Annotated in this window: 52 protein-coding genes (2 of these 52 only partly in view); 12 read left to right on the plus strand and 40 right to left on the minus strand. The window is 53.2% G+C overall.

The genetic code is table 11. The features are described from left to right. Positions 1-266, plus strand: partial view of a transglutaminase family protein gene (locus ELY33_RS12960; RefSeq protein ID WP_126948335.1) — the end only. It extends 604 nt beyond the left edge of the window; the window shows 266 of its 870 coding nt (coding positions 605-870); its start codon lies off the left edge, out of view; the stop codon is at positions 264-266. On the opposite strand, the gene ELY33_RS12965 is transcribed toward ELY33_RS12960, so the two are convergent. The 4 genes from ELY33_RS12965 to ELY33_RS12980 form a co-directional block, all read right to left on the minus strand. Next, positions 253-1518 carry a TRAP transporter large permease gene (locus ELY33_RS12965; RefSeq protein ID WP_126948336.1) on the minus strand — a complete coding sequence of 422 codons (1266 nt, stop codon included), beginning with the start codon at positions 1516-1518 and terminating at the stop codon, positions 253-255. The two genes, ELY33_RS12960 and ELY33_RS12965, sit on opposite strands and share 14 nt — an antisense overlap. Positions 1519-1546: 28 nt before the next feature. Next, positions 1547-2110 carry a TRAP transporter small permease gene (locus tag ELY33_RS12970; RefSeq protein WP_126948337.1) on the minus strand — a complete coding sequence of 188 codons (564 nt, stop codon included), beginning with the start codon at positions 2108-2110 and terminating at the stop codon, positions 1547-1549. 1 nt (position 2111) lies between these two features. Next, positions 2112-3098, minus strand: coding sequence for a TRAP transporter substrate-binding protein (locus tag ELY33_RS12975; RefSeq protein WP_126948338.1), 987 nt, complete (start codon positions 3096-3098; stop codon positions 2112-2114). A 147-nt stretch (positions 3099-3245) separates the two neighbouring features. Further along, the gene (locus tag ELY33_RS12980) at positions 3246-3953 is read right to left on the minus strand and encodes a DUF3581 family protein (RefSeq protein ID WP_126948339.1); all 708 of its coding nucleotides are present in this window, start codon (positions 3951-3953) and stop codon (positions 3246-3248) included. 107 nt (positions 3954-4060) lie between these two features. On the opposite strand from ELY33_RS12980, the gene ELY33_RS12985 reads away from it, so the two are divergent. After that, positions 4061-7030, plus strand: a complete 2970-nt coding sequence (locus ELY33_RS12985) for a hypothetical protein (RefSeq protein WP_126948340.1) — start codon at positions 4061-4063, stop codon at positions 7028-7030. Between the two features lie 72 nt (positions 7031-7102). On the opposite strand, the gene ELY33_RS12990 is transcribed toward ELY33_RS12985, so the two are convergent. Continuing rightward, positions 7103-7819, minus strand: coding sequence for a trimeric intracellular cation channel family protein (locus ELY33_RS12990; RefSeq protein WP_126948387.1), 717 nt, complete (start codon positions 7817-7819; stop codon positions 7103-7105). A 178-nt stretch (positions 7820-7997) separates the two neighbouring features. Here ELY33_RS12990 and ELY33_RS12995 point away from each other — a divergent pair, with 178 nt between their 5' ends. From ELY33_RS12995 to ELY33_RS13005, 3 genes are all read left to right on the plus strand, one after another. Further along, positions 7998-8492 (plus strand): NfeD family protein, encoded by a 495-nt coding sequence (locus ELY33_RS12995; RefSeq protein WP_126948341.1) that lies wholly within the window; start codon positions 7998-8000, stop codon positions 8490-8492. A 14-nt stretch (positions 8493-8506) separates the two neighbouring features. Further along, on the plus strand, positions 8507-9556 hold the full coding sequence (locus ELY33_RS13000) for an SPFH domain-containing protein (protein ID WP_126948388.1): 1050 nt from the start codon (positions 8507-8509) through the stop codon (positions 9554-9556). A gap of 301 nt (positions 9557-9857) precedes the next feature. After that, complete coding sequence (locus tag ELY33_RS13005) at positions 9858-11657, plus strand: GGDEF domain-containing protein (protein ID WP_126948342.1); 1800 nt, start codon at positions 9858-9860, stop codon at positions 11655-11657. Positions 11658-11680: 23 nt separating this feature from the next. Here the strand turns inward: ELY33_RS13005 and ELY33_RS13010 are convergent, their stop codons facing one another. The 10 genes from ELY33_RS13010 to fabV all read right to left on the minus strand — a co-directional run bounded on the left by ELY33_RS13010 (position 11681) and on the right by fabV (position 22654). Beyond that, positions 11681-13033: a DUF2252 domain-containing protein gene (locus ELY33_RS13010; protein WP_126948343.1), complete on the minus strand. Its 1353-nt coding sequence runs from the start codon at positions 13031-13033 to the stop codon at positions 11681-11683. Between the two features lie 81 nt (positions 13034-13114). Beyond that, positions 13115-13498, minus strand: coding sequence for a DUF1294 domain-containing protein (locus ELY33_RS13015; RefSeq protein ID WP_126948344.1), 384 nt, complete (start codon positions 13496-13498; stop codon positions 13115-13117). A gap of 158 nt (positions 13499-13656) precedes the next feature. After that, a complete protein-coding gene (gene astB / locus ELY33_RS13020) occupies positions 13657-15015 on the minus strand; it encodes an N-succinylarginine dihydrolase (RefSeq protein WP_126948345.1) in 1359 nt (452 codons plus the stop codon). After that, on the minus strand, positions 15012-16487 hold the full coding sequence (gene astD / locus ELY33_RS13025; protein ID WP_126948346.1) for a succinylglutamate-semialdehyde dehydrogenase: 1476 nt from the start codon (positions 16485-16487) through the stop codon (positions 15012-15014). Before astD ends, astB begins: the two co-directional genes overlap by 4 nt. A 77-nt stretch (positions 16488-16564) precedes the next feature. Continuing rightward, a complete protein-coding gene (gene astA, locus ELY33_RS13030; protein ID WP_126948347.1) occupies positions 16565-17596 on the minus strand; it encodes an arginine N-succinyltransferase in 1032 nt (343 codons plus the stop codon). Further along, entirely contained in the window at positions 17596-18660 is a 1065-nt protein-coding gene (locus ELY33_RS13035) for an arginine N-succinyltransferase (protein WP_126948348.1), read from the minus strand. The genes astA and ELY33_RS13035 overlap by 1 nt, the downstream gene beginning before the upstream one ends. 35 nt (positions 18661-18695) lie before the next feature. After that, positions 18696-19910 (minus strand): aspartate aminotransferase family protein, encoded by a 1215-nt coding sequence (locus ELY33_RS13040; protein ID WP_126948349.1) that lies wholly within the window; start codon positions 19908-19910, stop codon positions 18696-18698. 100 nt (positions 19911-20010) lie between these two features. Beyond that, on the minus strand, positions 20011-20985 hold the full coding sequence (locus tag ELY33_RS13045) for a GlxA family transcriptional regulator (RefSeq protein ID WP_208644243.1): 975 nt from the start codon (positions 20983-20985) through the stop codon (positions 20011-20013). Positions 20986-21164: 179 nt separating this feature from the next. Then, a complete protein-coding gene (locus ELY33_RS13050) occupies positions 21165-21380 on the minus strand; it encodes a hypothetical protein (RefSeq protein WP_126948350.1) in 216 nt (71 codons plus the stop codon). Positions 21381-21448: 68 nt separating this feature from the next. Then, the gene (fabV, locus tag ELY33_RS13055; RefSeq protein WP_126948351.1) at positions 21449-22654 is read right to left on the minus strand and encodes an enoyl-ACP reductase FabV; all 1206 of its coding nucleotides are present in this window, start codon (positions 22652-22654) and stop codon (positions 21449-21451) included. Between the two features lie 159 nt (positions 22655-22813). Between fabV and ELY33_RS13060 the strand changes: the two genes are divergently transcribed. After that, a complete protein-coding gene (locus ELY33_RS13060; protein WP_126948352.1) occupies positions 22814-23197 on the plus strand; it encodes a DUF7079 family protein in 384 nt (127 codons plus the stop codon). Between the two features lie 71 nt (positions 23198-23268). On the opposite strand, the gene ELY33_RS13065 is transcribed toward ELY33_RS13060, so the two are convergent. Both ELY33_RS13065 and ELY33_RS13070 read right to left on the minus strand, forming a co-directional pair. After that, a complete protein-coding gene (locus tag ELY33_RS13065; RefSeq protein WP_126948353.1) occupies positions 23269-23754 on the minus strand; it encodes a glutathione peroxidase in 486 nt (161 codons plus the stop codon). 77 nt (positions 23755-23831) lie between these two features. Further along, a complete protein-coding gene (locus ELY33_RS13070) occupies positions 23832-24449 on the minus strand; it encodes a LysE family translocator (RefSeq protein ID WP_126948354.1) in 618 nt (205 codons plus the stop codon). A 189-nt stretch (positions 24450-24638) separates the two neighbouring features. Between ELY33_RS13070 and ELY33_RS13075 the strand changes: the two genes are divergently transcribed. Next, positions 24639-25370, plus strand: a complete 732-nt coding sequence (locus tag ELY33_RS13075; RefSeq protein WP_126948355.1) for a YebC/PmpR family DNA-binding transcriptional regulator — start codon at positions 24639-24641, stop codon at positions 25368-25370. Between the two features lie 64 nt (positions 25371-25434). On the opposite strand, the gene ELY33_RS13080 is transcribed toward ELY33_RS13075, so the two are convergent. Further along, a complete protein-coding gene (locus ELY33_RS13080; RefSeq protein WP_126948356.1) occupies positions 25435-26265 on the minus strand; it encodes a mechanosensitive ion channel family protein in 831 nt (276 codons plus the stop codon). Between the two features lie 8 nt (positions 26266-26273). Continuing rightward, positions 26274-27521: a hypothetical protein gene (locus tag ELY33_RS13085; RefSeq protein WP_126948357.1), complete on the minus strand. Its 1248-nt coding sequence runs from the start codon at positions 27519-27521 to the stop codon at positions 26274-26276. Positions 27522-27660: 139 nt separating this feature from the next. Here ELY33_RS13085 and ELY33_RS13090 point away from each other — a divergent pair, with 139 nt between their 5' ends. Further along, a complete protein-coding gene (locus tag ELY33_RS13090; RefSeq protein ID WP_126948358.1) occupies positions 27661-27933 on the plus strand; it encodes a hypothetical protein in 273 nt (90 codons plus the stop codon). 4 nt (positions 27934-27937) lie between these two features. Here the strand turns inward: ELY33_RS13090 and ELY33_RS13095 are convergent, their stop codons facing one another. From ELY33_RS13095 to ELY33_RS13125, 7 genes are all read right to left on the minus strand, one after another. After that, on the minus strand, positions 27938-28471 hold the full coding sequence (locus ELY33_RS13095; RefSeq protein WP_126948359.1) for an NUDIX domain-containing protein: 534 nt from the start codon (positions 28469-28471) through the stop codon (positions 27938-27940). Positions 28472-28565: 94 nt separating this feature from the next. Further along, on the minus strand, positions 28566-29573 hold the full coding sequence (locus ELY33_RS13100) for a zinc-dependent alcohol dehydrogenase family protein (protein WP_126948360.1): 1008 nt from the start codon (positions 29571-29573) through the stop codon (positions 28566-28568). A 66-nt stretch (positions 29574-29639) separates the two neighbouring features. Further along, positions 29640-31538 (minus strand): ABC transporter ATP-binding protein, encoded by a 1899-nt coding sequence (locus tag ELY33_RS13105; protein WP_126948361.1) that lies wholly within the window; start codon positions 31536-31538, stop codon positions 29640-29642. A 101-nt stretch (positions 31539-31639) separates the two neighbouring features. Then, positions 31640-32518 (minus strand): PA4780 family RIO1-like protein kinase, encoded by an 879-nt coding sequence (locus ELY33_RS13110; protein WP_126948362.1) that lies wholly within the window; start codon positions 32516-32518, stop codon positions 31640-31642. A gap of 33 nt (positions 32519-32551) precedes the next feature. Further along, a complete protein-coding gene (dbpA, locus tag ELY33_RS13115) occupies positions 32552-33949 on the minus strand; it encodes an ATP-dependent RNA helicase DbpA (protein WP_126948363.1) in 1398 nt (465 codons plus the stop codon). A gap of 134 nt (positions 33950-34083) precedes the next feature. Continuing rightward, complete coding sequence (gene ybaK / locus ELY33_RS13120; protein WP_126948364.1) at positions 34084-34560, minus strand: Cys-tRNA(Pro) deacylase; 477 nt, start codon at positions 34558-34560, stop codon at positions 34084-34086. Positions 34561-34732: 172 nt separating this feature from the next. Continuing rightward, positions 34733-35596: a cation diffusion facilitator family transporter gene (locus ELY33_RS13125; protein WP_126948365.1), complete on the minus strand. Its 864-nt coding sequence runs from the start codon at positions 35594-35596 to the stop codon at positions 34733-34735. A gap of 107 nt (positions 35597-35703) precedes the next feature. Here ELY33_RS13125 and ELY33_RS13130 point away from each other — a divergent pair, with 107 nt between their 5' ends. Both ELY33_RS13130 and ELY33_RS13135 read left to right on the plus strand, forming a co-directional pair. Next, positions 35704-36573 carry a LysR family transcriptional regulator gene (locus tag ELY33_RS13130; RefSeq protein WP_126948366.1) on the plus strand — a complete coding sequence of 290 codons (870 nt, stop codon included), beginning with the start codon at positions 35704-35706 and terminating at the stop codon, positions 36571-36573. 198 nt (positions 36574-36771) lie between these two features. After that, complete coding sequence (locus ELY33_RS13135; RefSeq protein ID WP_126948367.1) at positions 36772-38181, plus strand: PhoH family protein; 1410 nt, start codon at positions 36772-36774, stop codon at positions 38179-38181. A gap of 127 nt (positions 38182-38308) precedes the next feature. Here ELY33_RS13135 and ELY33_RS13140 read toward each other — a convergent pair whose 3' ends face one another. From ELY33_RS13140 to ELY33_RS13185, 10 genes are all read right to left on the minus strand, one after another. After that, complete coding sequence (locus tag ELY33_RS13140) at positions 38309-39367, minus strand: YihY/virulence factor BrkB family protein (RefSeq protein ID WP_244208609.1); 1059 nt, start codon at positions 39365-39367, stop codon at positions 38309-38311. After that, entirely contained in the window at positions 39364-41148 is a 1785-nt protein-coding gene (locus ELY33_RS13145) for a proton-conducting transporter transmembrane domain-containing protein (protein ID WP_126948368.1), read from the minus strand. The genes ELY33_RS13140 and ELY33_RS13145 overlap by 4 nt, the downstream gene beginning before the upstream one ends. Then, positions 41145-42650, minus strand: a complete 1506-nt coding sequence (locus tag ELY33_RS13150; protein ID WP_126948369.1) for a complex I subunit 5 family protein — start codon at positions 42648-42650, stop codon at positions 41145-41147. Before ELY33_RS13150 ends, ELY33_RS13145 begins: the two co-directional genes overlap by 4 nt. Further along, on the minus strand, positions 42647-44137 hold the full coding sequence (locus ELY33_RS13155; protein ID WP_126948370.1) for a complex I subunit 5 family protein: 1491 nt from the start codon (positions 44135-44137) through the stop codon (positions 42647-42649). The genes ELY33_RS13150 and ELY33_RS13155 overlap by 4 nt, the downstream gene beginning before the upstream one ends. After that, complete coding sequence (locus ELY33_RS13160; RefSeq protein ID WP_126948371.1) at positions 44134-44814, minus strand: hydrogenase subunit MbhD domain-containing protein; 681 nt, start codon at positions 44812-44814, stop codon at positions 44134-44136. Before ELY33_RS13160 ends, ELY33_RS13155 begins: the two co-directional genes overlap by 4 nt. Positions 44815-44860: 46 nt before the next feature. Beyond that, on the minus strand, positions 44861-45526 hold the full coding sequence (locus ELY33_RS13165) for an alpha/beta hydrolase (protein WP_126948372.1): 666 nt from the start codon (positions 45524-45526) through the stop codon (positions 44861-44863). Positions 45527-45599: 73 nt separating this feature from the next. Further along, positions 45600-47369 carry an SLC13 family permease gene (locus tag ELY33_RS13170; protein WP_126948373.1) on the minus strand — a complete coding sequence of 590 codons (1770 nt, stop codon included), beginning with the start codon at positions 47367-47369 and terminating at the stop codon, positions 45600-45602. 262 nt (positions 47370-47631) lie between these two features. Then, positions 47632-47835, minus strand: coding sequence for a cold-shock protein (locus tag ELY33_RS13175; protein WP_009101184.1), 204 nt, complete (start codon positions 47833-47835; stop codon positions 47632-47634). 188 nt (positions 47836-48023) lie between these two features. Further along, positions 48024-49688, minus strand: a complete 1665-nt coding sequence (locus tag ELY33_RS13180; protein ID WP_126948374.1) for a GMC family oxidoreductase — start codon at positions 49686-49688, stop codon at positions 48024-48026. A 26-nt stretch (positions 49689-49714) separates the two neighbouring features. Next, on the minus strand, positions 49715-51226 hold the full coding sequence (locus ELY33_RS13185) for a CoA-acylating methylmalonate-semialdehyde dehydrogenase (RefSeq protein WP_126948375.1): 1512 nt from the start codon (positions 51224-51226) through the stop codon (positions 49715-49717). A 137-nt stretch (positions 51227-51363) separates the two neighbouring features. On the opposite strand from ELY33_RS13185, the gene ELY33_RS13190 reads away from it, so the two are divergent. Together ELY33_RS13190 and msrA are read left to right on the plus strand one after the other, a co-directional pair. Further along, positions 51364-52266 (plus strand): LysR family transcriptional regulator, encoded by a 903-nt coding sequence (locus ELY33_RS13190; protein ID WP_126948376.1) that lies wholly within the window; start codon positions 51364-51366, stop codon positions 52264-52266. 124 nt (positions 52267-52390) lie between these two features. Then, complete coding sequence (gene msrA, locus ELY33_RS13195; protein WP_422822294.1) at positions 52391-53080, plus strand: peptide-methionine (S)-S-oxide reductase MsrA; 690 nt, start codon at positions 52391-52393, stop codon at positions 53078-53080. Between the two features lie 77 nt (positions 53081-53157). Here msrA and ELY33_RS13200 read toward each other — a convergent pair whose 3' ends face one another. From ELY33_RS13200 to ELY33_RS13215, 4 genes are all read right to left on the minus strand, one after another. Further along, on the minus strand, positions 53158-53640 hold the full coding sequence (locus ELY33_RS13200; RefSeq protein WP_126948377.1) for a phosphatidylglycerophosphatase A family protein: 483 nt from the start codon (positions 53638-53640) through the stop codon (positions 53158-53160). Then, positions 53640-54434: a tellurite resistance TerB family protein gene (locus ELY33_RS13205; protein ID WP_126948378.1), complete on the minus strand. Its 795-nt coding sequence runs from the start codon at positions 54432-54434 to the stop codon at positions 53640-53642. The genes ELY33_RS13200 and ELY33_RS13205 overlap by 1 nt, the downstream gene beginning before the upstream one ends. A 155-nt stretch (positions 54435-54589) precedes the next feature. Beyond that, complete coding sequence (locus ELY33_RS13210; RefSeq protein ID WP_126948379.1) at positions 54590-57655, minus strand: AAA family ATPase; 3066 nt, start codon at positions 57653-57655, stop codon at positions 54590-54592. Further along, on the minus strand, positions 57652-57671 hold the end of the coding sequence (locus tag ELY33_RS13215) for an exonuclease SbcCD subunit D (RefSeq protein ID WP_126948391.1). The gene runs 1135 nt beyond the window's last position; only the last 20 of its 1155 coding nucleotides appear in the window; its start codon lies off the right edge, out of view; the stop codon is at positions 57652-57654. The genes ELY33_RS13210 and ELY33_RS13215 overlap by 4 nt, the downstream gene beginning before the upstream one ends.

The raw sequence follows: 57671 nt of genomic DNA on the forward strand, positions 1-57671 counted from the left end.
GCGGCTACCTGGAAACTCAGCCGCCTCCCGGCCAGCCACGCTTAGTGGGTGCAGACGCCTCGCATGCTTGGCTAGCCACGTGGATTCCTGACTGGGGTTGGCTAGCCCTTGACCCCACCAATGGCACCATTGCTGGCGAACAGCATCCCGTTCTTGCTTGGGGGCGTGATTATGCCGATGTCGCGCCGCTAAAAGGCGTTATGAACGGCGGTGGAGAACATCAGTTGGAAGTAGAGGTTGATGTCATGCCGATCACCGCTGAATAAGCCCATTGGTTAGCCACGGCAGCCAGGCGAGAAGCACAAGGGTCACTAGCGTGGCCAGTAGAAAAGGTAGCAGCGAGCGAAATATTTTCAGCGGCGGTGCGCCAGTCATCGAAGATGCGATAAACAATCCAGCCCCTACGGGAGGAGTTAATAACCCCATCACCAGGGTTAAACACACCACCACACCAAACTGATAAGGGCTAATAGCGAACTGGCTTTGGGCAATCGGCATTAAAATCGGCACCACCAAGATCAGCGCTGCAATGCCGTCAATAACCATCCCTACCAACAGCAGCGCGCCAATCACCAGCAGTAAAAACACAAAAGGGTCGCTGGTCAACGCCGCAATCCACCCCGCAGCCATTTGCGGAAGCTGCTCGTAAATGACCACCCAGCCAAATACGCCCGCTGCCGCAATCAACATAATGACCAATCCTGCATTAATCGCTGTGCGAGTAAGCACCTGGGGCAACTGACTTAAACGCAAGTCACCATATACAAAGCGCCCCATGAGCAATGCCGCAAGAGACGCCAGCGCAGCCGACTCGGTTGGGGTGGCAATGCCCCACAAAATACCGCCAATAATAATCACAGGTATGAACAGGGCAGGCAGCCCCCAAAGCAGGTCATGAAGTGCCTGACGGCGAGTCGGCCACTCGCCTTTCGGGTATTGCTGCACGAAGCCTACCAAAGCAATCACTATAAAAAAGCTTGCCCCTAGGAGCAGTCCCGGTAACAACCCAGCAATAAACATTTCTGCGATAGGCACCTGAGCCATAACGCCAAACAATACAAATAGCATCGAAGGCGGAATAATTGGCGACAGTAACCCACCGGCAGCGGTAATCGCGGCGCTGTAGGACCTATCGTAGCCCTCCTGCTCCATCGCCGGCACCATTGCCCGGGACATAATGGCGATTTGCGAGGCCGCCGAACCAATAATCGCCGCCATCATCATGTTGGCGACTAAATTGATATAGGCAAGGCCACCACGAAATCCCCCCACTGCAATACGCGCCAGTGCGATTAAACGGCGGGTTAAGCCACCTTCATTCATTAACTCGCCCGCCAGCATAAATAGCGGAATCGCCAGCAACCCATAGCTTTCAATGGCACTAAACAGCTGCTGCGGGTACGAATCAAACAACACCGTATTACCAGACGCCTGGATATACCACATGGCAGTCAATGCCAGCACTAGGGCGATTGGCACGGCACCAAGCAACAGCAGCAAAAAAACAGCAATCGTCATAAACGTACCGTCACTATGATAAGCGGGATTAACGTGGTGTCTTGGCGGAGGGTTCTTGCGTCGGGGTTCGCCATTTTTTAATTGAATGGATAAGATTCACCCAGCCATGCAGACTAAGAGACAGTGCAAACCACGGCACAATTAACCACGCCCAAAATTTTTTAACGCCAAGCGTGGACGTATTTTCAGCGTAAATAAAATTGAACGTTTGCCCCTGAAAAGCACGGGTATCGAACCCCGCTTGCATAAGCGCAAGGGGCTGATACCAGCGCCAGCAAAGCCACGCTAGCAGCAAAGCAAATAACAACACCATGGCATCCACCCACACGCCAATCAGCTTGCGGCCGGTTTGCGGCAGCAAATCACTCAGCAGCGTAACCGCTATTCCCTGACGGCGCTTAAACACCGTGCTGGCAATCAGGAATGTCATCCAGATCATGGCATAGATAGCCAATTCACTGACCCAATAAAGCGGGCTACCCAACGCGCGAAAGGCTATATTAGTGAGAATTAAACAGGTAACCGCCGCCGCTAAGGCAGCAGCGGCAATCTCTTCACAGCGAGCAAGCCCCGAAGAAAATCGTTGCAGCATGTTACTCGTCACGTAACCGGTCAGCTTCCATGCGTAACGTTTCTAACATAGGTGCTTTAGGCGCCCAGATGCTTTCCCACTCAGCAATGGCATCAGAGAAAAATTCAGCATCCGCTTCAACGATGTTGATATCTAAGGCGCGAATTTCTGCTTCCTGAGCGGCGTCCATTTCCTCGAAGCCTACTAGCACGTTTTCAAGGTGTTCAGCCATCGCGGTATCAATCAGCTCGCGATCTTCTTCAGACAGCTCGCGCCATACTCGCCCAGACACAACGCCGACCATCGGGAACATCATATGATTAGAAATCAGCAGGTTTTCCGCCTGCTCGTAAAATTTCAAAATTAAAATAGAGTCGAAATCCATATCGATGGCATCGACCTGGCCGTTAGCCAGCGCGTCATACACTTCTAATAGTGGCATCGGCGCTGGGGCTGCACCTGTGGCCGTATAAAAATCACGAATTGGCTCAAACGGAGTAATGCGTAACCGCTGCCCCTGCAGGTCGTCAGCACTTTCAATAGGATCGCGGCTTAGCACTTGGCGCATGCCTACCATGCCGTAACCTACGCCAATTAAACCAACTTCCGCAGGCATTAATTCGAGCAGCTCCCCAGCGGCATCCGAACGCAGCAGGCGTGCCGCATGATTAACGTCATCCACCAAATAGGGCGCATAAAGTGCGCCAAAATCAGGAATACGGTTAGAGATTTCGGCGATCGTCAAAAAAGCCATGTCTAGGGCGCCGGTTTGTAGCTGCTGAACCATCTGCGCTTCATTGCCAAGCTGCTGAGCTGGGAAAATGCTGACGCTATGTTCGCCAGCAGAGCGCTCATTAAGCGTTTGTGCAAAGGCTTCCGCCTCAGTAGACCATAGGTGCTGTGCAGGTGTGATAAGGCCGAGACGAAAATCCCTGGCTTGAGCACTCGCGGCTGAAACGGCGATTGTAGCTGCTGCGCAGGCAAGCGTAAGCGTTTTGATGCGATTCATGCAAAGCCTCTTTTATCTAGCAAAAGCGCCAAGGCGCTTCGCGTGTTTTTTAATTGATAGGCCCCGAGAATACCTTAGCGTTAGCGTTAATGGCACCCGCCATTACGCTAACGCAACTATGCCATTACGCTAACGCAAATACGCCGTTTACGCCGCTTCGTACGCCGCCTTTAAGCGATAGAACTGATCAACAATCGATGCCATTTCAGTCGCATCGTATTCACATAAACCGCTAACCACTAGCTTCTTCGAGCCCACTCCAACCGCTTCCCCAGCAGACTCAATCGAGAATTCCAGCAAAGCATCGGCACGCTTGCCCTGAACCTCTAGCGACGAGCTTGTTAGGGCTAAGTTCGGCGAAAAACCGTCTAGACGCTCTAAAGAAAACCCCATGCTGTCGTAAATAACCAGAGGTCGCTTGGGATTAAACATGACCCCATGCTGTTCCATTAAAGGCTTTAAATAGTGGGGAAAATTCTTACCTGAAAACGCCACATAGCAACGGGCAAAGCCTTCGACTGCCGTTTCATCGTGAGTCACTTCACCACCACGCGTCACCTGCAAGTAGCATTTCCCCCCTTCGTCGCAGACATGTAGATCACCATTCTCTTCTTCACTAAACTTGAGAGGTGTATCAGCTCCCACCATATTGGTGAAGCGAAATTCCATTTGTCGCGACAACCCAAACTTTACCAGTACTAGCGTAAATAGCAGATCACCAGGTACGCAAAAACGGCGCGCATCTGGATTGTGGATCGGGTTGTAATCGCCGGCCACGCCCTTGGCGAAACGACTGGCCTGCTCAGCAGAGATCACAACATACTCTCCGCGCTGCGCGTAAAAATCCTTAAACATGGCTTTGCTGCCTGCCTAGCGTTGAAATCGAAAACCCATTACGGCCCCACGACGCGCATAATGCCATAAAACACGTGCCGACAGGAGTCATCAGCAAGGAAGCCCGTATGCCGAACGAGAACCTCAAGTCAAAACGTCTATCCCGAGCCCTGATAATCACCCTGTTGAGTGCTTTGATGGCAGCGTTGGTATGGGTATTTGGCAGCGCTTGGCTACTGAATAGCCAATGGCTACCCAAACGACTATCGCAGATCGAAGGCGTCGACGTGCGCTGGTCCAATGCCAACAGCCTGCACCCAGGTCGCTGGGAAGTAGAGAATCTTTACTTGGCCCGGGAAGACGACGCTCTGCCAGTATCCGTTGAAGCCCGGCGTGCAACACTTTCGCTATCGTTAATGGCGCTGCTACGCGGCGAACTACACATACAGTCACTCGATGCGAACGGTCTTCGCCGCGTGACTGTCGGAGACATTGCGCTCGAGGCACAAGGCCAACTTCAGATGGCAAATACCCAGTTAAGTCGAGCCGCGTTAGCCATCCCCAACGTATCACTCAATATCAGCGAGGGTCGTCTAATACGCTTAAGCGACCAAGCCTCGTTAGTACAAAATATCCAATTACGTGCAGATGCCTCCCTAGAGAGTGTTACTACCGCGCAAATTCCTCGCGAAGAACTCACGTCCGAATTACTTAACGCCCTGTCTGCACAACTGACCATCGAAGCGCAAGCGGATGCCTGGGACGTCTTTATGCCCTACTTAGAAGCGTTGCCCTGGTTGACACTGGATGGCTATGGCCACTTAACGGGCGACCTTAATCTGAATAATGGCGAGCTACAGCGTGGCAGCGAGCTCTCCCTAAACGCCCCTGAACTACGTTTATCGGTCAACGAACAGCGCCTGCAACCCCGAGACACTGACGACCTGCGTTGGTTGATTGCTGACACACCGCCTCAGCTCCACACCGCCGTTGGTGAAGGCACTGTACGCCTAGCAGTAGAAGACGACGAGCTCAACTTTTCAACGCAGCTAACCAATGTGGTACTGGCGGATAGCCACCCGTATGCCACCAACACGCAACTCCACCTTGCCACCAGCATACCGAATCAGCGCCTAGACCAACTAGACCTTCCCACCGGCGCCTCACTTGAACTACAGGGCGAGGTCACTCGCCTCGACATGCTTGATCGCTATCTGGCTCACACGTTTGAAGGCCAAGGGATCAGGCTTGCAGGCAATGGTCAAATTGAGGCGAGCGTGACGCTACGTGACGCCACTCCTTATCACGCATCGTTATCGATCCAAGCGCCATCGCTTGCGGCTGAATTACTTGATTTTTCCGCTCAAGGGAGTGGCTCACTGGCCGCACAACTGTCGACTGAAGAGACGATAGACGCAACGCTCGCCTTCACTAACGCCACCCTTAGCCATCACCAGCGAACGTTAATGGCAGACGCTGTCATCACGCTTAATGCGCTTAGCCCACTGAAACCAGCGCTGGCAAAAGAAAACGCCACGGCCCGACTGTCCTGGCAGTCTGCTCGTTTACCCGACATTAGCGTGCTGCAAACTTATCTCACCGCCGCCTTACCCAACCCTGCCCCATTGCAACTGCTTAGTGGCCAAGCTACCAGCAATGGGCAAATCGATTTCACCACCGAGCAAATGCGCGGAGAGATCTATTTAGAAGGAAAGCAATTAGCCACCCGCTGGCAACACTCTGAACAGCAGGGTGTACTGGAAAGCGACGCACAGCTTAGCTTAGCCATTCGCCGAGCAGCTCTTGACGGCACAACGCTTGATATCAGCGGTTCACGTCTGCGCTGGCAAGTTGCGGATACGCAGTCCACCAGCGAACAATTAGAAAGCATCCTAGTACTCAATGAAGGCCGCTTTCAGCGCAGCGACGGTAGTGGTGATGAAAGTAGTGATAACCAGATCAGTGGGGAGTTTGCTCTGGAGGGTAGCGTACAACGACTAGGGTTCTTAAATACCTTTTTACCCGACGCCCATGGCTTGGCAATTGCGGGTAACGGCCAGCTCTTCGCTCAAGGCGCTTTTCAGGATGACCGCTTATTGGCCCCCACCCGCCTTAGAGTGAATGCCAACCAGCTTGAGGTCGCGTTTTTAGATTATATCGCTACCGGGCGCGGCGAACTAACGGCCCAACTCGACACCGCTGAGCAGGCCCAGCTTTCGCTAGGCATACCACACTTTGCGCTTATGCGCCTGGACGATGATCGCCCCCACCTGCAAGGCCGCCACTTTGCCCTCACCACCGAAACCGAACGTTTTAGTGACGTGCTAGCGTCACCAGAGCCAACTTACTTCACTACTCGCATCGCGCTGCCCATTACAGAAGTGCCAGACTTCACCCGCTATAACCGCTACCTACCTGAAGATGCGGGAGTTACCTTGCTCGGCGGCCAGGCTAGCTTAACCAGCGAGTGGCTGCTGGAGGGGCTAACTGCCCAGGGCAACCTGACGCTGCGCGCGTTTGGTGCCGAGCTAGCGCTGCTTGACCAGCAGCTAAAAGGCGATGTGGAATTGCATTTGCAACTCACCGAGGGAGACTTAGAAACGCGACGCTTCAACGCTAATGACTCATTCCTCCGGTTGGAGAACGTCTTTCGGCAAAGCTCAGCAGGCGCACAAGACGCTGGCTGGTGGGTGCAGCTCACCATGGAAGAAGCACAGCTTGAGTGGGATGACCCTATTCGTTTAACCAGCCAGCTACGTCTTGGCATGCGCGACACCGGGCTTTTGGCCCGGCTCTTCTTAGACCGCGCCAGACAAAGCGAGTGGTTGGGGCGGTTATTAAACGTGCGTGACATTAACGGTAGCGCTCAGCTTCAGATCAATGGCGAACGCATCCAATTACACGATCTAACACTTACCGGCGGACCGCTCTTGCTACTTTCCGATGTCACCCTGGCTGACAAAAGTGCCAATGGTGCGCTCTACGCCCACCTTGGCGCACTGGGGATAGGGGTAGAGTTGATCAACAGCGAACCCACATTAAAGGTATTGCAACCAAGGCGTTGGTTCGATCGCTGGCGAGCAGCAAATGCGTTTTGAAAAAGAAGCAATAAAAAAAGAAGAGGCGGAAACACCTTCCTTTCGCAACCACGCAGAAGGAAGGCTGCTCGGCTAGTGTTTTTTACGCTCTCGTCGGATCATGCGCACCCGCTCTTTAGCTTTCTGAGGCGTTGACAGCGTTGCTGCAGTTTCATTATGCGTTTTCGGTGGTAGGGTGACCCAGGCAAATACAGGTAGCGCTAAGCGCCAGTGAATCGCCGCTAGGCGCAATCCAAGTGTCACTATTAATGAGGCTGCAATCGCCACGGTTAATGGCGCATTTAATGCATCGAACGCCACATACACAATGCCACCCGCCAGGGCTGCCGTTGCGTAGATCTCTTCACGAAGCACCATGGGTACCCGCTGGGCCAGCACATCACGAATCATGCCACCAGCCACGCCTGTCATCATGCCCATTAACACCGCCACAACGCCTGATGCACCCAGCAGCAGTGCTTTATGTGTCCCGATGACGGTAAATAGCGCCAGCCCAAATGCATCCGCAACGGGTAAAAACCCACGAGAAAGACGATGAATATAGTGAAACCCCACCAGCGATACGCCCACCGTAGCTAATATCACCCACAAGTAGGTCGGATCTGTCACCCAGAACACTGGGCGAACGCCAAGCACCAAATCCCTGAGCGTGCCGCCGCCAATACCAGTCACCGCTGCCAGCACCAGCATACCGAAGGGGTCCATTCGCGAACGACAGGCTAAAATCACACCTGACAAAGCAAAGACGATGACCCCCGCCATATCCAACCAGTAAATCACACCCGACACGCGACTCTCCTTAGCAATATGCTTCATTAGACGAGCGGGATAATTCCCCTGACACGAGAAGCCTTCTTCACCAAAAACGTTCAACAACATTCAGCGAATACTACCTGCATCAGGTTATGGCACACTGGTAACAGTAATCACAATTTGTTCTTATCTTTTTCTATACATGGGGACACCTATGGACTGGAACCCTGCTTATACTTGGCTGGTGATTGCCCTGTTGTTAAGCCTCGCAGAACTGACGTCCGGTGCAATGTTACTGCTTGCGCTGGGAGTTGCTGCGGCGCTTACCGCTACGGTGACGGCACTGGGATTATCGCTGCCTTGGCAGCTGCTCAGCATGGGGATTTTCGCGGGTATCTTAGTGCCTTTGGGCGTCGTCGTCATTCGTCCGCGCTTTTCTCCAAGAGGCGTTGCCTATGGCACGACCGGCACGGGCGTTGAAAAAGGCAACCACTACCAAACGCTGCTACGCGATTTTGACAACGCAACCGGCATTAAAATAAACGGTGATTTCTACCGGTTGCGTGTTATCGAGAGCGGAGAGACTGAACTGCCGCAAGGCACCCAAGTGGTCTTTAAACGCTTTGAAGGCACGACCGCCTTAGTGACGCTGACACCTTCATCAGATGCAATTCCCCAGGATGCAATTTCCCAACGCAAGGAGCCATAAGCATGAACAACCTCATGGATTTATCAATTAGCCCAGGGCTGCTCATCAGCCTGATTATTGTCGTCATTGGCGTGCTCATCATTTCGAAAGGATTGGTTATTGTTCGCCAGTCAGAAGTGATGGTGATTGAGCGTCTTGGTTCGTTTCATCGTGTGCTCGAAAGCGGCATCAATATCATTGTTCCGTTTATTGAGCAGCCACGCGCGATCACTATGCTGCGTTACCGCAAAATGGGCGAAGACTACACAGCAATTACCAGCGATGAAACGCGTATTGACCGCCGTGAAACAGTCATGGACTTTCCTGGCCAGCCAGTCGTCACCACGGATAACGTCACCGTGAGAATCAACGGCGCACTTTACTACCAGATTATTGACCCCAAGCGAGCGGTCTATGAAGTAGAAAACATGAGCCAAGCCGTAGAGGTGCTGGCAAAAACAACGTTGCGCTCGGTCGTGGGCAAGATGGAACTAGATAAATTGTTTGAATCTCGCGCCGAGGTAAACAACGAGATTCAAGCAGCGATGGAGGAGCCGGCGTCTAAGTGGGGGGTCAAAATATCTCGGGTAGAAGTGCAGGATATCGCCATGCCGGAAGAAGTAGAGACGGCGATGCGCCTGCAAATGGCCGCTGAACGTAAACGCCGTGCGACGGTGACAGAAGCAGAAGGTGAAAAATCCGCGGCCATTGCAATGGCTCAAGGGCAGCGTGAGTCGGCCATTCTTAACGCCCAGGGTGATAAAGAGTCGGCGATTTTACGCGCCCAAGGTGAGCAGGAATCCATCAAACTCGTGCTCAGCGCTATCGGCGACAGCGAAGAGAATAAGCGCACGGTGGTGGGCTATTTACTCGGCCAAAGCTACATCAAAGGGCTGCCCAACATGGCGAAAAATGGTGAGCGAGTGTTCGTACCCTATGAGTCTTCTGCCCTGCTTGGCTCCATGGGAATGTTCCGTGAAATGGCGGGATCGCCCGAGGACACCGTTGCTAATCATCTAAAAAACCGCAACAGCAGTGACAGCGGCTTCCGCAGCGGCATCGTCGGTGGTGCGACAGCTACTTAAAAAATCACTTAAAACGTACTATTTCAGTAATACAGCGAAAAATGCAATTTCTTTAAGCCTCGCAAAACCTACCAATGCTGGGCCAAGAGAGGTCCAGCCTTTTTACCCTCTTTTCCCGCCTCCCCTCCTTTCTGCGTAATGTTTTTTAACGTTGAAGAAGCTATCATCGTCTTAACTTATTTTAAGTTAAGATTTTGAGCTACATTAGTGTTTGCATCATATGCGCCTCAATCAACTAGCAGGCTTTGATTGAAGCATTTATCGGCAGAAGGATTGTAAACTGGAGGTTAATACGTCCACCATGCTGCCTCGAAAGCTTGCCATTCGCCATTTCACTCTGCTGCTTCTTACAATGGCCACGCTAGTGATGCTTGCAAGTGTTGCTGTCGCAGCTTCCCCGTCACAACCCCTGCAAAGCTGGGAGTTCCGCTGGGGGGATTCTCCCCAGGACGCCAATAGCCATCCAATATGGTTGCAAAACAGCACAGCAGAGTGGCAAACCATCGACTCCCCCTCCAATCCGCCTGGCCGCCAGGGGCACGAGCATCTCTGGTTACGCACAACGCTGCCCGCCGGTGAGTGGAATGATCCTGTTCTGTTTATCACCAGCATGAATCTTATCGGGCAGGTTTATCTGGGCGACGAACTTATCTATCAATACGGCGAGTTTGATGATCACGGCAAAGGAGAGTTTGCAGGCTGGCCCTGGCATATGATTGACTTACCCAGCGATGCCGCCGGGCAGCAACTTACCTTTCGGCTCTATTCGTACTACACCAGTATCGGCCTATGGGGCCAAGTACAGGTGATGGAGCGAATTGACGTACTGAAGCAAGTGATTCACGACTCCGCCCAAGATCTCGGTGTGAGTGCATTAGTATTGGTGCTCGCGATTCTAGCGACCATTTTCGTATTGATAGGGCCACAGCGCCAAGGCTTCGGTGCCATTGCACTATTCGCCTATGCTTCAGGGCTGATGTTGCTTGCTGAAACCCCAGCTCGCCAGCTAATTGCCGATGGCGCCCTGGGTTGGGATATGTTGCGCGCTGGAAGCTACTATACCCTGCCGGTGGCATTGGGTTTATTGCTTAGCGACTGGCTGGAAGGCACGGCCAAGCGCTGGATAACAGGGCTGTGGGTTATCCACCTGTTATACCTCGTTTCCGCCATGAGTTTGGTACAACTTAGTGTGATTAGCCTTTCACTCACGTTTCCCATCTTTGACGTAATGCTAGCCCTCACACTTCCCATGATGCTGGTGCTGGCGCTAATGCGCTTCCAACGGTTAACACTTGAACAGCGGCTTCTGGTGGTGAGTTTTACTTTTTATGCACCGTTATTGCTGGCCGATATGATCGTTGCCCATGGCTTTGTCACTTGGCGCAGCGTGCCCTTGAGCTACGGCACATTAGCGTTCGCGGTCGCGAACGCTGCTATTTTTCTGTGGCACTATCGCCACACGCAACAACAGCTTGCTTTAGCAAATGAAACGCTAGAACAACAGGTGGCGTCCCGTACGGCCGATCTTGACCGCCTCGTTCAGGAGTTAGATGGCTTATCACGCAAAGATCCATTAACGGGCCTGCATAATCGTCGCCACTTCGACTTAGCATTTGCGCATCTATGTCAACAAGCACTACAACAAACCAGCCACCTCTCGGTGCTTATGCTGGATATAGACTATTTCAAACAGATCAACGACGATTTTGGCCATGGTGCCGGAGATGCCATCTTGGTGGATATCGCGCAGTTGCTGCGACAACACCTACGCGAACTCGACGTCATCTGTCGCTTTGGTGGTGAGGAGTTTGTTGCTTTGCTGCCAGCCACGTCTCAAGCTGCTGCCAAAACCAGGGCTAATGCGCTGCTAACGACTATCTCCCAAAGGGCATTTGTCTATCGGGGTACACCGATACGGCAAATCACGCTTTCCTGCGGAATAGCGACTTACCCCAATCACACCCAAGACCCTACTAAGTTGCTACGGCTGGCTGACGAGGCACTTTATAAAGCAAAACACAGCGGACGAAACCGCTGCGTTGTTTGGGAAGATTCTTTTGAAGATCGAGGCTTCTTGTTCAGTAAACAGCAGACGCTATGAACGTTATTAGCGAGGCCTTTTAATTAAGCGGAATCTGTTGCCAAAAAGTGCTCTACAAACACTTGGTAGTCTTGGGTGACGCAGTCGGCATACGCAATTGCAAGGGTCGACACCACATCAACAAACTGCTCTTCGCGACCGTTTAAACGCTGACAGACCGCATTGGCAAATGGCGCTGAACGACCCCGGTGAAGCGCCTGGGCGCCGCGCAGATGTTCACGTGCGAGAATCTCTCCCCACTGGCGCGCTAGCTTGCGGTAAGACTTACCCCCTGAAAGCTTGTGAGTAGGCACGTCTTTTTTGAACGGAGAACGTTCCCGAACCGAAAACACTTTGCTGTTCATGGTCAGCCAACCCAGGTAGGCATCCGGGTGTTCTGCAATGGCATGGAATGCCGCCGCATGGCGAATGCCTTCATTAGGAAATAGCTTTCGCCACGCCTGCTGTTGGGCTTTATTCATTAAGCCGTAAGCTTCTGGCGTTACCTGTTCTTTAATATCTAATATAACGTCATCGTGTTCATGGTCTGCCCCGCCCTCAATCAACACATAATACCGCTCAACACCTAACGAGCCCGTTCCCGCATCCAGACGTCGGGCGGTATCTTTTACACGGAAGTGCTTGGGGTCATTTTCTTTGATCGGATGCTGCAGCGTCTGTTGATACTCTTGCTCAATCAAACGGCGCAGCTGGCTGGCGACATCCGCGGGCAAATTGGCCAACTTACCAGGGCGCTCTGCGAACATACGCCCTTTCTGGCTATCGAGGGTCGTCCATTTTTCCAGCATGCGCGCGCGATTCTGCTCATCGGCAACTTTTCCCATGAAAGGCTTGAGGGGCCCTTTAGCGCTATCCAGCGTCACCGCATCAATAGACAGCTCGTTGGTATGAGCATCTTTTGCATTAGCTTCTTGGGCATAACCCATTAGCGTGTGAATATACCCCTCTAACAGTTTTTTTAGCGCTTTATCAGTTGCTTTGGGACTTAACGCTGCGTTTTCACGGCTATCCAACACCACGCTGATCGCCAGCCGCCATACATCGTATTGATAGTCACCTATCAACGCATCATCGAAGTCATCCATGCCGTAGCGCACTTGGTCATCGTGGTGACCGTAAGCACCAAAGTTATAAACGTGCGCATCACCTTGAAGCCACGTTTGGGTAGTGGGCCATCCACCAAATAGCGCAAAGCGCCAATCGTGCCAAACGTCTTGCCAATACAAATGATTGGTTCCACGAAAAAATCGATAGGGAGACGCGGCCATTTTGGCGTACTTTGCTTGGCGGTGCGCCGCATTTAACGGCGCATTTGCCTGCTGAATCGCGTCAATCACCTGCTGTGGGCGGTTATGCCCGGTTAGTGCATGGCTCATCGCATTGCCTTTATCAGTGTATTAAAAGCAGTCTGCTAGTAGCGTAGGGGATAAACGTTAAGAGAATAAGTCATTGGCGAATTATGCCCATAGCCAACCAGCAAGCGCAGCCAGATTGATCAGCACCGTTAACCAAAATACACGCCTGAAGGGACGTTTTTGGGTTTTGTGGCGAAGCCACTGCTGCGCGACCATCGCCCCGGGCCATCCCGCCAATAAAGACAACACATGTAAGGTTTTTTCTGAGATTCGTTGCCCATTTTTTTGCGCAGCCGATTTATCTGACGCATAAGCAAGGCATGTCACAGCGCTAACCACCAGGTAAGTTATCAACAACCACATGGGTAGCTTTTCGGTAATAACGGCGATGGCCAGTAGCGCGAAAAATATCAGCGTTATGAACAGTGAGCGACCTGCTGTGCCTTTCGCGTGTCTGGTTGTGTTGGCCTTTTTATTCAACGTCATTGTTTTGCTCCTTTCCTTGAGCCTCAATTATTCTGTTGATGAGCCATCTTCACAACGACAATAAATCAACGCCAACACCGGCGCTTGCGAATCACCACCAACGGCACCCCGAATAACACTCGGGCATTTTCCTTGGCGTTTTGGTGACATCACCAGCGTTATTGACTCAACTGAAACGGATAGACAGAACCAATTTTCAGCACGTGGGTTAACTCGTCTAGCGCCACAAGCACCTCTTTAGCGAGCTGGGGGTCAGCGAGGTCTTCTGCCGCTAGGCGGTCGCGATAGTGACGATTGACCCAGGCAGTCAGGTCATCGTAAAGCGCATTATTCATTAACACGCGTCCGGTCAACGCTGCCTGTTCAGCTTCCGATAAAGCAACACGCAGTCGCAGGCAGGCAGGGCCACCGCCGTTGCGCATGCTCTGCTTAACATCTTTAACGACCACTTCACCAACCGGGTTATTGCCCGCCAGAATAAAGTCCTGGATGGTGCGCCAGACGGCTTCGCGCTCTTGGCATTCGCTGGGCACTACCAGCGTCATGGTGCCGTCCGGGTTGGAAAGTAGCTGGGAGTTGAACAAGTACGATGCTACCGCATCTTCCATGCTCACCGCGTCTAACGGAACTCGCACCGGAATCAGTGGCGTAGACATTTTGGCGCGCAACTCATCCAAGGTGCGCGTTTCATCCAAAAAGGCCATTTCGTGATAGAGCAGCACGGGGCCATTACCCACGGCAATCACGTCGTTGTGGAAAACACCCGCATCAATGGCGTCTGGGTGCTGCTGGGCAAACACCGTTTGTGCCTCCGTTAGCCCATGCTGGCGAGCCACCGCTTGGCTGGCTTCCAGGGTTTGCCGAGCGGGGAAGCGTTTTGGCTCACGCTCAACACCAAATGCTTGGCGACCATAGACAAATAAGTGAACGCCTGGCTCGCCGTGTTCGCCGCATAGCCGAGTATGATTCGCCGCCCCTTCATCTGAAAAGGCAGGTGTCGCTGGCAACACGGGATGATGCGCGAAGTGCTGTTCATCATGGAAAATAGCCTGCAGCACACGGCCCGTGGTTTGCGGCTCTAGGTAGCGGTGAAAACTAGATTGCAAGTTCGCCGGTGTGAAGTGCACTCGGCGATCAGACGCATCAACACTGGGAGTAACGGTGCCTGCGTTGGCCGTCCACATGCTGGAAGCCGAGCAGACCGCCCGTAACAGCTGAGGAGCCTCTTTGGCAGCGCGGGCTAGCACCTCGCTGTTGCTGCCGCTGAAGCCCAAACCCCGTAATGCCCCTACATCGGGGCGCTGCTGGGGCGGCAGCACACCCTGAGCGTAGCCCGCATCCATCAGTGACTTCATTTTCAGAAGCCCTTGCAGTGCGCCCTCTTTAGGGTTGGATACTAGCCCACCATGGCTCATAGACGCCACGTTGCCGTGGGCCAGCCCTGAGTAGTTGTGAGTTGGCCCTACCAGTCCATCAAAGTTAACTTCTCTTACGCTGCTGCTTGAAACGTTGCTCATAAGTTAACTCCCGGTGGCAGCGTTTCCGGCATCTCTAAGGTGTCAGCTTCCATAGAGGCCACCGGATAAGCACAATAGTCAGCGGCATAATAAGCGCTTGGACGATGGTTACCGCTGTCGCCAACGCCGCCAAAAGGTGCGTCGCCAGAAGCACCCGTGGTTTGGCGGTTCCAGTTCACAATGCCCGCGCGAATACGCAGCAGGAAGTCGTCCCAGTCTGCTTTATCGCCACCGATGAGCCCTGCAGACAAGCCATAGCGTGTATCGTTTGCCAGCGCGAGCGCCTCATCCCAATCGCTGTAACGATGAACTTTCAGCAACGGGCCAAAATGCTCCTCGTCGGGTACCTCTAGCCCTGTGACATCAATCAGCGCGGGGCTTAACAGGCTGGTATTTTCTTTAAGGCGCTGCATGCGGTTAATCACCGTGCCACCCATGGCTTCCAGCTCGTCTTGCGCCTTAAGCAGGCCGTCAGCAGCAGCCACGCTGACCAAGCCACCGTAGAACGGTGCTGCAGGTGCTTCTTCAAACTGTCCGGCAACGTGTAGTTTAGCGATAGCGTCAGAAAGCGCGTCGATTAAGCGATCACCCACCTCACCCTGCGGCACCATCAAGCGGCGGGCACAGGTGCAGCGCTGGCCACCGGATAAAAACGCCGACTGTAGAATGTTCAGTACAGCAGCGCGCTCATCATCAACATCTTTTACTACTAACGGGTTATTGCCGCCCAGTTCTAAGGCCAGAATTTTATCCAACTGCCCAGCGAACTGCTGCTGCAACATGCCACCGACTTTAGCGCTGCCGGTAAACAGCAGGCCATCGATACCTGGGTGCGCTGCCAAGGCTTGCCCTACAGCCACACCGCCCTGTACTAAGTTAATCACCCCGGCAGGCAGCCCTGCTTCTACCCAGCATTGCAAGGTTAAGTCGGCAGTCAACGGGGTTTGGTCGCTGGGTTTAAATACCACCGTATTGCCTGCAAGCAAGGCTGGCACCATATGGCCATTGGGCAGATGACCGGGGAAGTTGTAGGGGCCAAATACCACCATGACGCCGTGGGGGCGATGGCGCAGTACGGCTTTCGCACTCCCCACTTCTTTTTCTCGCTCGCCAGTACGCTCATGGTAGGCCTTGATAGACAGCGCCACTTTGCCGACCATCGCGCCGGCTTCAGTGCGGGCTTCCCAAAGCGGCTTGCCGGTTTCGGAAGCAATCGCGACCGCTAAGTCTTCACGGCGAGCCGTCAGCACGTCCACAAAACGCTCAACCAATGCTTGGCGCTCAGCAAACGTTGTGCGCGCCCAGCCAGGGAAAGCCACACGCGCGGCATCGATAGCGGCACCCACCTGCGCGTTTGAGGCCGAAGCACCTTGCCAAAGCTGTGTTCCCGCAACCGGGTCGTACTTTGTGAAGGTGTCGGCATCGCCGGTTACCCAGGCGCCGTTAATCAGTTGCTGCTGTTGGGCGTGCATGTTTATCTCCTTCCCGTATGCGTGCTTGTTGTGCGAGCTTGTTATGTGCGTTTATTTTGAAAGACGGTTTTGAAGCGCTAGGTTTCCAACAAACGAATGTGTTCACCTGTCGTCACACCCAGGCGATCGGCTTCTTGTTGATTAAGCACGATGGTATTTTCCTGAGTGGGCGCGCGACCTATCCAACTGGCGGTGAAGTTAAGCATCTCGGTGGTGGCTGCCAGCCAACGGCTAACGCTTTCGTCCGGAGCGCTTTGAGAAATCTCCACTTGGCAGAGTCGTGAATCACGAATCGCCCGCACGTCATCAATGTAGGCTTCCACCGTGGGGCCACCATCGAAAATATCGACATAGCCTTCCCAGCGCAGTCCTTCTTTCTTGAGCATTTCAAGGGCTGGTCGAGTATGGCGGTGCACCTGGCCAATACAGGCACGCGCCTCGTCTGACATAAACGTGGTGTAGATCGGGAACTTAGGCATTAGCTCACCGATAAAGCTTTTCTGCCCCAGGCCGGTTAACCGGTCGGCCTCGTTAAAGTCCATGGGAAAGAAGTGTTTACCCAAACTTTCCCAAAAGGGGCTGGTGTTGTTTTCATCAAACACACCGCGCATTTCCGCCAACACTTTTTGCGGAAAACGGTCACGAAACTGAGCAATGAACAGCCAGCGGGCTTTGGAAAGAAGCGCACCATTGCGCAGGTGTTTGTTTGCTTCGCCGCGGTATTCAGGGCGTAAAAACAGCGAGCACACTTCGGCATCGCCTGTGTGATCAGAGCTTAAAAACAGCGTGTCGATTGTGCGGTGCAAATCCAACTGCACCGAAGAGTGCGCCAACGTGCCTAAGCGATAGTTATAGAACGGCACTTCGCGACCGACTTGGCCTTCAATAGCACAACAACCTGCCAGTTCTCCACTCTGCTCATCTTCCAGTATAAAGAAGTAGAGTCGATCGTCGGCGGGCGTGCGCTCTTCAAAGGCTCGGGCGGCGGCTTCAATTTTGCCGGCCAAAAACTCACGGTTATCCGGCAGTGAGGTAAAGCCAACGCCTGCCTGTTGTGCAAGCGCCTGGAGCCCATCTAAATCGTCGCGGGCAATGGGTCGAATGCGCATTACATCTCTCCTTCATCAAGCGCGTCTACCGCGCTTGGCAGGGTTAACGGCGCTGCCAGCACCGCGCGCCCCTCTTCAACACCTAGCCGTTCAGCGTGCTGCGGTGAAAGCATCAATTGCCCGGTAGGCGAAAGCGCATAGCGCGCCACAATACAGCGGAAGTCACCTAAAGTTTGGTTGGCTATCATCGCTGGTTCCGCATCGGGCAGTGCACGCTCAGGGCGAACTCTGACCGGATGCCAAGCAGCGCGACGGAAGGTTTCCAATCGCTCACGCTCGGCTTTTACAATCGGCCCTGCGTCGAAAATATCGACATGGCGAGAACGCACAAAGCCTTCTGCCAGCATCTCTGCCAGCGCGTCTTCATGGGCGGGGTGCTCTCGGCCAATGGCCGCGCGCGCCTGAGGCGTTAAAAGCGGTAGATAAAGCGGAAACTGCGGCATCACTTCCGCAATAAAGCTTTTCGAGCGAACGCCCGCTATGTGATTCATTTCTTGGAAGCTGCGCGCAAAAAAGTGACGACCAACGCTCTCCCAAAAAGGTGATTCGTTTTTGCGATCCAAATAACCCGGAAAAGCGACCGCTAGAAGGCGTGAAAAGCGCTCGGGATATTGGGCAATAAACATCAATCGCGCACGGCGTAACAGGCTTTCCGCACTGGTGCCTTTGTAGCGCGGATTAAGCGACAGCGCGCAAAGCAGCGTGGCATCCGAGGCTTCGTGAGAAAGCGCTAAGGTTTGTACTTCCCGTCGCACATTCAGCTGTTGAGAAGCATGAATCAGCGTTTCCTGACGATAGGTGTAGTAGGCTTCAGCAGCGCCTGCCTGGGCGCGAATGGTCGCCGTGCCTAACACTTCTTCGCGGTCATCATCCGCTAGCACAAACATGTAGTGCTCGTTGCCAGGAAACTCTATTTCACTGTTAAACGCTTCCTGGGAGCGCACAATGCGCTCCTCAAGCCGATCACGGTTGGCGGGCAGATTAGTGAGCCGTGGCACCGCGTGCTCTGCCAACTGCTCCAGGGCTGGAAGGTCAGCCATTGTTACCGGTCGAATTACCAGCATCCTTAACGCCCCCTCTTGTGTGGCTTCTTGCCTATTCATGCGCTGGCAACTAGCCGCTCAATAGCACGCTCTAAACGTGCCATACCTTCAGCAATATCTTCTTCTGGAATGACGAGTGATGGCGCCATGCGAAGCACGTTGGGGCCAGCAATCAGCGCCATCACGCCCTCTTCGATCGCAAGTGGCAGGATGTCTTTAGCGCGGCCTTCAAAGGCATCCGACATTTGCGCGCCCATCAGCATTCCCATGCCGCGAATTTCTTTAAACACGCCGTATTTGCGATTAATGGTTTCTAGGTGTTCACGGAACAGGTCGTGGCGATGCTTAACACCGGCAAGTACGTCTGGCGTGTCAATAAACTCCACCGCCGCGAGCGCTACCGCCGATGCCAGTGCATTGCCCCCATAGGTAGAGCCATGGGTACCAATCACTAAAGATTTTGCAATTGCATCCGTGGTTAAAGTGGCACCAATTGGGAAGCCGCCACCCAGTGATTTTGCACTGGTGAGAATATCCGGAGTGATACCGAAATTTTTGTAAGCGTAAAGTTCACCGCTGCGGCCAACGCCCGTTTGTACTTCGTCAAAAATCAACAGCGCATTGTGTTCATCGCACAGGTCACGCAGCCCCTGAAGAAACGCTTGAGTCGCGGGAACAATGCCACCTTCGCCCTGCATCGGCTCAACCATAATGGCGCAGGTATCGTCGCCGACCAGCTTGCGCACGCTTTCCAGGTCGTTGAAGCTGGCATGCAGAATGCCACCGGGCACTGGGCCAAAGCCTTGGGAGTACTTAGGCTGGCCACCCACGCTCACGGTGAAGAAAGTGCGGCCATGGAAAGACTGATAAAACGAAATAATTTTATCTTTGTGCTCGCCATGGTGATCAACTGCCCAACGGCGGGCCAGTTTTAATGCCGCTTCATTAGCTTCGCCACCAGAGGAGCAGAGGAATACCTTATCGGCAAAGGTGCGTTCAGTAAGCGTTTTGGCAAGTGCCAATGCTGGCTCGTTGGTGAATACGTTGGACAGGTGCCAGAGCTTTTCGCCCTGCTCTTTCAGTGCATTTACCAGTACTGGGTGACAGTGGCCAAGCGAGTTCACCGCAATGCCACCCGCGAAGTCGATATATTCACGCCCCTGTTGATCCCACAAACGGCTGCCTTTGCCACGCACTGGAATAATCTGCTGCGGCGAGTAATTTGGCGTCATGTAGTGATCGAAATCCTGACGGCTTGGGGTGTAACTCATGGGACGATACCTCCGATGGAGTAAAGGATAGAATCAGTATACGGGGGGCGATAGACGGCGTGCTTTCAGTATTGGGACGGTAAATTATGAAAAGCCGCGCTTATCCAAGCCGTTCTTCCCGCGGTGTGATGCCAAAGTGATTGCGATAGGCGGTAGAGAAGTGCGCACCAGAAGAAAACCCGGTCATCAGCGCAATATCTCCCACCGGGCGATCGCTCTCTCTTAATTGTTTGCGCGCATCTTGTAAGCGCAGATCCAGGTAGTACCGACTAGGCACTGCCTGTAGGTACTTTTTGAACAGTCGCTCTAACTGCCGCCGGGAAATACCCAGATGCTCAGCCAACTCTAGTGTAGAAAGCGGCTCTTCAATATTCGCTTCCATTAACGTAACGGCATCTACCAGGCTTTGCGGCGCGTGGCCAAGGCGATTACGCAGCGGCACGTGCTGGCGCTCATCGGCTAAGCGAATGCGATCACAGACGAACTGCTCAGACACCTGCTCGGCAAGGCGCTGACCGTGATGTTTGCCAATCAGCGTGAGCATCATATCCATGGCCGCCGTACCGCCAGCACAGGTTAGCCGGTCGCGGTCAATTTCAAACAGTTGCTGAGAGAGTGTGACCTGAGGATAAGCCTGCGCAAACGCATCGAATCGCTGCCAGGGCAGCGTGGCGCGATAACCTTCTAAAAGCCCGCAGCGGGCCAGCACTTCGGTGCCTCCCGCAAGACCGCCCATAGCAACACGTCTGCCTTGATGACTACGCAGCCATTCATTTAGCTTGGCGGGTAGCGCATAAGGCAACGGTGTAGGCGCACACACCAGCAGCAGATCCAGCGGCCCAAGCGGCGCGCCCAACACGTGCTGCGCTAGCAAGGAAAGTTGCGCGCCACTGCGCACCGGCTCATCGGTTAAGCTGAGTGTCACCGTGTGGTAAAGCATTTGCCCGCTGAGCTGATTGGCCATTTGAAGCGGTTCGATAGCGCTCGCATGGGCCAACAGCGAAAAACCGGGCAACAGCACGAAGGCCACCCGCCGACGTTCACTGGCGGATGACATCAACGTACTTGAGGACATGACACGTTGCTTCGCTGCATAGAAATCGCCGCCAACTTAGGTAAATAGCTAATCAAAAAGCCATCTTACCCAATTGCGCAAGTGAAGGCAGTGCTATGGCTCTTAAAACTAAAATAGGGGGCATAATTACAAAAGTGCCGGGCGTAAAGCCCGGCAACAGAAGGAGGAATGAGTCTTTGCTAACCGCCGCTATTGCCAAGCCCTAGAATGACAATGCCTGCGACGACAATGCCCATCACGATAATGATTAAAGGGAGCATTTTATGCAGTCCATTAGCGGACTTTTTTGCTTCCGGCTGCCGTTGGGGCTGAGACGTTTCAAAGTCCTCCGGGATACGTTCTTTCATTACGTGCTCTATTTCTTCTTCCCGGGTTTTGCTTTCCTTGGTATCCATACAACACCTCTCGCTTTCCGGTTAGATGATCAAAGCGTGACGATTAACATTCCTCATCGCGCTTATCGCTATAGCGTCACGACATCAAAGTGAACATCAGGGTTCACATCTGCTTCGTAATCTACGTCTTCACGCTCGAAGCCAAACAGCTTCAAGAATTCATGCTTGTAACCAGCATAGTCGGTTATTTCAAAAAGATTCTCTGTTGTGACGGCTGGCCACAGGTCTTGGCAGGCTTTTTGTACGTCGTCACGCAGCTCCCAGTCATCAAGACGTAGGCGGCCTTTGTCATCGGTGACCATGTCGTCATGTTGACCAGAGTAAAGGCGCTCGCCAAACAAGCGGTTTAATTGGTCAATCGTACCTTCGTGGAGGCCCTGCTCTTTCATGATGCGGTAGACCATGGCGATATACAGCGGCATCACGGGAATCGCGGCGCTGGCCTGGGTGACCACCGACTTGAGAACGGCAACGTTGGCACCGCCGCCTGTCTCTTTCAGTTTGGCATCAATCGCAGCGGCGGCACGGTCAAGGTCTTCCTTGGCTTTACCGAGCGCACCGTGCCAGTAAATCGGCCAGGTGATTTCAGTACCGATGTAGCTAAACGCCACGCTACGCGCGCCTTTCGCTAGCACGCCCGCTTCATCCAGGGCGCTCATCCATAGCTCCCAGTCCTCGCCGCCCATCACGGTGATGGTATCGTCGATCTCTTGCTGGGTGGCAGGCTCGACTTGCGCCTCGATGATGGCATCTTTATTGGTGTCAATGGCGGTAGCGCGGTAGGTTTCGCCAATCGGCTTCAGGCTAGAGCGCTTCACTTCGCCAGTATCTGGCAACTTACGCACTGGCGACGCCAGAGAGTAGACCACTAGATCAATGTCGCCCATGTCCTGCTTAATCAACTCAATGGCTTTTTCCCGTGCTTCGTTAGAGAACGCATCGCCGTTGATTGATTTGCTGTATAGGCCTTCTTGCTTGGCAAACTTGTCAAACGCTGCACTGTTATACCAGCCAGCAGTGCCGGTTTTTTTCTCACTGCTAGGCTTTTCAAAGAAGACACCTAGGGTATCGGCGCCATAACCAAAAGCAGCCGTAATACGCGCTGCTAAGCCGTAGCCACTGGAAGCACCAATTACCAGCACCTTTTTAGGGCCTTGGCTTTTATCTAAGCCACGCGCGCGGGTTGCCTCGATCTGTTCCAGAACGTTTTGCTCGCAGCCTTTAGGATGTGTGGTGGTGCAGATAAAGCCACGCACTTTTGGTTTAATGATCACATTGGACCCCTTTATCAGATTGATGTCGCTTCCAGCATGGCAGTGCCATTACCGTGTGGGGTGTATTCTAGCGGTCTAGGCGCGCGCTGTCCGCTCTTGAGCTTCTTCGCCATTCACGGCAGGATAGCGACCTGACCACTCCTTACCGACGAGACCCTGATGAACGCACAGCAGCTAGTCGATGAACGTGGCGACCTATGGCTTGCTCTTGCACCGTTGTGGCTTGACCGTGAGCCAAGTGAGCGCGACTACGCCCATATGATTGAGATAATTGAACAGCATGACATGTCACTGAAGGAACTGGAGTGGATGTTCCGTTTAGAGCTTGCTCCAGTGATGGCGAGACACCAGCTGTCCATCGCCAGTGAATGGCGAAAGTTCGATGACTATAAATTGATGAAGCAGTTGGTGAGCCATAACCTGCGCCTGAAAGGCTGGCGGCGTAAAAGTTGGGCGCTGTTTTCAGGATTAACCACGATGATGGTTCGCCATCGCTGGGTGGAGTTGATGCAGCGGCTAATGGTTACCCGCGGCGAGCTTTGACAGAACGCCTTATTCTTATCCACTGCGCTCTCTCTATCACGCTTTATCCATTTCTCTTTACTCTTTGCCCATCACTCCTTATCAAGTGCGGCCTCCAGCGCAAGGCGCAGCGACAGCCCATGGTCGTTGGGGGCAAACCGTGCAATCACCCTGCCATCACGCCCTACTAAAAACTTGGTAAAATTCCACTTGATCGCCTTGGTGCCCAACACCCCTGGCGCTTCTTGCTTTAACACCACAAACAGCGGGTGGGCGTTTGGACCATTCACCGACACTTTTTCCAGCAGTGGAAAGCTGACACCAAACTGCTGCTCGCCGAAAAGACAAAAGGCCTCAGCACTCTCCGGTGACTGTTTACCAAACTGATTACAAGGAAAACCAAGCACCGTAAACCCGCGATCTCGGTAACGTTGGTAGAGGCTTTCCAGCTCTTTTAACTGCGGGGTAAAACCGCACTTACTCGCCACATTTACGACCAACAATACCTGCCCGCGCAGCACCCGCAAGTTAAACGGCTTGCCTTGATGGGTGTAACAATCCTGCTCATAAATCATCATCACAAGGCCCCCTAAATGACTCCAACAGCATAGGCTTTACCATGCCACGGCACCAGCCGTTACGCCAGTACGGCTTATCAACTAATAGGGCCAATCACAACGCGCAGCGCCAGTGCAATAAGCAGTACACCAGTGATTCGGTTAATCCAATGGGCATGGTGCTGAAGCCAGGGCAATACGCGAGAATGCGAAAGCCCTACCGCCACTAAAACGTACCATCCTCCATCAATAATAATCGCCGTGGCGACGATAATGGCTTTAGCAAGTAGACTCATCTCGGGCGTTACGAACTGACTTAATAGAGCTACAAAAAAGATGATCAACTTGGGATTGCCTAGCGCCACCAACACTGCTTCTTTGGCGGCTTGGCGTGGCGTCGTCACTGCCGCACCGGGAGATAGCGCACCGCTTCTGCCCGCTCGTAGTGCCTTTATTCCTAACCACGCTAAATAGGCCGCGCCACACCATGTCACTAGTTGAAATAACGCTGGATAGCGCACTATGAGCGCAGCTAAGCCCCATACGGTGAGCAACGCATAAACCCCAACGCCCAGCGCATGAAAAACCGCAGCCGTCATGCCGGGCAAGCGACCACCCCCTAGCGTATGGCGCAGTACCAGTGCCAGGCTAGGGCCTGGTGACATTGCCCCCATGGCACAAATAGCAGCCAGCGATAGCCAAAGTGACAGCGGCATTCCTCTCTCCTTGAAAAGCGGCAATATTAAATTAAATGAGTATACGCCAGCAACGCAGGTATCTCGTGAATAAATCTATCCCCTTAAATAACGCTGTTAGCATGGTACGCTGTTGGGTAAAATTTTCCCCTTTTTGAAAACGATGACGCCTGCCCTGCAGGCGGTTCATGGCTAATAAAGGACTTCAATATGGGTAGGGCGTTTCAAAACCGTAAGGAATCCATGGCCAAAACGGCCGCTGCGAAAACCAAGGTTTACAGCAAGTATGGGCGTGAAATCTACGTTTGCGCCAAAGCGGGCGGCACCGACCCGAACGGCAATCTTGCGCTACGCGGTTTGATGGAACGGGCTAAGAAGGACCAAGTGCCGTCTCACGTTATTGACAAAGCCTTGGATAAAGCGAGCGGCGCAGGCGGCGAAGACTTTTCGCCAGCACGCTATGAAGGCTTTGGCCCGGGTAACGTCATGGTGATCGTCGATTGCTTAACCGATAACCCCAACCGCACCTTTGGCGATGTGCGTGGCTGCTTTACTAAAACCAAAAGCAAAATTGGCACCCCCGGTACCGTTAGTCACATGTTTGATCACTGCGCGATTTTCTCGTTTGCGGGTAGCGATGAAGAAGCCGTGTTGGAAGCACTCATGGAAGCCGATGTTGACGTTACTGACATTGAACAGGAGGAGGAGCGCATTACGGTCTTTGCTCCGCACACCGATTACGCAAAAGCCAAACAAGCGCTGATCGATACTTTCGGTGAGATCGATTTCGACGTTGATGAAATACAGTTCTTACCTCAAACCCCTACCCCCATCGAAGGCGACGATGTGGTGATGTTTGAGAAACTGCTGGGCATGCTTGAAGAGCTCGACGATGTTCAAAATGTTTTCCACAGTGCCGAGCTACCAGAAGAAACGTCTTAAACCGTCATTCGGTTAGCGCATACGCCTTGTGGTCGTCGGCATCTCTGCCGACGGCCTTATAGGGTCACTGATGGGCAGCCTCGCGTGAATCCAAGGCTGCATCAGGCGGTAGCAACGCGGGGGTAACGCCCGCTGCACTTAGCACCTGTTTACCGCGCACGGTCAAATCAGTGATAAACAAAAACTGCTGCCGTGGATCTACCGGAAAAGCGCGAATACGGTAATGCGTGCCCCAGGGTTTCTCCTCTGCCACGACAATAATCGGCTTATCAAACTTAAGGTAAGCACTCGTTAACGCGACGTCTCGAAGCGCTGTGCGCACCCAGCCAGCCTCGTGCTCAGGATGAAGGTAAAAACTTGCCACGCACTGAAGGCTAGTGCCGCCATTGTTAGCGTTATAAATGGCTGAATCCCAGAGTTTAAGATGCGGTACCGCTACCAAATCATCATCGGGGGTTAAGATTTCTACGGTGCGCATCCCAACGTGCTTAACTTCACCGTAAGTATCCTCAATTTTAACCCAATCTCCAGGCCGATAGGGCAGCTCAACAGCGGATACTACCCCTGCAATCAGGCTGCTGACGTAATCTTTTAGGGCAAAGCCTATCGCTAGGCCAAGGGCACCTAGCAGCGTCACCATATTACGCAGTGAAGGCTCAATAACGATAGGTACAGCAATCGCCAGCGCGGTAATTAAAATCAGTAACCGTGTTAAGGGCACCAGCGCAAACACTCTAAAACGCACTTGACCATGTAAGCGATTAGCCAACCAGCTCAATCCTCGCTGGCTAGCAATAATCAACAGCACCGTACTGGCTAGAATGACCCCTAATATCACCAGTGTTTGACTATCAAACTCATTAAACAGCCTGGCATACTGCTTTTGATCGTCCATATAATCTCCTAAAGCGGGTCAACCAGGTAGCGTCGCGATTCCAGCAGTTGCCGCACGCCCGAGTAGCTTAATGGGTCGACTTGCCAGCGCCCTTGGTGGCAATTAAGAATTCCCTGACGAGCGAGTGCTAACCGTGCGTTTAGCGCTTCATGATTTGAAAATGGCAGTACATACTGTAACGCTTGATCCTCTAGCCCCCCATGAATTAGCAGCGCATGCAGTAACAGCGTTGGCACATCCCCCGTATCTAAAGCCAGTTCTGCTTCTGCCAAGGCGTCTAGTAGCCATAGCTCTTTTGATTTTCCTTGAGATTTTCCTTGAGATTTTCCTTGAGATTTTCCTTGAGATTTTCCTTGAGACTTCTCTTGAGACCGCTGGCGCGGACGGCCTTTATCGCCATTGTCAGCCGGCTCACGCAGCCGCTCTCGCCAGTAGTGCCACGCAATACCTAAATGCCCTCGGCAGTGAGCTGCTAGACGCTGCAGCTCTTTATAAGAGCGCTCACTATCAGCAGTGTCGTTACTAGCGTCAGCAAGAATTGACTGCCCCGTTCGAGAACTGTACACCGTAGGATAGACGCTACTATCCGCCAACTGAGCAAAATAGTACGCAAGCTGTTCTCCCTCTAGCGCCTGTAAGGTAACGACCGGGACACCCTCTAGGCCCACCGCATGCTGAAGATAAGCATACGTCCAGCTATCACAACCAATCACACCCTGTCCTAGCCGGCCACTTAAGGCTCGCTCCAACAATTCGCGTACGCCTTGCAAACCTTGCGTGTGACGTAAAAAATGCCTTTCCAAGGTAGGGATTGCCCATTGACGCTGATGGCTACAGTGTTCTACCCATTCTAGGCAACCCTCCGTAAGCTCTTTAAGCGTTGGTGGCGGTATGCAATTAACGCCTTGCTGCTGCGCCCAGCGACTAACCACTGCCCCATGGCCACCATGAGGTGGAGAGATAAACAGCACGAGCGGTGCATCCGTATTGTCTTCCGTTACTTTACCAAAGGCATGAGACGCTGGCGCCCAATCAATGGGAGGTACCCAATGTGAAAGCGCGACTTCGGGCAGTTTACGCAACTCGCTTTCTTGCTTTGCTTGTCGTTCAGAGGCCTCTTTACCGACGATCCATGTAGTCGCCGTCCGCCAACTACGCCGCCACTGGCTAGCTTGGGTTTGCTCTGGTGTTTTAAATAACTCAAGTGCCACGACTTCCCATGGCGAAAAGGCAGACTTCGTTGAGCGCTGCGCCATATGCTGCCTCGAACATAAATAAGTGGATTAAGGTTAGCATGCCTCATATTGTCAGTGAGGAGTTAGCCGAACTTATCGTCTAAAATAAAGTCGTTATACATTGGCTAACTAACATGAGAGCAAAGCGCAGGAGGCGATAATGAGTGTAGTTAACGTTACAATGGCAGAACTGCATGAGAAGCTTGCAAAGTGCATTGCAGGCGAGCGGGTGCTTATCGACCACGAGGGAAATCGATTCAGCGGACGGATCCAACACGTGGGCTTAACGGGGTTAAAAGTTATCCCTGAAGCACAGATTAAAAACAGCACGGGAGACTCAGGCGATATCGATGGGGTGGCAGTTACCTATGACGACATTTGGGAACTTGAAGTAAAAGGCGTTGTGTACAGCCGTCAAATCGACGACGCTTGATAAATCAACCAGCCAAAGCAAAAGCAACACGTTCTAACACCAGCGTCTCGCGGTGGATAGACAACCCCATGCTGGCAGGCTGGCGCGACATAACATCACGGTTGTGCTTAATCGCATCCTCTAGCGACACCCATTTTGCTGACATTCCGTTAGCGGCCTCATAATCTTCCAGTTTTGCTTCTCCCAACGTGCTGCCGATTTGGCAGGTAAACCAGTGTGATGTTTGAAACATGACATCCCACTGCTTTTTCCAGGTCGGCGTGTACTCGGTAACATAACCGAAGTGAGCCGTGACACTAATGTGTTGCGCCCCCGTTTCTTCGTAAAGCTCACGGTGTAAACCGACTTCAGGGCTTTCTCCTGGGTCTATACCGCCACCGGGGAAACTGAAGTCGTCGTAGCGCTCGGTATATAGCAATAGAATGCTGTCATCACGAGTGACAATGGCGCGCGCGGCCTCGCGTTCGAGAACCCGCATACCGTCAAGAGGTAATGGTGATGGCAACGTACTATGAACAAGATGAGCAATGTGCTGCATGAGTACCCCTAATAAATAAAAGCGGCCATTTTACGCAAATGACCGCTTTAATTCACCTAATTTGCTGAAAGCAACATTACGTATTCAATCAGCGCTAGAAAGTCAGACAAATCTTGCCGAAGTGTTTGCCCGATTCCTGGTGACGAAAAGCATCAGCAATGTCGTTCAGCGAAAACTCACGGTCAATAACGGGCTTTAGGTTAGTGGCTTCGATGGCACGAATCATCTCGATTTGATGACGGCGGCTACCCACAATAAGGCCTTGCAACTTGGCCTGTTTCGCCATCAGCTTGGCCGTTGGTATTTCGCCTTCTCGGCCAGTTAGAACGCCTATCAGCGATATATGCCCGCCAATTTTTATCGCATCAATCGATTGCGGTAGCGTACCAGGGCCACCTACTTCAACCACATGATCCACGCCTTCGCCGTTGGTTAATGCCTTAACAGCCTTACCCCAGTCAGGCGTTTCCTTATAATTAATAGTGTGCTCAGCGCCGAGTTCGCGCAGGCGGGTCAGCTTGTCATTTGAAGACGACGTGGCGATTACCCGTGCGCCCATCATCTTGGCAAACTGTAGCGCGAAAATGGAGACACCGCCGGTGCCCAACACCAGCACGGTATCTCCTGCTTTTAGTCCGCCATCTACCACAAGTGCCCGCCAAGCGGTTAAACCAGCGGTGGTCAACGTCGCAGACTCCGCATGGCTATACCCTTTAGGCTGATGGGTAAATGAGGTAGCGGGCGCAACGACTTGCTCGCGAGCATAGCCGTCGACACCATCCCCTGGCGTAGTGGTGAAGTCGCCTACTCTCGCTGGCCCTTCCAGCCAATTGGGGAAAAACGTCGACACAACCGCATCACCCACGGCGAATTCGCTAACGCCTTCCCCAACCGCTTCAACCACGCCGGCACCATCCGACATGGGGATACGACCATCCACAGTGGGGATCATACCTACTACCACAGCATAATCGTGGAAGTTAAGCGAACTAGCATGTAGACGTACTTTAATTTCACCGCTGCCAGGCTCACTTGGCGCTGTTAATTCAACCACGTCCAGTTTATCTAAACCGCCGGGCTCTCGAAGCTGAATAGCTTGCATCGCTACCTCCTGTTAGACGTATGTCGTTAAAAACGCCTGGTATAAAAAACCTAGTAAACGACTGGTCTAATTAGAAGTGGGGGCATTATTATCGGGATCAAGGTCGTGCCCCAAAAAGCCCCCAGACTGGCGCTGCCACAAGCTTGCATAAATGCCATTATGAGCCAGCAGTTGCTGATGCGTGCCACTTTCCACCATGCGACCTTCATCCACGACAATCAATCGATCGAGCATGGCAATGGTAGACAGCCGGTGGGCAATCGCAATCACCGTTTTTCCTTCCATCAGCGCATCGAGCTGCTCTTGAATGGCGGCTTCCACTTCAGAATCCAGTGCCGAGGTGGCTTCATCAAGCACCAGAATCGGGGCATTTTTAAGCAGCACGCGGGCGATAGCAATGCGCTGACGCTGACCACCGGAAAGTTTTACGCCACGCTCGCCTACGTGGGCATCTAAACCGCGCCGCCCTTTGGGGTCGACCAGCTCGTTGATAAAGGTATCGGCGTGGGCGCGGCTGACCGCTTGCCACACATCGTCATCGCTGGCATGAGGGCTACCATAACGGATATTGTCCCGCAGCGAACGGTGCAGCAGCGAGGTATCCTGGGTCACCATGCCAATCCGGTGGCGCAATGAGGTTTGGGTGACGTCGGCGATATTCTGTCCGTCGATCAGAATTCGACCGCCCTGTAAGTCGTAAAACCGCAGTAGCAGGTTTGCCAGTGTCGACTTCCCCGCCCCGGAACGGCCAATCAGGCCAATTTTCTCACCGGGCTTAATCGTCAGGCTCAGCCCGTCGAAAACGTTTTTACTTTCCCCCTTGGCCTGGGCGTACTGAAAGCGCAGCGCATCAAACACAATCTCACCATTGGGCACTGTAAGCGCCTTGGCATTGGGCGCATCTTTGATCGTTGGCTCCTGGGCGATGGTATTCATGCCATCCTGCACCGTGCCAATGTTTTCAAACAGGCCGGCCACTTCCCATAAAATCCAGTCCGACATGAAACGGATACGCATGACCAGGGCAATCGCTATCGCTAAAACGCCCAGGGAAATAGCGTCAAAATACCAGGCACTGATCGCCATGCCCGCCGTTCCCACCAACAGCAACGTATTGAGCAAGGTGAGACAGACACTCATGATGGTGACCAAGCGCATTTGCCGATGCACGGTGCCCATAAACCCTTGCATGGCATCTTTGGCATAGCTCTGTTCGCGCTGGGTATCGGCGAACAGCTTGATGGTCTGGATGTTGCTGTAGCTATCAACCACGCGCCCCGTCATCTGGGCACGAGCATCGGCTTGAGCCATCGAAACATCGCGCAGGCGCGGAACAAAAAAGCGCATAATGCTTAAATAGCCGACCAACCAAATCCCCAAAGGCAGCAACAGCCACGGGTCTGCACGCCCTAGCAAAATGGCTGCACCGGTGAAGTACACAATGGCGTAAACCATTAAGTCCATCACTTTGGTGACGGTTTCACGAATGGCCAGCGCCGTTTGCATGACTTTTTGCGACACCCGCCCCGCAAACTCATCCTGATAAAAGGCCAAGCTCTGGCTGAGCATATGACGGTGCGATAACCAGCGGCCAATCATCGGATAGTTCCCGAAGATACTTTGGTGGGTCACCAGTGATTGCACAAGCACCAGGAGTGGCAAGCCGATAATCACCACCAAACCAACACCCGAAAGCCAAAGACCGTGATTCGACCAGAAGTCCGCCCGTTCTACATAGCCCAACCAGTCAACTAAGTCGCCCATGTAGCTAAAAAACACCACCTCCGCCGCGGAAACTAAGGCAGTCACTACCGACATCAGCAAAAGCCACGGCCATACCGGCCGCGAAAAATGCCAGATAAATGGCAGCAGGCCTTTCGGTGGCGTGACAACCTCTCCTTCAGGATAGGGATTCACCCGCGTTTCAAAGTAGCGGAACAGCGGTGCTAGCAGACGAGACAACATGGAAGGTCCTTACATGAGGAAGGCCATCACACCTGCCACCGTTTTAATAACGCTAGCAGGTATGCTTCGCCTAAACGCAGTGATGATGGATACGAGACGATTTAATACGGCTGGGGAATCTCACCATCGTCATCATCATCGCCGCGCATGCGCGCCTGACGGTCAGCCTCTTCCTCTTTGGCATCGTCGATCACTTCCATCAGTTCACCGACGTTGGCAATATGGCTATCAAGTTCAAAATGACCCGTCAGCTTGCTATCGGGGTGTAACTTACCTGCTTCGTACAAGGCCCACATTTCTTTACCGTAATGGGTCGTCAGAAGCTCTGGCGCGAAACGACCAAAGTAGGCACGCATATTATCGACGTCGCGTTCTAGCATCGCCTCTGCACTGTTATTCCCTGCCGCATCCACCGCCTGGGGCAAATCGATAATCACCGGCCCTTCAGCATCAACCAACACATTGAATTCCGATAAGTCGCCGTGGATCAGGCCTGCGCACAGCATACGTACCACGTCCTGAATGACCTTGGCGTGATAGCGCAGCGCTTGCTCCTGGGTTAGGGTCACTTCATCCAGACGCGGTGCGACATTCCCTTCAGCATCGCTGATCATTTCCATCAGCAGCACGCCATCAACGAAACCATGGGGCTCAGGCACACGTACATCAGCGGCAGCAAGACGATAGAGCGCATCGACTTCGGCATTCAGCCATGCCTGTTCCTGTTCTTTCTGACCGTAGCGGGTCTTTTTCGCCATAGCGCGCGAACGGCGACTGTTGCGTTCCTTTCGCCCCTCCTGGTATTGCACCGCCTGTTTGAAGCTACGCTGTTTAGCCTCTTTAAAGACTTTAGCGCAACGCACGTCTTCACCGCAGCGCACAACATACACCTGCGCCTCTTTACCACTCATTAACTGCACCAGCACTTCATCAATCATTCCATCATCGACCAAGGGCTGTAATCGCTTAGGGATTTTCATGGTTAGCTGCGTCGGCTCCTCTTTATTACGAGATCAATAACGAATGCGGCGAACGCGAAAAGCGCGTCCTTTAAGTTTGTCACGTTCAAGTTTAGCCTGGGCTTTTTGAACGGCGCTATGCTCTACCGCCACATAAGCACTGCGGGCCAGCACTTTAATTTTGCCTACCTGGTCACCTCGCAGGCCACCTTCGCTGGTCAGCGCCCCTAAAATATCACCCGGGCGCAGCTTGTCTTTTTTACCGCCCGCCAGCTGTAGCGTTGCCATGGGCGGCTCAAACGGCACTGAATGTTGGGATTTCGGCAAGGGTTCGGTGGTAATTGGTTGTTCCAACAAGCCTTCCAACCGTTCTAGTCGGTAATGCTCTTTAGGCGTTACCAACGTACAGGCAATACCGCTAGCCCCGGCGCGCCCAGTACGCCCCACCCGATGCACGTGAACATCAAGCTCACGGGCAATTTGGTAGTTAAACACTGCATCCAATTGAGCAATATCCAAACCGCGAGCGGCAACATCCGTCGCCACCAAAATAGACGCGCTTTGGTTAGCAAACAGGATCAAGCGACGATCGCGATCTTTCTGCTCTAAATCACCGTTGAGCGCCACGGCACTAAAGCCAGCCTCAACCAATTGCTCAGCCACTGCCTGGGTTTCGCGCTTGGTGTTGCAGAACACCACGCTAGTTGCTGGCCGGTAAACCAGTAACAGCTTCTGAAGCGCCGCAAAACGGGCCTCTTCGTTAGCCACCTCAAAAAAGTGTTGATCAATGGTCGTAGCATCATGAACCTCGGCCACTTTGACCATCACTGGCTCACGCATGACCCCTCGGGTCATCGTAGCAAGGCCACCGGAAGACCGATCATCCGGAAACGTCGCGCTAAACAGCAGCGTTTGGCGGTCGGCAGGCGTCTCGGCAATGATCGCATCAATGGTGTCTTGAAACCCCATATCAAGCATCCGATCCGCTTCATCAAGAACCAACGTCGTGAGCGAACCCAGCGTTAGCGAGCCTTTGCGTAAATGCTCATCAATTCGACCCGGCGTACCCACGACAATATGCGCCCCATGTTCCAGGGACCCTAATTGCGGCCCAAAAGGCGCACCACCGCACAGGGTAAGCACTTTAACGTTGGGTAATCCCCGCGCTAAACGGCGCAGCTCTTCAGCCACCTGGTCGGCAAGTTCCCGAGTCGGGCACAGCACAAGGCCTTGAACGGCAAACGCTTCTACGCGCAACTCTGCGAGCAGTGCTAAACCAAAGGCAGCAGTTTTCCCCGAGCCTGTTTTGGCCTGGGCCAAAACATCGCGGCCTGCCAACATAGGTGGCAGGCTTTGCGCCTGCACAGGCGTCATTGCATGGTAGCCAAGGGAATCTAAGTTAGTTAAAAGCGCAGGAGAAAGCGCGAGTGAAGCAAAAGAAGTGTCAGACACAAAATTATCCTGAAGGGCCATATTGCCCAGCAAACCTATAATGTGGAGCACCATACCAGAAAGCGTTCCCCCATGCCTTGCTGCAAGCGTTGGCGTACGCTAAAGCATGCCTGGATGCTGAAACCACATCTATATTAGGACAGTGTGGTTGCCAGCGCTGCAAAACACCCTTGGCATAACATGGCTAAGTCGCTTGGAGAAAGCTCAATCTCCAGCCCGCGCCGCCCAGCGCTTACATACAGTGTCGAAAGCATCTGCGCCGAATCGTCAATATAAGTGGGCAGCCGTTTTTTCTGGCCTAGCGGGCTAACGCCGCCAAGTACGTAGCCTGTTGTCCGCTCAACGTCCTCTGGCGCCGCCATGGCGGCTTTTTTCGCCCCTGCCGCTTTCGCAATCTGCTTTAATTCCAAGTGGCTAGTGACCGGTACAATGCCGACTGCCAACTGCTTACCATCCAGGGTAACTACCAAGGTTTTAAACACTTGCTTGGCAGCAACACCCAGTTTTTCAGCTGCCTCTAAGCCATAGGAGTGCGCAGCAGCATCGTGTTCATACTCATGGAGCTGAAAGGCAATACCTGCGTGTTTTGCGCTATTAATCGCCGGTGTCATGGGTTTCTCTTACGTTAACATCGTCAGGCCTTCTGGAAAGGACGCATCTCACTGCTAAGTTAGATAGCGTGATTATTTCAAGGAAGTCAACTGACAGGCGTCTCGAAATGAAAGCAACGGCCAGGACAAACCGATGGCCGTTGTTATTAAAATTGCGGATTACTTTTAGAAATCACGTCACTAACGTAATACTGGTGACAGCCCGCAAATTACGCCGTTTACAGTGCTGTTCAACGCTTTCGACAATTTCTTCAGCATCATTCATTTGCTGCTTATCCAACTGAATATCAACCATTAAAAAACTACCGACCTGCGCTAGCCGCACGTCGTCATTGGCAATATCGTAATCGGCGACTTCTTTCACCATTTCCTGGCGAACGCTACCCAAAGGCTCACCAAACATCAATTCACGCAGCGCGCCCCGCACCATGCGAATAGGCATCGGTAGAAAGTATCCCGCGATAATCAGCACCATCACCGGATCAGCAAAACGCGCCAGGTGGGCCCAAGGAGTCAGCGTCACCCCCCACGTAAGCGCAAAGCCCAGCATAACCGCGGCACTTAGCCAGGTGTCCATTTGCCACTGACGCAGCTCGGCGGCCAGCAGTGATGAACGGGCAATTCGGGCATAACGGTTCAACCACCACCACGTCAACAAGCATCCCGTTACATTCGCCACACCAAACATTAACGCAAGGTCCAACGTTACCAGCCGCCCGCCTTGTGCAAGACTCCACACAGCAGACACCATCGAAAACAGGCACACCAGCGCTATCACTACGCCTTTAAGCAGCACAGCTAACGGCTCTACGGTAAGCCGCCCAAAGGGGTAGTGATCATCTGCCGGTTTGCGCGCCTGCTGTAACGCAAACAACGAAAGCGACGCCAGCACTAAACTTAATAGCGAATAGCCACTATCAAATAAAATAGTAATGGATCCGCTGGCAAGCCCAAGCGCAAGGCCGGTAAAGGCAAACAGGCTGGCAGAGACAGCAGAAAATTTGAGCGCGCGGCGCTCGGCGACAAAGGGGGTCACGCGAAGTACTCCAGTAAAGTGTGTTAAACGCAACGCATCTTAATGAGTACACTAACGCTTCACCAATCGCTCAGCGCCAATTTTTTTGGCGCTTAATGGAGTAACTCATGCGAGCAGAACAAGTGCAGGCGTTTATCGACGTTGCTGAACATGGCTCCTTTGCCGCCGCCGCTCGGCATACCGGGATAAAACGCAGCACCCTCAGCGCTACCGTCAATGCCTTGGAAGATAGCCTAGGGGTCGTGCTGTTCGAGCGTTCAGGCAATAGTCTACAGCTGACTGCCGTCGGTGAAAGCGTGCTACCAGACTGCTACCGCCTGCTGACAAGCGCTAGCCGAATCAAAAAACACTGCCAACAGCACCTGCAAGGTGTAGAAAGCCAGCTGTGCATTGCCAGGGATGATGCCTTGCCTGAAGCGTTCTGGCGGCAAGTCATGCACGACCTAAAACAGCGCTATCCACTTACAGCTATCTCAGTCTATTTATTACCGCCCCAAGAGCACCCACAGTTTGTCCTTCGCCAAACTGTCGATATTGCCTTTGGGTTATATACCGCTGAAGGCGCCGTCGTTAATGCCAGTAACCTTGCGCCGGTTAGCATGTGCCTGGTGGCTGCAACGTCGCACCCGCTGAGTCGCCTTCCCAGCGTTACCCGCGATGATCTCGCCCAATACACCCAGGTATGCTTAACTTACGAGCAGGGCGATAAGCTAGTCAGTGATGCGCTTTTTTCAACCAATTACCTGGGCCTAACTATGTTCGAGGTCATTCGCGATGCCGCGATCAATAGCACTGGTTGGGCATTGCTACCTTACCCGCTAGTGAAAGAAGCAATAGAAAGTCATCAGCTTTGCGCTCTCAACCATGATCTTGCGCTAGACAGCCACTACTACCGCTACGTGGAAGGTGAACGCCTGGGAGTAGTAGCTACCGCGCTGCTGACAAAAGTGTCACGTTTCTTAGGCACCACCCGTTGAGACTTTGTAAGAACGTTGAAATATAACAGTGGAAAAAATTGCTTACGCCCTCCACTCTTCCATAAGAACTTTGTAAAAAAGTGCTACACGAGGAGGTTAAAAGGACTCGCTAGAGAACCGACACAGGCAAGTGTCATCTAAGCGTAAAGTGCATCTGCCAGTGTCGATGTTGCCGTCAACAAAGGAGTAATTTCCACGATGGTACGACTCGATAAGAAAGCGACTAGGCTGTATGTCCTAGACACGAATGTCCTTATCCATGACCCCGCCGCGCTCTACCATTTTGATGAGCACGACGTGGTTATACCCATGACAGTCCTTGAGGAGCTAGACAAGCACAAAAACGGCATTCGTGAGATTGCCCGCACGGCGAGGCAAGTTAGCCGCACACTTTCCGACTTAACCAACCAAGTCACCTTCGACGAGATCCAGAAAGGCATTCCTATTCCCCGCATCAGTGGTGAATCTGGCCGCCTCCACTTTTTGTGCTACAACGACCTTAAGCCCTTCGATTCCCTTGATGATAGCCCCGATAATCGTATTTTGGCGGAAACCTGTCGGCTACGCGATGAGCGCCCAGACGCTTCTGTCATCCTGATTACCAAAGACATCAACCTGCGGGTGAAAGCGGCCGCACTTAAAGTGCCGGTAGAAGATTATCTGAACGACCGCGCCTTCTCTGACAACGATGCAATGATTGAAGGCGCACAGGTTTACGCCGCAGCGGGGCAGGATGGTGCATCACTGTGGGAAGCGCTTAATGTCGAGGTTACCGTTGAACGTATTGACCACCATACTTTTTATCAGCTAAGTGGCAACATGCCTCGCCACTGGCATGTTGGTATGCTGGTATCCGATAGCGAAAATGGCGCTGAGTTTGAAGCTATTGTGCGCGAGCTTTCACCGTCTTCTGCCCGACTGCAGTTACTCACCAACTACCGTCACCATGCTGGCGTATGGGGCGTTCACGCCCATGACAGTCGCCAAAACTTCACACTCAACCTATTGATGGATCCCGATATTGATCTGGTGACTATTGCGGGGAATGCAGGCACAGGCAAAACCTTCATGACGCTCGCGGCAGCGTTTCAGCAAACACTGGACGCCAAGCTTTTTGAACGCATTGTGTTTACCCGCGCACCTATTCCCATGGGCGAAGATATCGGTTTTCTACCAGGCACCGAAGAGGAGAAAATGTCGCCCTGGATGGGAGCCTTCCACGACAATATGGATAACCTGCTGCGTAACGAAGAGGGAGAATCAAGCTGGGATAACGGCGCCACGCGTCAGCTGATTGGCTCGCGTGTGCAAATCCGCTCGCCGAGTTTTATGCGCGGGCGCACGCTGAACGATACGTTTCTAATTATTGACGAGGCACAAAATTTCACGCCTAAACAACTCAAGTCGTTGGTGACCCGAGCAGGTCGAAATACCAAGATTGTTTGTTTGGGTAACGTTGGTCAAATAGACACTCCCTACTTAACCGCCAACACCTGTGGCATGGCTGCCGTTGTAGAACGGTTTAGGGACTGGCCCCATGCTGGGCATATCACGCTGAAAAGCGTTGAGCGCTCACGCTTAGCGCTGGCTGCCGAAGAACTGCTGTAATTCTTTCCCGCTTTTCAATCACTATTCTTAATCACTAGCCTTAATCACTAGCCTTAATGGCCCTGCCACCAACACGATCACCGCGACTCTTTTTTGTCACAACACCGCCCAGTTGAACTGGGCGGCATTACGTAGGCGGTTGTTTACCCTCTGATTGACGTTGGGCATCAAGATGATAAGTATCAAGGTGATAGGTATCAAGGTTCTCGCTATTCCAAGGGTTCTCAACACCAATTGTATCGGCGGCAAATGCCCCGCGTTCGCCAAGAGGGCGCGCCGCGCCAACCGTTGTATCGTTACAGGTTTGGCGCTCCATTTCACAGTTAAGCTCCGCGCCAAATAGCACCACAAACGCTGATAGCCAAAACCATAACATTAGTGCCACAACAGCTCCAAGAGAGCCATACAACTCACTAAAGGTAGAAAAATAGCGTACGTAAAGCGACAAGCCGCCAGACCCTAGCAACCACATCACGGTAGCAAAAAGCGTACCGTAACTTAACCAGCGCCATTGGGCAGAACGTCGGTAGGGAGCGTAACGATATAGCAAAGCAATAAGCGCGCTCATCAGCACCAACAGTGCCGGCCAGCGCAGCCATTTCAAAACACTATCTACCGGTGGCTCAATTGTCAGCGTATCAACTAATACCGGGACTATGGCAATAAAACCCAGTGACACAAGCGTCATTGTGATCATACCAAAGGTCAACGACACCAACACCACTCCCCGCAACAATAGCGAACGCTTTTCATGTTCGCCGTACACGACGTTTAAGCCAACAACCAGCACGGAAACACTTTTCGACGCAACAAACATCGCAATCAACAGTCCTGCTAGCGCCGTCATCACATTGCCAGCTTCCGTGCTTTCCACGACTTTTTGAGCCTGTTGATCAATTAAATTCGCTGCATCCGGTGGCATAAAGCGGCTAATTTCATAAAGCTGTCGACCTGCCTCAACAGGGTCAAACAGCAACCCCCAAAGGGAAATAACGGCTGCTATCGTAGGAAAAAGCGCCAGCAACGCATAAAAAGCGACGCCCGCCGCAAACATGGTAATGCGATCACGTCGGGCTGCATGCAATACACGCCAACTAATATCGTGCCACCCTTCACGAGGGATATCGTCGGGCACTATCGCTTTCCTGCCACGCCGGTGAGTATCCACTCTCTCTTTGTGGCTCATCGCAGTCCCTCCCACATTAGCAAAAGCGCCAGTATGACAGCGAACGCCATCATCAAACCGCTACCATGATGACGCATCCATGCTTCTGCGAATAACCCTCTTTTCAAGTGCCCCATTAACGTTCGCTCAAGGGCTAGCGAGAACGTAACGCTCGCCATTTTCACTTTTTCACAGGCACGGGCGATAACCCTTAAGGCGCGCAGCCCTCTCAAAGTAAGATCACTATACAGCCACCATAAATCGCCCGCAGGCAGCGTTTGAACAACAGCGTGACGACGCCAGCCAGCGCCGATCAGAACCCCAACGACAACGACCATGACCCCAACGGGGAAAGGCCAGCTCAGACTTAACCATTCAGAGGCTGGCGGCACCTCGACGCTGCCCACGGGTAGCGGAAGCCATATTGGCGTCACCAGAGCAGCAATTAAGGCAGTCAGCCAGGCGCCCCACTGAAAAGCATCACTGCCCCCTGAATGCCGTTGTTGCCACTGACGCCACACGCAAACGCTGACCAACGCAGAGGTGCCAATAGCCGCCCAGGTCAATAGCATAATTAACCCTTCGTGATGCATTTCATAAAGCGCACTCTTAACGCTCCATTTACTCAGCATCCCCGCCGCCAGCGCACCCGTCAGCGACACGCCTGGTAAAGCAATTAGCGCAAACAGCAACGGCTGGGGCCAACGAGGCATATGCTCGCTAATGCTGGTGCCCAGAAATAGCGCCCCTTTTGCCAGCGCATGGTGAGCGGCAAATAACACCACACCGGGCAATATCAGCGACCACACGTCTGGGGCGGCTAGTCCCATGGCCACCATCGCCGTGAGCATCCCCATTTGACTGATACTGGAGTACGCCAGTACCGCTTTTGGGTGACGCTGCCAAACGCCATACAGCGCTGCACCAAACGCGGCTGCTAACCCGGCCACTAACATAATGTTGCCCAGTTGAATGAGCGCGGGCGACAACCCATCAACGCCCAGCGGTAATACGTTGATCCAACCTAACAGCCCTGCTTTAATCATCGCGCCACTCAGCACGGCACTGGCGGGCGCAGGCGCCACCGGATGAGCCAACGGCAACCACACATGAAGACCAATAACGCCTGCTTTCACCCCAAAACCAAGCCATAACAAAAGCGCCATCAGGGCACCGTCATCAGCAGCAACAATGCCTTCTCGCACCCCCTTGAGCGTCAGGGTCTCTGCGCTGCCGGCTACCCAAAGAAGGCCACCAAGAATAAGCCCCTCACCAATAACAGCCAGGGCTAAGTATGCCCTTGCGCCTAGCCGCGCCTCGTTACTACCGCTATGCAAAACCAGGGCATAGGCAGCAAACGTCATCAATGCAAAGCCCAGATAAAAACTCGCGATATCTTGCGCAATAATCAGCAACACATTGCCTAACAGCGTGAGTGGCCACAGTAGCGCTAACCGCTGACATCGACGCTGGGCACCCTGATCGCCCGCCTGGGCTTTTCGTTGCTCTGCGGAAAAATAACCCCGAGCATGAGCTGCCGCCAAACTCCATAACAGAGCAGTAAAGGCGAGCCACGGCCGGCTCAAGGTATTTAACTCCCAATAACCGCCTAGCATCCAGGCATCGATTGTCCATTGGACCTCGCCACTAAAGGCCAGCAGTAACGCGGGCCAAGAAGCACTAATCCAGAGCAACGGAAAATAATCACGGCTAGCAGCAGGCGTTCGATATGCCTGCCACACCGTGCTGCCCGCAACACACAGGGGCCAAAGCAACGCCGCCAGCAAAAGTAGCGTGATCATGGCAGATACTCCCCTACCGCCACACGGGTCGCCCAGTCCAACGGACTAAATGGCAACCCTGCCAGCAGCCCTGCCCCAAGACTCACCACCGCTGTGAACACCGCAGGCCATAATAACCAGCCGTGGGTTTCCATGCGCCCAAGACACTGTTCATTAGGCCACTCGCCTTTCCCATGGGCCGGGCCCTCGCGGAACCAAAGGCGATGCAAGACGGGCAGAAAGTAAATCGCATTCAAGGTACTGCTTGCCACTAATACGGCAACCACCCAATACCTCTGTGCCTGAATAGCACCAACACCCAAGTACCACTTAGTGATAAAGCCAGCGATAGGCGGCAGACCAATCATCCCAAGTGCCCCCACGGTGAATGCCAAGCTGGTAAGTGGCATACGTTTCCCGGCACCGTCCATTTCATCAATACGATGGATACCTAGCTCTTCAGCGTAGTTACCTGCACAAAAAAACAGCGTGACCTTCATCAAGCCTTGATGCAGTAGATGCGCAAGCGCACCAATCGTACCGAAGGGGCCAAACAGACTAACGCCCAGTATGACGTAGGAAACTTGGCTAATAGTGGAAAACGCCAATCGGGGCTTTAGTTCTTGTTGGGCAATCGCGCGCAGCGAGCCGTAAATAATCGTGATTGACGCCGCAATAGCTAGCACGGTGGTGACACCAAGCGCTACGCTAAGCTCAATGCCATAAAGATCATAAATCACCCGAAGGATGCCAAAGGCACCTGCTTTTACAACCGCAACCGCATGCAACAGCGCACTAACCGGCGCAGGCGCTACCATTGCTCTTGGCAGCCAACCGTGCAACGGCACCATGGCAGCTTTAACCGCTAAACCACCCACCAACAAGGCAAATATCAGTGTCAACAAGCCACGATGATCATTGAGATAAGGCGATAACCCCCGCTCAGAAGCGAACGAGTGGTCGCCCGTTAAGCTGTAGAGCAATACCACACCGAGTAGTAGCACCACCCCACCTGTTAAGGTATAACGCAGATAGACTCGTCCTGCTGCTAGCGCCTTGGCGGTGCCTGAGTGGACAACCAGCGGGTAGGTAGAAAGGGTCAACATTTCGTAGAAAATCAGAAACGTAAATAGATTACCGGCTAACGCGATACCCAAGGTACTCGCGACACACAGACTGAAAAAGCCAAAAAAGCGTTTGCGGTTCGCCGCCCCTTCTAAATAGCCGATCGCGTAGATGGTCGTACACAGCCACAGTAATGAAGAGAGCCCCGCAAACATCACCCCTAACGCATCAGCTCTTAATACAAACTCAACGCCGCCCACTATCTGGAAACTAAAGGTGTCTTCAAAGCCCTGAGAGACCCGACCAACCATCAAGGTGACCAGGATAATTTTACTAACCGCGGCAAGCAGGTTAATGCTGGTACGTAGCCGCCGCGCGTCTTCAGGTAGAAGAAAAATAACCCCCGCGGCAACAAGGGAAACTGCTAACGTTGTTAGCGGTAGCCAAGCTGCATTCATGCGCCACCTCCCTGCAATAGCGCCAGTGGTAGGTGAGCCAATAAGCCGAGTGCAAAGGCCGCTAACGCCAAACAAAGCGCAATAAGATCCATGCCGGGCGCTAATGGTTGGTACTGATGTCGAGGCGCCGTTTCATCGAAGGAGTAGCGAAAAACACGAAACACATAGGCAGCCGTCAGCAGCGTACCTATTAATAGCGCAGCAACAGCTACCCATTGCTGCGTCATCACCATCGCCTGGAGTAGCAGCCACTTTGCTGTGAACCCTGCACTAGGCGGTAGCCCCATCAGCGTAACGGATGCAATACCAAAAATAAGCAGTGATAGCGGTAACCGGCGGCTAGTCCCCGCCAGCCCCTTAATTGAGCTTTCACCAGTGGCAATAATTAGATTGCCAACGGCCATAAACATAGCCGCTTTTGCCAACGAGTGGCCCATTAACTGTAGCCAAAAACCTTCCCAAGCCAGCGCGCCGGGGAGCGGCGAAACAGCAGACCCCAGCAACAGGGGAAAAGCCACCATTAAGTAACCCAGCTGACCTACCGTAGAAGACGCCACCAAGGTTTTAAGCGATTCGGCACGCCACGCAATTAGCCCGCCCCAAACGATCGCTAGCATGCCCAGCCATGCCACCAAGCGCGGAGCAAACAACGCATCGGGAAGCAAAATGCCCCACAGCATGATCAGCATAAACAGCGAGGCTTTAATCACTAACGCCGCATGTAGTGCACTCACCGGTGTCCAGGCATTTTCATGCACAGGCGTTAGCCACCCGTGAAGCGGAAAAAGTGCCGCTTTCAGCGCCAATCCCGCACCTATCAGGGCAGCCGCCACCCAGGACACCGGGCTAGGCTCAACAACCTCAACCAAAGATTTGAGGTCAAGTTCCCCCCAATACCCAAGCAGCAAAGCCACACCAAGCAGGTAGGCAAGAGAGCCAACCAACGCTAACAGCAAATACCGCATACCCGCTTTTAGCGCATCTGGCTTACCTGAAAGCAGTAACATACCCACGGCAGCTAGCCCCATTAGCTCTAACGCGGCGTAAAGGGTTAATAGATCCACCGCTAGCCAAATAAGCGACAGCGCACTAATCAGCACACCCATCAACGGCCACAGCCATCGCGCGTGTTTACCGGGGTTGGTCAGTTGCAAATGTCCCGGCGTGTACATGGCAGCCGCCGTCCCCACCCACTGAGTGATCATTAACATTAAACCGCTCAGGCCGTTAAAGCGCAGCGACAGCTCAACGCCTGCAATATCCCATTGCCAACGCAGTAACCCCACTTGCAGGTAGTCGACAATCAATAGTGCTCCAGCCAGCAAAATTGGCAGGCACGCAAGCGCAACGGGGAATAGGCGGCGCGGGGTAAAAAATGCGCCTAACAGGCCTATAAATATCGGTAACACTAAGATTGCCAGCAGCGCCCAGTGGCTATACCACTGCGGTTCAAACGTGCTTTCGTACAAGCCAAAGCGCCATATCATTGCGCATGCCCCGTAGCGTCACTGTCACTTTCTAGTGCGAGCAGACCTTCTAACGAAACCAGTTGCCGAATGAGCAGCACGCCTAACAAAGTACCCAGCCAAGCAATGGTCAACCCCACGCTGATCAATGCCTGTGATCCAGGCATGGTGCCCGCCATTCCCGCTAGCAAAAGAAACACACCAGACCCCAAAACATTGAAGGCCATTAAGCGGCGCAGCATATGTCTGTGTAGCGCAAATGCCCCCATTGCTGTGGCTACAATAACAACGGCAGCGATAATTAGCGGATGCTCTGTCGGTGAGTAAGCCATGTCAGGCAATAAAAACCAAATGGCGCCACCTATCATCACACTCCAGGCCAGCGCCAACACTGCGCGTACCACTTTATGAGACCAACGATGGAGGGAGCGGTCATAATGGGGCACCTTTTCAGCAGTGGCAGGGAATGCATTCAGTGCATAAAAAAAGCTGCCCCCCGTCAGCGTCAACCCGAGTACAAGCTCTGCCAACGCCAACCCAGGTGCATCAAACAGCCACCACGAAAGACTCATCAATAACGCAAATAGCAAAAACAGACTACTCGCCCGTTTTAAGTGGCGATCAAACAAACAGGCAAGCGCTGCGGCTACTAGACAGAACGCTACACCGACTTCTACATAGTCAATTGACGCTATCATAAGCCTTCGCTGATTCCTTGCATCGGCTGCGGGTTTGGATGCTCGGCTAAGCTAAACGCTCGCTTAGCCACTTGCCAATATCGTTAACCTGCTGAGGGCAAAGCGCATGCGCCATAGGGTACTGGCGATAATTAACCTTGTAGCCCATTTCTTTTAGACGATCGACACCACTTCGCCCCAGGGTTTCAGGAACGATGGGGTCAAAATTGCCGTGGTGTGCTTCTATCGCTATATCGCGATTGGATTCAGCTAAATCGATGCTATCGGCTGTCGCAAAATAGGTCGACATAGCCAACAGCCCACCAAGAGGCTGAGGGAATGAGAGCGCCGCCTGATAGGCAACTGCACCACCCTGGGAAAACCCAGCAACGATAATCCGCTGGCTATCGATCCCTTGATCGATCTGCTCTTCAATTAATGCCTGGATGCGTTCGGCAGATGTTTTCAGCTGAGCTTCATCCACCCGACGCCCTAAATCCATAGCGAGAATGTCATACCACGCGGGCATTACCATGCCGCCATTAATCGTGACCGGTAAACGCGGCGCATGGGGCATAATGAAACGTACATGTGCGGAGTCCGGTAGGTTAAGGGCTGGTACTAGCGGCTCGAAATCGTGCCCATCGGCACCCAACCCGTGAATAATAAACACGCACGCGTCGGCAGGTTGACCATTTTTCGGTTCAATAATCAGTTCGCCTGGGGCTGTCATGAGCTCGTTCCTTGCTGACGTTAAAAGCGCCACCCTAGCGCAAAGTAGCGCGTTGGGCGAGTCATTTACCTGCTTAAAACGGCCAAACTAGTGGAATAAGCGTTAAAGCAATGGCCCCCGTCAATAGGTTTAGGCCGCCACCAACGCGCAAGAAATCGCTGACCCGATAGCCGCCTGGGCCATGCACCATGAGATTCGTTTGATAACCAATCGGCGTTAAAAAACTAGCCGAGGCAGCAAACATTACCGCCACCACGTAGGGCATCGGATTAACGCCCAGACTTTCCGCCGCCGCCATGACCACCGGAAAAATGATCACCGCAGCGGCATTATTGGTCACTAGCTCGGTCAACATGGCCACGACGCAATACGTAGTAATTAAAAGTAGCATCGGGTTACCCGCCACCAACGACAATACACTACCCGCTAGGAAATCCGCCGCGCCGGACGTCTGCAGCGCAGCCCCCACCCCGAACGATGCCGCAATGGTCAGAAGTACCTGTGTATCCAGGCCACGTTTAGCAGCCCCCACGGAACAACAACCGGACAACAACGCCAGCGCTGCACCCAACATGGCGGCATTTAGCATGCTTAATACGCCTAACGCCGCCAGCAGCACGGCCCCCAACAAAATCGCCCAGGCGAGCGGTGCTTTTTCATGCACGGGCCGCGCGGAACCGTTCAGCTCGCTGATCAAAAGAAAGTCTTTCGACTGGCGGTGGCGCTCAATGAAAGGCGGGCGTGCTTCTAACAGCAGCACATCAGCAGGCTGCAAACGCACTTGGCCCAAGTTTCCCGTCACTCGTTCGCCGCCACGACAGATTGCTAATACAACCGCGCCATACAATGTTCTAAAACGCCCATCACGAATACGTTGCCCAATGAACTGGCACTGGTTCGACACCACCGCTTCAACCAAGCGACGCTCTTTAAACTCTTTTTCCAAACTTGAGGCCTCATCACGAGAAGGGATAAGCCCACGTATCTGCTGTAACTCAACAGCGGCGTCCGAGGTGCCCACAAAGACGAGCCGGTCACCCGCTTTTAACTGCTCGCCTGGCCCCACCACACTGACTACGTTGCCAGCGCGCTCAATTTCAACTAAGAACAGCTCTTGAAGATGGCGCAGCCCAGCCTCTTCCACCGTACGGTCAACCAGCACGCCCACAGGATCAACTTCCATTTCAATGGTGAACTCGCGAGGGTTCGCAAACGCTTTTGACATCCCCTCTCGTGAAGGTAATAAACGTGGCCCCAAAAAGATAAGATAAGCAAGGCCCGCCAGAGCGACAGGAATGCCCACCCATGCCAAATCAAATAAGCCCATTGCCAACGCGGGATGGCGTTCTACCAACAGCCCATGAACGACCAAGTTCGTACTCGTGCCAAATAGCGTAATGGTGCCACCTAAGATAGAAGCAAAGCTGAGCGGCATTAAAAGCCGCTGGGGAGAAAGCCTTAACCGTCGGCTCCAGCTCATGACAGCCGGGATGTAGGTAGCGACAACGGGGGTGTTATTAAGAAAACCACTCAACGAGGCCACAGGTAGCAGAAGCCGAACAAGCGCACCACGTTCACTGTTAGGGCGACCCAGTACATAGCGAATAATCAGGTCAATACCGCCAGTTTCACGAATACTGGCAACCAACACGTACATGAACGCTACGGTAAACAAACCACTGTTAGAAAAGCCGCCTAGTGCCTGTTGTGGGTCAATGATACCCAAGGTCATTAACACCACGACGGCACCGAGCAGAATAATATCCGGCCCTAATCGAGACAGTGTCATCAAAGGGAAAATAGTGAGCACCACCCCCACGGCTATCCAAGCATCCAGCAACATACTTTGCGTCCCTAACAAAAAATGTAGGAGTATTGTGCCGCCCTACTGATATTCTAAAAAGTTATTTTTAGAAACACAGTAAGATCAAAAAAGAATATGAGGCGTGAGGCGTGAGGCGTGAGGCGTGAGGCGTGAGGCGTGAGGCGTGAGGCGTGAACAGGGTACTGAAAGGATGGAAAGGATAGAAACAAAAAACCCCGCTTTCGCGGGGTTTTTATGCATATCAGCGTTACACGCTAACAGCGAACATTATAAATTCTAATTAAAGAACTTTAATGTTAGAAGCCTGAAGGCCTTTTTTACCCTGAGTGACGTCGAAGGAAACCTTCTGGCCGTCTTGCAGAGTTTTGAAACCGTCAGCTTGAATTTCAGAGAAATGTGCGAACAGGTCGTCGCCATTATCGTCAGGAGAAATGAAGCCAAAACCTTTAGTGTCGTTAAACCACTTAACGGTACCAGTTGCCATGATCGAAATCCTCGATGTAGCTTGATGTAGAGCCGGGTAATACCCGAATTACAGTGGGTAGAACAAGAAACTTTCACCAGACTAAACGCTTTGCGTTTCGATACTGCTGACAACGTTCGACTTGCTAACCAACTGTGCTCAGCATGCACCTAACTTAGCTGCACGTCAATATAGTGGTGGAAAAAATGTCAGGCTGATGACCTATCTACCGCCATCATCCACCCCGCTGCTTTTTCAGCAATCATTAACGTTGGTGAGTTAGTGTTACCACTGGTGATGGTTGGCATAATGCTGGCATCCACCACACGCAACCCTGTGACGCCTATCACCCGAAGTTTTGAATCCACAACGGCCATTGGATCGTCGTCGCGGCCCATTTTCGTGGTGCCTACCGGGTGAAAAATCGTCGTGCCAATATCGCCGGCCAATTTGGCCAACTCATCGTCACTTTGATATTGAAGCCCCGGTTTAAACTCTTCTGGCTGATACTTAGCAAATGCCTGCTGCTCGGCAATGCGCCGCGTCACCCGTAAAGAATCTGCCGCTACCTTGCGGTCTTCTTCCGTACTCAGGTAGTTAGGTTCAATGGCGGGCGCAGTTTGTGGATCACGGTTTTTGATCCGTACCGAGCCACGGCTGGTTGGGTTGAGATTGCAGACACTAGCGGTAATGGCAGGAAACCCATGCAGCGGCTGGCCAAACGCATCCAGGCTTAATGGCTGTACGTGATATTCGATGTTGGCATGCTGGTAATCGTCAGAGCTGCGCGTAAAGATGCATAGCTGTGAAGGTGCCATGCTCATCGGGCCAGAACGTTTAAGCGCGTATTCCAAACCAATTTTGGCTTTCCCCAACAGGGTGTTGGCCATCGTATTGAGCGTTTTTGCTCCTTTCACCTTATAAACGGAACGAATTTGCAGGTGATCCTGCAGGTTCTCACCCACCCCGGAAAGCGCTGCCACTACGTCAATACCATGGCGCTGCAGCAATTCGGGGTCGCCAATACCAGAAAGCTGCAAAATTTGGGGAGATCCGATTGCCCCTGCGCTCAGCACCACTTCTTTCTTCGCCGCCACGGTAAGCACTTTGCCCTCGCGAAGAAGCTCGGCGCCTACGCAGCGCGGTTTGCCATCTTGCTGCTCAAACAGCAGTCGATTGACGTGGGTAGAGTGCCAGACAGTCAGGTTAGAGCGCCCTTTGATCGGCCGCAAAAACGCTTTAGACGTATTCCAGCGCCAGCCGCCACGCTGGTTAACTTCGAAGTAGTTGACGCCTTCGTTATCGCCGCGATTGAAATCTTCAGTATGCGGAATACCGGCTTGAACCGCCGCCTCTGCGAAGTCATCCAACACTTTCCAACTTAAGCGCTGTTTTTCGATCCGCCATTCACCACCATGACCATGATAACGGCGGTGCTCGGCATCCCCGTCACCACTCTCATCCAGTCGATGGTGGTCTTCGTGTTTCATGAAATCTGGCAGACAGTTGTCCCACCGCCAAGCGTCGTCCCCGGTCAACTCGGCCCAGTGGTCGTAATCCCGCGCCTGACCACGCAGATAAAGCATCCCATTGATGCTGGAACAACCACCCAGCGTTTTACCCCGCGGATAAATCAATGAGCGGCCATTGAGCCCTTTGTCAGGCTCAGTGCGAAACAGCCAGTCAGTGCGCGGGTTGTTGATGCAATAGAGATACCCGACAGGGATATGAATCCAGTGGTAGTTATCCGGCCCTCCCGCTTCAATCAGCAGTACCTTGTTATTAGGATTGGCACTGAGCCGATTAGCCATCAGGCACCCTGCGGTGCCTGCACCAATCACGATATAATCGAAATTATTAGCAACATCTGACATGAACTGGCTCCCGTAACGTAATGGCGTTACTTCGCCGTGGGCATCACAAACTCAGCGCCCGCATCAATGGAGTCTGACCAGCGCTGCATAATGGACTTCTGCTTGGTGTAAAAACGCACGCCCTCTTCGCCGTAGGCATGTGTGTCACCAAACAGCGAGCGCTTCCAACCGCCAAAACCATGCCATGCCATCGGCACCGGAATTGGCACGTTGATGCCGACCATACCCACCTGAATGCGACGACCAAATTCCCGCGCAACGCTTCCGCTTTCGGTAAAACAGCTCACCCCGTTGCCAAACTCATGGTCATTGATTAGTTGAATGGCCGTGGCAACATCGGGCACCCGAACGCATACCAGCACGGGGCCGAAGATCTCTTCTTTATAAATAGTCATCTCGGGGGTGACGTGATCAAACAGAGTACCGCCCATCCAGAAGCCCTCAGCACAGCCGTCTCCGGTTTGCGTTGCATCTAACTCACGGCCATCCACGACCAGCTGGGCACCTTCTTCCACGCCCTTGTTGATGTAGCCGGTAATGCGTTCATGGGCTTGTCGGGTAACGATTGGCCCCATTTCCGCATCCAGCTGCATGCCGTCTTTCACTTTCAAATCGCTTGCACGTTCGGCCAGCTTGGCCACTACGCCATCTGCTATATCTCCTACCAGCACGGCCACGCTGATTGCCATGCAACGCTCGCCAGCTGAGCCGTAGGCTGCACCGATCAGCGCATCGACCGCTTTTTCTAGATTGGCATCCGGCATTACCACCATGTGGTTCTTTGCCCCGCCAAGTGCTTGCACTCGCTTACCGTGTTTCGCACCACGTTCGTAAATCAGGTTGGCAATCGGCGTGGAACCGACAAAGGACAGCGCTTTAATATCTGGATGGTCGATCAGTGCTTCTACCGAGCCTTTGTCGCCCTGCACCACGTTAAACACGCCAGCTGGCAGGCCTGCTTGCTTAAGCAGTTCTGCCATCATCAGCGACGCACTCGGGTCTATAGGGCTCGGCTTAAGAATGAAGGTATTGCCAGCAGCAATTGCCACCGGGAACATCCACATCGGCACCATAACAGGGAAGTTAAACGGCGTGATCCCAGCCACGACACCCAGCGGCTGGCGCAGGGTCCAGTTATCAATTCCGGTGCTGACCTGCTCGGTATAGTCACCTTTCAGCAACTGAGGAATACCGCAAGCGAACTCAACAATATCGATTCCGCGGGCCACTTCACCCTGGGCATCGGTAAATACTTTGCCATGCTCTTTAGTAATCGCTTCCGCCAAGGCATCTTTGTTGGCATTAAGCAGTTCTAAAAACTTAAACATTACCCGAGCACGACGAATCGGAGGGGTATCTGCCCAAGCAGGAAATGCTGCCTTGGCGGCTTGCACAGCAGTATCCACATCACGTTCAGACGCAAGCACAACGTTTCCGCTCACGTTGCCAGTTGCAGGGTTAAACACATGTTGAGAAAGCCCCGAGCTTCCCTCGTTGATCTGCCCGTTGATGAAGTGATGAATAGCGGTTGTTGTCATTGGCGTACCTTTATAAGCAGATTAAAATAACTAACCTAGTGCCGACAGATTAACTGCCCCTACAGGGCAATCAATTGAGTAATTTTTAACCTAGATATAATTTTTCCTGATATCACAACAATGACAGGTGCTCGCTTATGCAAGAGTACTCAACGCTTCGGGCATTTGTGGCCGTTGCACGTACCGGAAGCGTTTCACGGGCGGCTGACCAACTATGCCTTACTCAACCCGCTGTAAGCCTAAAGTTGAAGCAGCTTCAACAGCATTTGGGGTTAACCCTGTTTACCCGCCGCCCCCAGGGGTTAACACTAACCGCCGATGGCTACGCGTTATTACCCGCCGCTGAAAACGCCCTCGCCAGCGCCCTTGCCTTTGAACAAAGCGCTAGTACGTTACACAGCACCCTGCATGGGAAACTTAAAATTGGCACGATTGTTGACCCAGAGTTTATTCGCCTAGGCAAGTTTCTCAGCCGTTTAATGGCTCGCGCCCCACAGTTGGAAACGGAGCTTCATCACGGCATGAGCGGCAGCGTATTAGCGAAAGTGGAGCAAGGCGAACTAGACGTAGGCTTTTATCTCGCCATGCCAGGAGAAGGTACTGATAACGTCGCACTAGATTGGCGTGAGTTGACCCATTTTCACTATCACATCGTCGCCCCAGCGGGTTGGGAAGCCAAACTAGCGGACACCCGTTGGGAAATACTGGCCACTCTGCCCTGGATCGTTACGCCACCGGACTCGGTGCATCATCGGTTGCTTAAGCACGCGCTAGCAGCGAGCGGTGCCCTACCAAACCGAGTTGCTCAGGTCGATCAAGAAGCGTGCATGTTGGATTTGGTTCGCGCGGGTGTGGGGCTCAGCTTAGCCCGAGACGCGTTAGCAATGGCTGAACGTCAGGAGAGTGGTCTGGCAGTGGCAGATAATGTACGTCTGCCCTGCGCACTTAGCATGGTCTGGCGTAAAGAACGCGCGATGGAACCCACGGTTAAAGCAGCACTAGATACTTTAGATTCGGTTTGGCAATATCGTCTTCGCTAGACAAAATGTATACAGCGAACACCCTTTATGTACAAGAAATAGGAACCTACGTTAATAAATTGGATCAATAGTCCGTCTGCTGATTGGCCATATTGCTGTATGGCCCCAAACTGGAGAGCCGCTTATGTCTCGTCTATCGCTGTCTCGTCTATCGCTGTCTCGTCTATCGCTGTCTCGTCTATCGTTGTTTCGTCACCCGTTTCGCCCGCTCTTTCACGTGCCTGCTTTCTGCATGGTGGTGGCCGCAGGGTTAGCCAGCACATCGTTACAAGCGCAATCTAATACGGAAGCCACTTTTGCTGGCGGCTGTTTTTGGTGCATGGAACCGCCCTACGATAAACAGCCAGGCATTAGCGCCACGATTTCAGGCTATATGGGCGGCGAGCTTGAAAATCCCACTTACGAGCAGATTTCTCGCGGTGGAACCGGCCACGTCGAGGTGGTGCAAATCGCCTATGATGACAGCCAAATCAGCTACGAACAGCTGCTGGAAATTTTCTGGCGCAACATTGACCCCTTCGCCGTCAACCGTCAGTTTTGCGACAGTGGCGACCAGTACCGCTCCGCCATTTTTTACCATAACGACGACCAGCGGGAATTAGCAGAAGCCTCTAAAGCTGAAATGGAAGCACGCTTTGATCAATCTATTGCGACCGAGATCGCCCCCGCTAGCGAGTTTTGGGAAGCTGAGGAGTATCACCAGGACTACTATGAAAAAAATCCGTTACGCTATCGGTTCTATCGCTTGAGCTGTGGACGTGATGATCGCCTGGAAGAGGTATGGGGCGAAGAAGCAGGCGGCCCGACTTTCTGATGCCGAGGCTACCCGCTATTAGGTCTGACCAGCGCTTAAGAAATACTATCACTGACATTAAGAAAAGAGCGTCTCAGTCAGCTAACTTGCAACGGCCTGCGGCGCTGCCAAAATTTCAGCACCAGCGCCATCACCACCCACGTCACTAACGCCGCAATCACATCGTCTAACACAATGCCAAAACCGCCCTGGACATATTCGGCCAAATGAATTGGGGGTGGTTTTAAACCATCAAAGAACCGATAAACGCCAAATGCCAGGGCCATAACGAGTGGATGGCGAGCGGCTGTTAACCCCAATACCGCCAGCGGGAACGCCACATACTCATCGGCGACGATACTGCCATGGTCAGCACCCGCAAAGTGCAGCGAGGCAATATGACATATCGGCACCGCCGCTATAATAAGCACGCCTGTCACTACTGCTTGCAGGCGGGTTGACTTGCTTAGCAACCACCATGCTAACGGAATGCCCAGCAGCGAGCCGAACGTGCCCGGCGCCATCGGCGCTAGCCCCAAGCCAAAGCCGGTGGCTATCCATAGATTAAGCGTTTCCAGCATTAGCCAGCCTGCTGCGCTTGCCGCTCAAGCTCAGCAGTCATGTCGGGTGAAAGATTCAATGCGCCAGCCAATTGATCCAACCAAGCACGCTCCATAGGGTTTTGATCATCAGTAACAGCCACGCTAATCAGGTACATCTCGCGAGCGGCTTGAGGAGAGTCGGCCTCACGGGCAAGCGCTTGGGCATCCAACGGAGCTTTAAGCTGCTGCTCGACCCAGCGGTGCATCTCCTGATCAGCACCGAGCGCATCGATTTGCTCTGTGATTAACACTTGCTCTTGCTCATCAATGTGGCCATCGGCTCTCGCGGCCATAATCATTGCTTGCAACAGCTCAAGACTTCGCCGCTCTTGGTACTCACCGCTTAGCACGTCTACCCGCTCGCCCTCTGATGCGCGCTGAGCAGCGCTCGACGAGTTGCCACTATTTTGTCCTTCCTGAGCTTTTCCTTCCTGAGAGTGTTGCCATGCTTTCCAGGCCAGCATGCCCACACCGGCAATCGCGCCATACTTAAGCGCTTTGCCGCCCATGCTACGACCACGCTTAGAGCCCACCAGCATACCCATTGCACCACCACCCAACAGGCTCTTTATATCAAAACCGCTGGAGCCACCACCTTGACGCGAATTCTGGCCTCCATTGCCACCACCGCCAAGCTGGCGCGATAGGCCATCAATAACGCCTTTAACATCGAAACCGCTACCGCCACTAGTATTTCCACTACCGTTTCCACCGCTTCTGCTGCTACCGCTGGCCTGCTTCATTAGCTGCTGTAGAATTTTGCTTGCGTTCATCCTTGTACTCCTTAGAGGCTATTATCTTGAGGGCTCGCTAGTTTAATAATTAACTTACGTTATAAAACATGCTACATGAACCCAGCATGAACTGACGTTAACCAAAGCATTTGTTAACCAAAACACTCGTTAAACAAAACACTCGTAACAAAACATTAGAAAAGTGCACCCTTCACTTCCACCGAGCTGCCGTGTCGGCTGGCGCGTACTTCAACACGGACAGGCATTTGCTCTTTGAGTTCGCTGACATGGGAGATGATCCCGATCATTCGCCCCCCCATGTGTAACTCGCTAAGCATCGCAATCGCTTGGTCTAATGCATCCTGATCCAGACTGCCAAAGCCTTCATCTATAAATAGCGTATCCAACTGAATACCGCCCGCGTAGGCCTGCACCACGTCGGAAAGCCCTAACGCCAGCGCCAGTGCCGCCATAAACGACTCACCGCCAGACAGCGTTGCTACCGAGCGGCTCTTACCGGTGTAGGTGTCGGCCACGTCTAACTCTAGCCCAGAGGCTTTATTGCCTTTTGAAGGGTCTTCTCGACGCACCAATTGATAGCGTCCGCGACTCATACGCACCAGCCGTTCAGACGCCTGAATCAGCACATCATCCAGCAACACGCCTAACACAAACCGTTGCAAGCTAATGCGATTCCCGGTTCGCCCATTGGCCACCTCGCTGAGCGTGCCCCATACTCGATACTGGGCTTCAAGCTCCGCTTGGGCCGCGTGGGCAGCGGACAGTTTTTGGCCAATACCCTGCAGCGTGCTTAGCCGCCCATCCAACGCCCGCCACGACTCAAGCTGGGCATGCTCTTCTGCTTGGGCGGTTTCTGTAAGCGTGGTGAGCGCGGCGATATCCGGCGGCGATTTTTCCGCCAACTGGGCGTGATAATTTTGTAGTGCACCTTCAAGCTCAGCCAAACGTCGTTGATACGACTCTGCTTGACGGGCCATGTCTTGCCGTTGGTGATCGTCTAGCTGAGCAGCCTGAAAGGCAGCCTCACTCTCGAACGGACTGGTCTGTAATGCGGTTCGCCACTTTGCCTGGGCCTGTTCAAGTGCTTGCCCGTCGCGCTCAATGCGTTGCTCCGCTGCACGCAGTTGCTCTTCTACCCGCGCCTGCTGGGTTTCGCTAGTGGAGAGCATCTGCTGCGCACGCTCCCAGGCTTTTTCAAACTCAGCAATCTGGTTGTCAAGTTCCGTGAGGGTTTGGCGCAGAATCACTGGGTTACGGGCATCTTCTGGAAGCGATTGGCTTAACTGATCACGCTGGCTCTCTAGGCGTAGCGCCTCCTCTTTGGCCTTTTCAACCACAGGCCGATGAGCTTTAAGCTGCTTATCCAGCGTGCCCCAGTCGCGGCGTAGCGCATCACGGGCAGCGTTTTGCTGATTAATCTCACTTTCGACATGTTTCCGACGCTCGACTTGGTGGCGTAATTGTTCGCAGGCTTGTTGCAACTCACCCTGCGGCTGGCTGGCCCATTCGCCAAGCTGTTGACTAAGGCGCTGTGTCTGCTCAGCGTTGTAGCTAATCTGTTGTGTTAACTGTTGAACCTGACGCTCGGCGGTTTGTAATGCGTGACGCGACTGCTCCTCGGCTGCGCGGGCGGCTTCCACCTGGGCTTGGGTAACGATGTCAGCATGCTTAACGGCCGGAGCCGGGTGCTCAAGACTGCCGCACACCGGGCAAGCGGCCTCTTCTTCAAGAGTGAGTGCTAACAGGGCGGCTTGCCCTTGGTGCCAACGCATCTCTTGCTCAGTCGCATACCGCCTAGCCTGCTCTAATTCGCCTCGCCGGTGGTTAAGCACCTCGTTTGCCTGATGCTGTTGAGTTGTGAGCTCACGCCCTTTTCTTGTTAGCTCATCCAACGCTTGTCGTTGGGAGAGCAAACTCTCATGGCGGCTTAGTTCTGCGGGGGCGCTGGCCAGCTGCTGACCCTCTGTTTGCAGGCGCTCAAGCGTGAGGCTGATGGCTTCCCCTTGCTGGCGAATACTGTCTAGCTGCGCTTCATCACGCTTAAGGGTGCCATCGGCTTGTTGCCAAGCGGCCCGCGCGGTTTGTAAGCGCGTTTCAAGCTCGCTTAACTGCTGACCTTTATGGATAAACTCACCTAGCTGACGATGGCGCTCGCGCAGTGTAGGCAGGTCGGTTTGGCGCTGGCGCGCGGCTTCAAAGGCACGTTTGGCTTGTTCAGTGGTTGCGCGTTGGGCTGTCAGCGTGGCCTCTGTCTGCCTGTGCTCTGCTTGGGCGGTGCGCAGCGTCTGTTGCGCTTGGGCTAACGCAGTGCTGTGGGGTCGTAACGCTTGGGCCTGGTCATTTTGGGCCAGTTGATCCCGAAGCATAACTATGTGCGCGTGCTGCTCAAGATGGCGTGCTTTGTCTGCGGCGAGGCTGTCGCGGGCCTCAAATTGGCGCTGCAGTGCTTGGGCGTCGTCTCGCTGTTGTTCAGCGCGGCGACGCTGGCGCTGGGCAGCGTCAAAGCGCTGGCGAGCCTTTCCTACTTGGGGGGTGAGCGCCGCTACTTCTTGCGCTAATGCCGTTTCGCTTTCCAACTCGCCACCGGCCAAAATCCCACTAATATGCTGACGATGATCATTTACCGCCCGCTCTATTTGATTCGCCTGGGTACGCAGGCGCTCTTCAATGCGCTGAAAAATCTGGGTTTGAAACAGCTGAGAAAAAATTTTCTCGCGATCCTTCGATTCCGCGAGTAGCAGCTCACGGAATTTCCCCTGGGGAAGCACCATCACTTGGCGAAACTGGTTAGCATCCAGGCCTATTAAACGATGAAGATGGCTATTGGCATCGGTAACCTTACGCGCCACTACACATTCATCTTTTTCGCCTTCCGGGGTCAGCCGCCACAGCTGGGCTTCTGCGCTTTGCGTGGTCGTCCCTTCACCAGTGGCCTTAGGACGCTCCTGCTGGGGCACCCGACGCACTCGATAAGTCCCATCGCGCAGGCGAAAATCTAAACTGACTTCCGTCAGTAAGGCATCGGCTGCCTGGTCGCAGCGCATTTGCACTGCATCTCGGTCATTACCGGTGGTTTGGCCGTAAAGCGCAAAGCAAACCGCATCTAATATCGAGCTTTTGCCTGCGCCCGTGGGGCCGTTAATCAGAAACAGCGGGCTTTTTCCCAGCGCGGTGAAGTCGATTGTTTCGCTGCCTGCAAAGGGCCCAAACGCCTGCATAGTGAGCGTTAACGGCGTCATGGCTGGCTCTCCTGCT

The sequence above is a fragment of the Vreelandella andesensis genome (assembly GCF_003989795.1).
In the GTDB taxonomy this organism is placed as follows: Bacteria; Pseudomonadota; Gammaproteobacteria; order Pseudomonadales; family Halomonadaceae; genus Vreelandella; species Vreelandella andesensis.

Bases quoted from the DNA above. Each gene is read 5' to 3' on its own strand.
- ELY33_RS12985 (WP_126948340.1), top strand. From the start codon at position 4,061: ATGCCGAACGAGAACCTCAAGTCAAAACGTCTATCCCGAGCCCTGATA.
- ELY33_RS13075 (WP_126948355.1), top strand. From the start codon at position 24,639: ATGGGTAGGGCGTTTCAAAACCGTAAGGAATCCATGGCCAAAACGGCC.
- ybaK (WP_126948364.1), bottom strand. From the start codon at position 34,560: ATGACACCGGCGATTAATAGCGCAAAACACGCAGGTATTGCCTTTCAG.
- ELY33_RS13080 (WP_126948356.1), bottom strand. From the start codon at position 26,265: ATGGACGATCAAAAGCAGTATGCCAGGCTGTTTAATGAGTTTGATAGT.
- ELY33_RS13110 (WP_126948362.1), bottom strand. From the start codon at position 32,518: ATGAAAATCCCTAAGCGATTACAGCCCTTGGTCGATGATGGAATGATT.
- ELY33_RS13105 (WP_126948361.1), bottom strand. From the start codon at position 31,538: ATGTTGTCTCGTCTGCTAGCACCGCTGTTCCGCTACTTTGAAACGCGG.
- ELY33_RS12995 (WP_126948341.1), top strand. From the start codon at position 7,998: ATGGACTGGAACCCTGCTTATACTTGGCTGGTGATTGCCCTGTTGTTA.
- ELY33_RS12975 (WP_126948338.1), bottom strand. From the start codon at position 3,098: ATGAATCGCATCAAAACGCTTACGCTTGCCTGCGCAGCAGCTACAATC.
- ELY33_RS13150 (WP_126948369.1), bottom strand. From the start codon at position 42,650: ATGAATGCAGCTTGGCTACCGCTAACAACGTTAGCAGTTTCCCTTGTT.
- ELY33_RS13170 (WP_126948373.1), bottom strand. From the start codon at position 47,369: ATGTTGCTGGATGCTTGGATAGCCGTGGGGGTGGTGCTCACTATTTTC.
- astB (WP_126948345.1), bottom strand. From the start codon at position 15,015: ATGAGCAACGTTTCAAGCAGCAGCGTAAGAGAAGTTAACTTTGATGGA.
- ELY33_RS13050 (WP_126948350.1), bottom strand. From the start codon at position 21,380: ATGGATACCAAGGAAAGCAAAACCCGGGAAGAAGAAATAGAGCACGTA.
- ELY33_RS13130 (WP_126948366.1), top strand. From the start codon at position 35,704: ATGCGAGCAGAACAAGTGCAGGCGTTTATCGACGTTGCTGAACATGGC.
- ELY33_RS13205 (WP_126948378.1), bottom strand. From the start codon at position 54,434: ATGAACGCAAGCAAAATTCTACAGCAGCTAATGAAGCAGGCCAGCGGT.
- ELY33_RS13175 (WP_009101184.1), bottom strand. From the start codon at position 47,835: ATGGCAACTGGTACCGTTAAGTGGTTTAACGACACTAAAGGTTTTGGC.
- astD (WP_126948346.1), bottom strand. From the start codon at position 16,487: ATGCACGCCCAACAGCAGCAACTGATTAACGGCGCCTGGGTAACCGGC.
- ELY33_RS13015 (WP_126948344.1), bottom strand. From the start codon at position 13,498: ATGACGTTGAATAAAAAGGCCAACACAACCAGACACGCGAAAGGCACA.
- ELY33_RS13185 (WP_126948375.1), bottom strand. From the start codon at position 51,226: ATGACAACAACCGCTATTCATCACTTCATCAACGGGCAGATCAACGAG.
- ELY33_RS13095 (WP_126948359.1), bottom strand. From the start codon at position 28,471: ATGCAGCACATTGCTCATCTTGTTCATAGTACGTTGCCATCACCATTA.
- msrA (WP_422822294.1), top strand. From the start codon at position 52,391: ATGTCTCGTCTATCGCTGTCTCGTCTATCGCTGTCTCGTCTATCGCTG.
- astA (WP_126948347.1), bottom strand. From the start codon at position 17,596: ATGCGCATTCGACCCATTGCCCGCGACGATTTAGATGGGCTCCAGGCG.
- ELY33_RS13190 (WP_126948376.1), top strand. From the start codon at position 51,364: ATGCAAGAGTACTCAACGCTTCGGGCATTTGTGGCCGTTGCACGTACC.
- ELY33_RS13100 (WP_126948360.1), bottom strand. From the start codon at position 29,573: ATGCAAGCTATTCAGCTTCGAGAGCCCGGCGGTTTAGATAAACTGGAC.
- ELY33_RS13210 (WP_126948379.1), bottom strand. From the start codon at position 57,655: ATGACGCCGTTAACGCTCACTATGCAGGCGTTTGGGCCCTTTGCAGGC.
- ELY33_RS13085 (WP_126948357.1), bottom strand. From the start codon at position 27,521: ATGGCGCAGCGCTCAACGAAGTCTGCCTTTTCGCCATGGGAAGTCGTG.
- ELY33_RS13200 (WP_126948377.1), bottom strand. From the start codon at position 53,640: ATGCTGGAAACGCTTAATCTATGGATAGCCACCGGCTTTGGCTTGGGG.
- ELY33_RS13045 (WP_208644243.1), bottom strand. From the start codon at position 20,985: ATGTCCTCAAGTACGTTGATGTCATCCGCCAGTGAACGTCGGCGGGTG.
- ELY33_RS13070 (WP_126948354.1), bottom strand. From the start codon at position 24,449: ATGCCGCTGTCACTTTGGCTATCGCTGGCTGCTATTTGTGCCATGGGG.
- ELY33_RS12965 (WP_126948336.1), bottom strand. From the start codon at position 1,518: ATGACGATTGCTGTTTTTTTGCTGCTGTTGCTTGGTGCCGTGCCAATC.
- ELY33_RS13165 (WP_126948372.1), bottom strand. From the start codon at position 45,526: ATGACAGCCCCAGGCGAACTGATTATTGAACCGAAAAATGGTCAACCT.
- ELY33_RS13145 (WP_126948368.1), bottom strand. From the start codon at position 41,148: ATGATCACGCTACTTTTGCTGGCGGCGTTGCTTTGGCCCCTGTGTGTT.
- ELY33_RS13160 (WP_126948371.1), bottom strand. From the start codon at position 44,814: ATGATAGCGTCAATTGACTATGTAGAAGTCGGTGTAGCGTTCTGTCTA.
- ELY33_RS12980 (WP_126948339.1), bottom strand. From the start codon at position 3,953: ATGTTTAAGGATTTTTACGCGCAGCGCGGAGAGTATGTTGTGATCTCT.
- ELY33_RS13065 (WP_126948353.1), bottom strand. From the start codon at position 23,754: ATGATGATTTATGAGCAGGATTGTTACACCCATCAAGGCAAGCCGTTT.
- ELY33_RS13155 (WP_126948370.1), bottom strand. From the start codon at position 44,137: ATGATATGGCGCTTTGGCTTGTACGAAAGCACGTTTGAACCGCAGTGG.
- ELY33_RS13010 (WP_126948343.1), bottom strand. From the start codon at position 13,033: ATGAGCCATGCACTAACCGGGCATAACCGCCCACAGCAGGTGATTGAC.
- ELY33_RS13140 (WP_244208609.1), bottom strand. From the start codon at position 39,367: ATGAGCCACAAAGAGAGAGTGGATACTCACCGGCGTGGCAGGAAAGCG.
- ELY33_RS13060 (WP_126948352.1), top strand. From the start codon at position 22,814: ATGAACGCACAGCAGCTAGTCGATGAACGTGGCGACCTATGGCTTGCT.
- ELY33_RS13180 (WP_126948374.1), bottom strand. From the start codon at position 49,688: ATGTCAGATGTTGCTAATAATTTCGATTATATCGTGATTGGTGCAGGC.
- ELY33_RS13000 (WP_126948388.1), top strand. From the start codon at position 8,507: ATGGATTTATCAATTAGCCCAGGGCTGCTCATCAGCCTGATTATTGTC.
- ELY33_RS12970 (WP_126948337.1), bottom strand. From the start codon at position 2,110: ATGCTGCAACGATTTTCTTCGGGGCTTGCTCGCTGTGAAGAGATTGCC.
- ELY33_RS13090 (WP_126948358.1), top strand. From the start codon at position 27,661: ATGAGTGTAGTTAACGTTACAATGGCAGAACTGCATGAGAAGCTTGCA.
- ELY33_RS13035 (WP_126948348.1), bottom strand. From the start codon at position 18,660: ATGCTGGTAATTCGACCGGTAACAATGGCTGACCTTCCAGCCCTGGAG.
- ELY33_RS13040 (WP_126948349.1), bottom strand. From the start codon at position 19,910: ATGAGTTACACCCCAAGCCGTCAGGATTTCGATCACTACATGACGCCA.
- ELY33_RS13005 (WP_126948342.1), top strand. From the start codon at position 9,858: ATGCTGCCTCGAAAGCTTGCCATTCGCCATTTCACTCTGCTGCTTCTT.
- ELY33_RS13135 (WP_126948367.1), top strand. From the start codon at position 36,772: ATGGTACGACTCGATAAGAAAGCGACTAGGCTGTATGTCCTAGACACG.